The sequence below is a fragment of the Paenibacillus typhae genome, from assembly GCF_900099765.1.
GTDB lineage: Bacteria > Bacillota > Bacilli > Paenibacillales > Paenibacillaceae > Paenibacillus_AQ > Paenibacillus_AQ typhae.
On the sequence record NZ_FNDX01000001.1, the window covers coordinates 1 to 57,671 of the forward strand.

Here is a 57,671-nt window from a genome sequence, read left to right on the forward strand (position 1 = left end):
TAGACAATTTCATAATTCAAATATCACCATATTTACACGCACAATCTTATAGCGAAAATCATTTATTGTTCGGAAATAACTGTTGTTGTGACATTAATGCTCATCAAACACGAAAAAAGGTACGATTATTTCATGGTAAAAAATGTTTATGAAATTGTCTCCAGACTGCAGTTAAAATGAAAAATAGCCTCTTTTCGCGCTGAATAGTTGCAGAAAGTGCAGTTATAGCACCCCCTTGAAGCATATTTTACATAAGGATGAAAAAAACAGCCCCGCATCACCGCCTATTAGGCGGGACACGGGGCTCTTTGAGTGGAGACACTATTGTTTAGCTGCACTTTAGCTGCACTTTAGCTGCACCTTAGTTGCACCATAGTTGCACCATAGTTGCACCATAGCCGCACCATAGCTACATCAGAGCAAGGCTGCATCACTTCATACTAATCGCAATTTCCTCCTGTTGCGGCAGCCAGTTGACGGTGGCGCCGAGCTGCTCGCTGATAAAGCGCAGCGGGAGATAGATTGTACCGTTCACAATAAACGGCGGTCTGGCGAGGGTGACTGCAGTACCGTTGACTATTGTCTCCCCGCTTACGGTATTAATGGAGATAGAGAGAGACGGTTTACTCACGGCGGTTCGGGTGATGGTTACTATTTTCTCAACCTTGGAAGCTGTACCGCCGTTACTGTTGGGAGTGATCGTATGGTTCTCTTTATAGGCAACGATGGCTCCCAGTTTATCAAATAGCGACCGCAAGGGAACGAAGTTCTGGCCGCCGCGGGTAATCACACCATTCGTCAGATTGACCGGCTCTCCGTTCAGCGTAACGGCTATCGGCTTCTGCATAGGCACCGGCTGGTCAAAGTTGAAATCATAGTTAGCGTAGCCGAGCTGAGCGTTTTTGTTGACGCCCCAGCCCCAGAGGGTGCCGTCACTCTTTTGCATAATGATGTGGCGCCCGCCGCCCTTTATGGAAGTAATATTGGAGGCCAGCAAGGTGAACACTGCATCTGCAGTAATCGTTTCTTCTTCGATGGAGGTTGTGTATACCTTGCCGTCCGCTGTTAAAGCTACGATAGATCGTTCCATAATATAGGCGTTCGTTACATTTCTGATTCCGGTGAAGCGCAGCGGTACCGTCTGCTCATGGAAGGTTGTGCCGTCGGAGCTGCCGGTAATGGTCATTCCCCGGAACCAGAGGTTAGCGCTATTGTCGATGGCAAGTGTGCTGCGCCCGTTATCACGAAGGATACGGATATCCTTCAGTCCGGTTACAGGTACCGGATTCATTACATCGCTGCCGGCAACCGGATTATAAATCGACTCGACGGGCCAGGTCCAGACCGTGCCGTCTCCGGCAAGCGCGAAGTTATTCTCCAGCTGGATGATGCCGCTCAGCTTCCGGACAGGCTGGAAGGAGGTAAGCTGATCGGTTGAGGTCCAGACCGTCCCGTCCTGCTTCAGGAACAGGAATCTTTTCCAGGCGCCTTGCTCATTATCCTCAAAATAACCCCCCGCAGCAGTTACTCCATCTATTCCGTTAACAGGGGAGAAGGAGACCCGCGAGGTACCGTCGTCCGGTAACGCTGCCTGATAGACCGCACCGGCCCCGCTTACAGCCAGGTATGTACCCTGCACCATGGAAAGACCGGTCAGATTCGTCATTTCTGCTACCGGCAGTGTTTCAATAGCTAAGGTCTTGGTGTTGGTCTGCCATTGCCAGACGGAGTGATCCTGCTTAACGGCAAGCCCTCCGCCCCCGGCCAGACCGAAGGAAGCTTTAACCTCAGCAAGTCCCGGCACACGTGTAGGCACCGAGCGGCTGTCGCCCCAGACCCAGAGGCTGCCGTCCGTTTTGATCAGGTGATCCGGCCCGTAGTCGGCGATACTGGTAACAGCAGCGGTTGTGTCGGCCGCCGCAGCCGCTGCTCCGTTGCCGGAGGCTGGAAAGCCGGCTGCAGCAGCCAGGCTTAGCGCCAGGCCGAGCAATTTTGTCCATTTTTTCATAAGAGCTCTCCTTAGTATTCGAATTCCATTAACTTACATTTAGACGCGCTATCCCCATAAAAAGTTTCTGCAGAAAAATGTCGCTCATTGTCGGCTGACCTGTGATACAATATCCTAGTCTGTTTTTTTAGTTTTGTCCGTATCTGAGGAGGAAATCAGCGTTAATGAAACATGCACCTTTTATTGCAGTGGAAGGCCCGATCGGGGCCGGAAAAACCACCCTTGCTACCATGCTGGCAGCTGAGCTTGAGCTTCCGGTAATTAAAGAGATTGTTGAAGAGAATCCATTCCTGGACAAGTTCTATCAGAATATGGATGACTGGAGCTTCCAGCTCGAGATGTTCTTTCTCTGCAACCGTTACAAGCAGCTTGAAGATACCGTGACCGAGTACATAGTGAAAGGGAAACCGGTTATCTCGGATTATCATATTTATAAAAATCTGATTTTTAGCGAACGGACGCTGAAGGGTACGAAGCGGGACAAATACCGTGAAATTTACCATGTGCTCACCGATGATCTGCCGAAGCCGGACATCATTTTATATATCAGGGCAGATCTGGATACACTGCTGGCGAGAATCGCCAAGCGTGCCCGTCCGTTCGAGGAGGAAATTTCCAAGGCTTATCTGCAGCAGCTGATCGAGGATTACGACGATGCCATGGCCCAGCTGGCGGTCCGCGAGCCGTCGACAACGATCGTTACTATTGACGGGAATAAGGTTGATTTTGTGGAAAATCAGGAGGATTACCACACCATCGCCGCACAATTAAAGGAGCTTATGAAATGAACACATACAACATTCCGGAGAACGCGATTATTACCGTAGCCGGAACGGTGGGGGTCGGCAAATCGACGCTGACCGGAGCGCTGGCGGAGCGGCTGAACTTCCAGACCTCGCTGGAGCAGGTTGACCACAACCCTTACCTGGAGAAGTTCTATCATGATTTTGAGCGGTGGAGCTTCCATCTGCAGATTTACTTCCTGGCGGAGCGGTTCAAGGAGCAGAAAAAGATGTTCGAGCTGGGCGGCGGCTTTGTGCAGGACCGTTCGATTTATGAGGACACCGGCATTTTTGCCAAAATGCATGCCGATCAAGGCACTATGTCCAAGACCGACTATGACACATATACCAGCCTGTATGAGGCGATGGTGATGACGCCGTATTTCCCGCATCCAGACGTGCTGATCTATATCGAAGGCAGCCTGCCGTCGATCCTCACCCGGATCAATGAACGCGGCCGCGAGATGGAAATCCAGACGGATGTCTCCTATTGGGAGCATATGCACGGACGTTATTCCCAGTGGATCAACGAGTTCAGCGCCTGTCCGGTGCTGCGCCTGAATATCGACGACTATGATGTAAAAGACCCGGCTTCGATGTCCGCGATTCTGGAGCAGGTGGGCAAGGCGATTAACCGGGGTGCGGTGGCGAAGTAATATTTTATATAGAGGGTAGAGGGGAAGCCAATCGGGAGCGGTTGGCTTTTTTTTTGCGGGAGAAAAAAAATAAGGAGTTTCAGAGATTGTTCAGAGGCTTGTGGTAGATTATTTTGCATCATGATATTAGAACACTGGTAAAAAAACAGAAATTCGGATTTATTCATATTCCTTGGGGGCATATATGATAGTCTGGTTTAGAGTTATGTTAAGCGGATGGATTCTGTTCTGCGGGTTGGCGGTCAGCTGGTTTTTGTGTGGGGCAACAGGGCATTTTAGGCAGGGGCTCAATCTGATGGAAGCTTCTCTGTTGCTGGGTGGCCGTGTGGTAGGGATGAAGGGGGAGAAGGGTTTTGATACATTTAGATGAATTTATAAGTATAGTAAAAAATAATTGCATCCGAAATATTTACACTACAGGGGTGGTTTTACCGCCGGACAGCGAAAATGATGTCGCTGAGTTTGTACCAAATAGAAGCCTCCTGTTTTTTGAGCTTGGAAATCAGCTCCTGAAATTTGAAGCTATCGAGCAGTATTCAAAAATATTGATTACAACGGTTCCTGCTTTTAAAGTCAAGGTAGAGGTTGAAGATGCCATTCCAGTGAAATCAGTTGTTACTGATCTACTTTTAGATAACAGTTTGATTGATAACAACATTAGTCAAATTGAATTTTTTATTCTTATTGATAGCGATAGTGAAATGGTTTGTGATACCTTGAGGCTTTCATTAACAAGCAGTACAAATAAACAGGAGTTGTTCCTAGACCCGCAATTTTTCGGGATAAATATTGGAGGCAACGGAGTAGAGAGATTATGGAGGATTGCGCAGTTAGAGGGCTATCATGCTAATTCAACAGTTATTAATTTCACTGACTAATTTTCGTTTTATAATTTAAAGACCCCAAAAAAATCTAACGGATTCCCGGCTTGGACAATAATTACGTCCGGGCTTTTTTTTTGTTTTCTATAGTCGTATTCGATACTTTTCTAAGTGAAATAGTCGAAAAAAATAAAAAAGATTTAGTAAAAAAGAAAAAAATACGCACTTTCATGCATTTTACCCCCTTTTAACCCCGCTGAAACAGTATTTTGTCGAGATTTGTTAAGAGTTTGTTTAGAGCTCCCTGCTAGAATGAATTTTAGATATGAAAAAATAGGTATTAAGAAGCTAATCATTCTTGTCCGTCGTAAGGGAGCCGAAAGGAGAGAGCGTGCAGACACAAGGTAAAAGAGACTAAACACCAACTATTCTTGTAGGACGGCGGACTTAGAATGATGAAACAATAAGGGGGAGCATCGAATTGCTGATGAGCAGGAAAGCGAAGAAATACACCGCATTAAGTCTGACGATTATTATGCTGCTGTCTTTGATACCTGATATGTGGACAGGGCGAGTGCAGGCTGCGGCAAAAGACATTGAAGTGGTCTTTAAGAGCGGGGCGCGCATAGGAAATCTGTCCTACAGTGCGACCAACACATTTATTAACTTCTATAACAATCAGGTAGAAGGGTTCAGACAGACTGAGACGGATAAGGATGCCAGCTATGATTGGGCAAGTGGAGATATTTTTGCCGGAGATGGAAGTGATGAAGCAACGGTCCAATTTGAGATTCGAGTTGCAGATAACCCGATTCTACGTGAGATGGCAAAAAGCGGTCATGCAGAAGTACTCACAGGATTCAATATTTTAAGACGTCACTATAAATTTTTCAGTGGTTCACGTGAATCTGAGATAAGAATCAGTATCGATGGTAGAACGGTTATTCATGAAAATACTGATGACGGTAATGAACAAAAATACAATAAATCTGCAACAGCTATTATTAATCCTAATTCAGTAATTCACGTATGGCTTTATGGAGAGGGATCAATGGATGGAGAGGGTGTAGGTGTACGCGGGCTATATTTTAATTTCCAAGATTTGCAGCGCCCGGTGCTGAAAGACTACACCTTCACCGGTAACGGTGCGACCCGTGAGAATACAACGATTAACCAGACTGAGCTGTATGTGAAAAAGAACGAAAATGTTACGGTTGCTTACAATTTCACAGAGCCGGTTAAGCCGACCTCGCTGGTTGCCAGCAACTCTGAATTTTTCCTCCGGCATCCGTTGTTTATGAATCCGGCGGGAACAGGACTTCCCGGGGCGGGGCAGATGCAGTATCTGGAGAACATTACTTACTTCAACAGAGGAAACAACGATAACAATCTCGCTTCCTTGTATAACCAAATCGCCTTCTCCTACAGCCCGAACGAATACTCCCAGAGCGGAAACCTTCCGGTGGAGCCGAAGATTGCAGGGACAACCCCGAACAATCCTCCAATGGAACAGACCATGCAGGAGAAATTCACGGCAGCAGGACTTGCAGATGCGGCGGGTAATATGGCAACGATCAGCTTCCCGAATGCCGGCAGCTCAGCGAGCTTGCCGAATGTACAGGGCAAGACAGTCGATCCGTTCAACTATAAGAGCGGCGGCTACCGCGTCATTGTCGATGCGGTGCGGCCGAAGTATACCAAGGTCGGTAACGGCATCCAGCCGGAAATTCTGACCGGGGTGACGCTTAACGAAGGCGATGTTATTGATTTTACCGTGCAAATGACCGAAGAAGCCGTTGTTAAAAAAGGCTGGGTTACTGCACAAACCTTCCTGCGCTTTAACAACGGCATGAAGGCTTATTACACCGGCGGTTCCAATACAAAGAACTGGACGTTCCGGATGACCGTGCCTGGTGGTAAGGAGGTAGAGGCGCCGCTGCTTAAGGTAATCGCACTTTCGCATGATTCGAAGGGCGACAATACCGACATCAATGTTATTCAGGACTATGCAGGTAACCTGCTGTTCCAGCCGGCCAACTATGACGGCGAGCATGTGGACGGTGATACGTCGCTGGTGAACTCCAAGATCGACTGGGCTAACCTGTCCATCGACAACACGCTGCCTATTATCGGCTACCGTTATGAAACCGGCGGAGGCAGCAATACAACTTATCAGAAAAAAGGAAAAGTTACGATAGATGCTAACGATCCTGCGGTCAAAGTTCCAAGTCTGGATCCGATTGCTGCAGACCGCGGCCTTGACAGACCAAGCCGGGGGATTTACCGCCCGTCAAATATGACCGGCTCGGCATCACCGTCGGTCGGCCTGGTGTACTACCTGTGGAGCCAGAGTCCGGCAGATCCGTTCGCCACTGTAGCGGAAGATAACTATGCTGCGCTTAAACGCTATGCGTTGTCTGCGAAGCAGCCTTCTGAGGAACTGTATCCGAATGAGTTCCAGGATATCAAGCTCCAGGTTGCCAATAACAAAACCAACCTGCTGGCACCTCCGGCAGAAGCTTTTACCTCCGAGAACAGCGGAGAGTGGTATCTGCACACATGGACTGCAGACATGACCTGGGATTCAGCGCGTGAGCTGAAGCAGTACGAGCTGAAGCAGCAATATGTCAGAGAGCATGATGAGCAGTACAAGGCCTGGCTTGCAGAGGCTCCGGGCACTGAAGATGAAAAAATCCTGTACGCCGATAACAAGGCACTGGTTGCTGTAGGACAATACGGCGACACAAATGTATGGAAGCTGGACTACTTTAAGAAGGATGATTCCAACTGGACTCATAACGTAGGTATCCTGAAGCTGGATAATCAGGTTCCTTCCATTGCTAATGGTACTCCGAGTAACGACAACTCTAACAGTGTTGAGATTACAGCCCTTGTATCTGATCCGCACAGCGGAATCGATACCGTGAAGTACCAGTGGGTCAAAGACGGCAATCAGCCTGCGGATGTCGACTGGAAGCCAGCCAACTACAATGGCACAACAGTAACCCAGTCAACCTACGAGGATGTTTTTGAGGATGGCAGCTACTGGCTCTACCTTAAGGCGGCTGATAAAGCCGGCAATGAAATTACGGATGTGGCGTATAACAAGACGGTTACTGTGAATTCACAGGACAGCATGCCTGCCGAATTTACACCACCGTCCAACCCTAACTATGTGCAAAGTCATGATGTAATGTTCAGCATTGGAGGCATTACACCGGACTTTGTCGGATATGCCATTACCGGCAGCTCCAATCATCCGGCTGGCGACAGTGAATTTACAGCACTGGAGCCGGCAGAAATGACGGGGAAAAAATCGCTTCTGGAAGCATCGCCATCACCTTCACCGTCTTCATCAGCTGAAGCGGGCAGCGGCGGAGCAGAAGCAACGCCAACACCGACACCTGCTCCAGCTGAAGGCAGCGGAGGAAACGGACCGGAGATCACTCCGGCACCAACACCCGCAGCCGATCCGGCTGTAGAACCTGCAGTCGGCGCAGTGGCCGGTCCGGCGGCAATGATGAAGCTGCTGTCCGTTGGCCTGCTGAATACAGGCAGCTTTAAGCAAGTGGCTGTCAATACACTGGAGGCTACACCTACACCAGCTCCTGAAGCTTCGGCAACGCCGGCCCCAACTGCCGCACCGGAAGCATCGCCGTCTGCGGATGCTGAGCTGACAGAGGGAGCAGATCAGGCAGCCATGCTGCTGGCGGCAGAAGAAGAGGCTGAGAAGCTCACCTATCTGATTCCGGCCGATGCCACCAAGAATGGTGTGCAGTATGTGCATTTAATTGTGAAGCAGGGCGACAAGGCGTATTACTACTCCAAAGCCTATTATTTTGATAATGAGCCGTCATCAGTAACCTACAGCAAGAACGGCGTTAATTATCCGCTGCCTAAGCAGTCGCTGAGTGTTACTGTTTCCGAGCTGTACAGCAAGACAGGCGCGAAAACGAAATACCAATGGGTCAAAGCGGATGCTCCTGCACCGGATGCGGTTTCCCAGGGATGGACTGACCTTCCGCTTGGCGGAGCCGTTGAAATTACCGGCAAGGATCTGAAGCCGGGTGAAGTAGCCGATTACATCCTGTATGTTTGGTCCGTTGACGGAGCAGGCAACAGTGTCGTCTCTCACACGCCTGAAAGCTTCAAGGTTTCGGCGAGCGGAGATAAAGATGCACCTCCGGCAGCTGCCGAGTCTGCACTCCTGTACCTGTCCGGTGACGAGGAAGACGGTTATACCGCCATTGTGAAGCTGAGCCTCGACACAGAGGATAAAGCAGGCTATGAATATTCCATTTCGCCGGATAACGGAGCCAGCTGGGTGAACTGGAAGCCTTACACGAACTTTGTATCGGTTAAGGTGCCTACAGGTAATCCTGCATTCCTGGAAGTCATGGTGAAATACAGAACGCCGGGCGGCAAGATCAGCGACGCTGCCAAGCTGAAAATACCGGCCCAGATGCCGGAAGATGCTCCGGTATATGCACTCGCCAGCATGAATACTACCAGCCCGGTGAATGCCACTGTCGGTGCCAATATTGAAGTGGCGGTTCCTGCAGGTGTCAAGGTTATTGTCGGAAAGGTGAATCCAACCGTACCGGTACGCACAGGCAATACCTTTAATGTCAAAGAGAACGGCTTCTACAGCTTTGATCTGATCGATCTTAATGATGCCGAGCGTACAGACACCCTGTATGTTGTCGTTAAGAATGTGGATGGAACGGCGCCGATGGCAACCGTAGAATATCCGTTCACAGCACTGACGAACAGCAATGTTACGGCTCAGCTGGTCGATCCGTCAGAACCGATTATTATTACGAACAACAACGGCAAGAGCTCTTATACCTTTACGGAGAACGGCTCGTTTACCTTTGAATTCAAGGATGCCGCAGGCAACACCGGCACAGCGGTAGCCACAGTGAACAATATTGACAAAGAAGCACCTAAGGTAAAAATTGTCCGCTCGTACCAGTACGGGGCTGATGGCAGCCAGGCGTTCGGCACAATTAAGGACAGCAACGGCAATGTGGTGCTCTCCTCCGGAGTAACGCTGGAAGTGCAGAAGGCGGATAACTCTGCGAAGCAGATCTTCATCACCAGCCAGAACCAGACCGTATCAATGAAAGAGAATGGTGTAGCTTCCTTTACCGTAGCTGACCAGTTCGGTAATACGACTGTAATTAAAGAGACCGTAACCAATATCCTGAACACAGCGCCGGATGCGGATAAAATCACTTATACGTTCGTAGATGCTGCTGGTAAAGCAGTTCCAGACAGCAAGATCGTTACGATCGGGGGACAGGAGTACGCACAGGGCAAGGTGAAAGTGACGGTATCCGGCAAGACGACAGCACCGAATATGGTGTTTTCGGGACTCAAGCCGATTCAGTCGGGCGCAAGCTACACGAACAAAATCAGTGCGGCAGACGGTACATTCACTTACTCGAGAGAGTTTGAAAGTGCGGGTTCAACGGTAATGACGATCTCCGACCTGCTCGGCAATTCGAGCAAAATTCCGGTTACTGTAAAAGGTCTGGATAACACGGCACCTGAGCTCACCTTGAAAAAGAGTGCCGTCGGCATTGCCCAGAACAAGCAGAACTTTAACTTCGCCGTTGATCTCGGCGGCTACACCGTCTCCGATAACGTATCGGCGGCAGCGAATGTGAAGGTGGCGATCACCGGTCTTGATCTGACGAAGCTTGGCCGCCAGCAGGTTACTTACACTGCAACTGACCAGGTCGGCAACAAAACCGTGGCAACGCAGGATGTTATTGTCGTGAAGGACGGCGGACTGCTTATCTTCGGAGACGACACACTGATTTCAGCTTCCTCCGGAGAATCCGCATTGTTCAGCAGCAATACCATTACCTTCAAGATCAGCGGCTACAACACAATGAAGGTTTCAGGCGCTGACAAAGTGAATGAGTGGGGTACCTTCGATCTGATGTATCAGTCAGGACTTTACCGCGAAGGGCAAATGAAAACCATCGCTACCAAAATCACCTATGATCAGCTTGTGAGCGGACAGTACAAGGTTACTTTCCCGAAAGCCGGCTGGTACACAATTATCGTGAGAACGCAGGAGCGCGACCGTGAGTATGCGACCTTCTTCGTCAGCAGCACGAACTAGAAATGAACTATGAACAGGGGGATTATAGGTGAAGCTGCTTAAAAAAACGTGTGCGATGATGCTCTCCTTTGTGATGGTATTCCTGTCCACATCAGAGAGCCTGCATGCCCTGGCGGATGCGGCTAAAGCAACTAACACAACCACGATTCAGAATGATTTCATCAAGGTGACCGTGGATAATGCAACAGGCCGGTACGGCGTCCGTACCATTGAAGGCCAGCCAATACGCAAAAAAGACCAGAATACGAACCTGCTGTTCCAGGGAGATGATCCGGAAACGTCGTTTACGACGTTCCGGATTGACGGAACAGATTATATCTACGGCAACAAATACAAGTTCGACAGCAAGTTTTATTCCGAAACCACAGCACCAAAGATTGTAGAGAACTCAAACGGAACCAAGCAGCTCGAAATGCTGTGGAAAATCAAAGGCGTAGAGATCAAGCAGATCCTGATGCTCTACACCGACAGCAAGGATATGGTGAATTCCGGTAATATCAATATCCGCTATGAAGTCAATAACAAGAGCGGGGCTGTCGTTGAGGTCGGCAGCCGGATCCTGCTGGATACAATGGTCGGCGCCAATGACGGGCCGCTGTTCCAGATCGGCACTGCCTACCAGGCTCCGCTGATGGTAGAAAGAAAGCTGGTGCATGACCCGCGGGCAGCAGGTATTCCTGAAGAGGATGCCGCGCTCTACAAGCTTCCTTCCTACTGGGTTATGCGTGACAAGCTGGACCTGACCAATCCGCAGGCGACGAATGTTGTCGCCTACGGCTTCAACAATATTGCCGAGCAGAATATCAACATTGTTGATGAGATGATTGTCGGCCACTGGAACGGGCTGGCCAACACGAAATGGGATTACAAGGTGAATCCGAATCTGGATTTCACCCGCGACACCAATGATTACGGAAGTGCCGACTCTGCAGTCGCCTTCTACTGGAACCCGGACAAGATTGCCGCCGGCGGTTCCCAGAGCTTCGAGACCATTTACGGCCTCGGGGAAATCATTGCTCCGGATAAAGTATTATCGATCCGCTATGTAGATCAGATTCAGCAGCTGGCGACTCTTGAGGATGACAGTGCCTACAGGGATGAGGGTATTTTCGATATCACTGCAGAGGTAGAGAATCTGGCCGCTTTTAACATGGAGCATTCCAAGATCGAAGTGCAGCTTACGCTCGAAAGCGGGCTGAACTTCGTCAGACTTGACAGTAAAGGGAACGTCGTAAGAGATGCGAACGGCAATGCGGTGCTTGAGAATACGCGAAGCCGGACGCTGGAATTCAAGAAAACGGCTTCGCCCGAAGAAGCGGAGCAGGGTATCCAGCCGAAGTACAAGCCGGGTGATACGATTGCCGCATCGTTCAAGGTGCAGGCTAAAGGCAGACCGTGGCCTACTACCCGCGAATATATGATTACAGCACGCAGTCCGGAGACCCAAAGTGAGATTGAGGGTGTAGCGGATGAAAGCATCAAGGCGCAATATGAGTCGAACAAATCGAACTTCATCTTGCTGCCGCCTGTAGGTGAGGCAACACCGACCTATGTATATGGAATGTCTCCTGATGAGCTGTACAGCACAGACGTGAAGTATATGACCGTCAACCTGTCAAACATCGAAGCCTACAATACAGGTAACGAGACGACAGCGCCTAACTTTGATCTGTATCTGAAAGAGACAGTGACCGGTGAACGCTACAAGGTTAATGTACAGGATGCGGTTGTTATGCAGCCGACTGATGACGGAATGTCCGGTGATATGAGAATCACTTACCGCGGCGGAGATAAAGTGGATGAGGCCGGCAATGTAATCGAAGAAGGCCTCGGACCTGAGCTTCCGCTCGGTGAATACCAGGTGGAGATTGACTACAAGGGCGATGCCGGCGGTGACGAGGAAATTGCCTCCATGTATGACATCACCACCGAACAGACCATTATCGTATCCGACAATGACGAATCACGGATCCGTGAAGCCGGCATTATGGTCGTATATAAGCAGCTGGTGGATGTCAGCGGCATCGCAAACGGATCATCTGTAAGCGGAGATCTGCTGGATGATCTGAACAGTTTGTTCCCGGACGAGCCGTTTGAAGATGGGGCGTTCCTCTATAACGCAGTAACAGAGTACAAGAAGACCAAAGCCGTAATCGGCATGGCCAGCAAGGCTGTTGATCCGGAGTTCGAGCTGAGTGAATTCATGGATGATGAAGCGCTTGAAGAAACACCTCTCTACAACTACAGGCTGTTTGACTCCGAGGAAGAGCTGGAGGAATTCGAGGCAGAAGCAGAGGAAGAGGAAATTGACCGCGAAGTGGTTGTTGTCATCCGCGGGATGATCAAGCAGGTCGGCTCCAAGGCTGACGAGCAGGTTATTGTAGATACAAAGACTGAACCGGCCATTATTAATGATGCTGTAGCTTATACAGGTAAAGATCTGGCGTTTGTCCGCGGTAAGCTGGACATCTTCGGAACAACACAGTCAGATGACATGCCGTTCCTGGATACCCTGTTCATCAAAGGGGACGGAACACTGAGCGTGGCAAGCAGCGGTTTTATTTTCCATAAAGGGGAATGGACGCTGGATTTCTTCAACGGCTTCAACAAGTCGCTGGGTGATGAGAACTTTAACCTTCCATCGGCCGGCTCAGGTGATGATGAGGAAGAAGAAGAAGAGGAAGAAGAAAACACGAACCCCGAAGATGATACCCAGAACGGCAGCCTGAAATGGGCAGTCGGGGGCGTGGGCGACAGATTGAATCCGCTGCGTCAGGTAATGATCGAGGATGTATACTTCAACAGACAGTCGCTGTTCGCAGCGCCGAGCTTCTCGATTGACGGCTTCGGACTTTCTTTTAATGACTTTATGTTAAGAGAAGGCGGGATTTCCTTCGGCGGCTCCCTGTCGATGAAGATCATTAATGCAGAGATCAACAACGTGGTGTTCAATGATAAAGGTTTTGTCGGCATTGACGCGGCCCTCAAATTCGACTTGGGTGAGGAAGTTGGCTTATTCGGACCCAAGAAGGAAGGCGCCAAGAAAAAGGATGACGACGGTCCGGCAAGCCCAAGCGGTGAAATTACCGTCACCCACTTTGTCCAGGATATCGGCGGAGAGCCGGTAGAGAACCAGTACGGGCTGGCCTTTGATGCCCAGCTCAAGAACATGCTTGAAGTATCGGTTGAGCTGTCCCTTAAAAAGGTTAGAGACGGCCGGATTCTGCCGGATGTCATTGCCTTTGGAGCAGGACTTCCTTCTCCGGGTATTCTGATCACCGGTGCCACGTACCTGACAGGAATCCGCGGTGCGGTCCGCGAGCTTGCGGATACCATTGCCGGCGGAAGCAAGGATGATCCATTCCCGCTGACTGTGTCAGCCGGAGTAAGCTTACGCTTCGGTATGGCTCCGGCTTACTTCTTCGGAGATGTCGATCTTACAGTGAAACGGACCGGACTGAAAGTGGAAGGCAAGATGGATTTCTCCACGATGGCAGAGCCGGAAGATGATGACAAGCTGCCGATGCTGACCAAAGCGCTGCTCGAAGCCCAGTGGGTCACCCCTTGGTTCGTGCGTGTGCAGGCAGAGATGGATATCGGCGGCTGGGATATCATTATCGGTAAAGCGGGGATTTTTGTCGGGCAGAACCTCGAGAAGAACCGCACCGATTTTGAAGGCTATATCGGCTCCAAAATCCAGATTCCTAATGATGTGCCGATTGTCGGCGGTATGCCGCTTTCCAGCATGTTCCTCGGAGTCAACAATGATAAGGTATGGGGAAGCATCGGCATTCTGCTGATCTCGCTCGGAATCACTTATTACTGGGGCGGCGGGGTTGAATTCGGAACCTCGACAGACCAGCTTCCGGATGGCGTCATTCATCTGGTTGTAGATGACCCTGAGCTTGGACCTCGTCTGATGGTTATCGGACAGGGTGTTGAGACCGTAGCAACCTCCGAAGCGGCTGTTCCGGCAGCTGAGCAGGAGAATCAGGAAATTGTCTACCGCGAAGTTGCCGAAGGTGTGGAATACGTTGAAAATGGTTCACTGAACGTCAGCGTAGGCGGCATCACGGTTAAAAACAGCGGCAGAGTGCATGAAATTCCAATGGGTGGTGTAACCGGTAATGCGGTTATCGAAATGGAGTATGAATCCAAGGATCGTCCGGAATTCACGCTGAAGGATGCAAGCGGCAAGGTATTCCCGGTTAAATTCGACAACACGAATACAGACCCGACTGCCAATGCGTTCACCCAGTACATTCCGGCAGCCAATTCAAAAGACCAGGTCGATGTGCGTAAAGCATATATCATCGTACCTGCAGATAAGGTAAATGGCGGCACATGGACACTGACTGCGGTTTCCCCGGTCAAAACCAAGCTGCTGAACGTACCGACTGCACCGCAGCTGAACGATATCGTTCTGGCTAAGGACAGCTCGAATGCGAACAAGTTCAACGCTTCCTGGAAGGTAGCGAATGCGGCCGAAGGGGATACAATCAATCTGTATCTGGCCCAGGACGCCGTCTCCAAGAAAACAACAACGCTGGACAACGGAGAGCCCGTGCTTGAAGCAGGTGATCCGGGTCTGCTCATCGCCAAGGATATACCGGTTGGCCAAAATGGCGGCGTCAGCGGCGGAGTAACCAGCGGTAGTACAAGTATTGACGTAACCAATGTAACGCTGATGGGCAATCCGGAGGATATCCGCGGACTGCTGAGACAAGGAAATTATTATCTGCGTGCGGAGCTGAAATCCAGCGCTACCTTCGCTACGAAGACTTCGGTGCAGAAGTTTGAGATTGTTGATCCGTATGCACCGCAGAACGTCAGCGATCTGAAGGTTGAACCGGCAGGAAACGGACTGTTTGCCCTTTCCTTCAAACCGGGAGCAAAGAAAGCCGGACACAGCGGTTATGAGCACAGCTATATTATTGATGCGAAACGTCTTCAGGACGGCGAAATGAAGGATTATGACAACTTCGGCGAAATCCTGTTTACGGAAGCCGAGCTTGCCCCTTACTGGAATGCGGCAACAGGCAAGTATGAAGGCATTCTGATCGGCGGCTGGTCCGCAACCTCTACATCAGATGTTGTGGAGCTGGGCAGTCTGGAAGGCACCACGATGGACCTGAAGGATGTGAAGTATGTCGGTCTTGAAGTCGGCTATGAATACGAAATCGGCGTGTCGGCAGCGACTGTTCCGACCGAGGCTGATGACAAAAACCAGAATTACCATTACGCAGACCGGATTGCTGCTGCGAAGAAGCTGCTTCCTGTACCTGTTAAGCCTAAGCTGAATGTGACAGGCCAAGGTACCGTGGAGAATACCGGTGATTACATCAATCTGCTTACCAAGCAAACGGAACAGACACTGACGTTTACTTCGGATCAGAAGAATGTAACGGTAGAAGCGTTCTACGCTGAAGAGTCGATCGGTAAGGTAGCACTCAGCAATACCGCAAGCGGAAGCCAGGGTACGCTGAAGCTGTCCAAGTTCCAGACAGACGGACCGTTTGCTGTAGAACTGCGGGCAACGAATACAGTAACCAAGGACCTTTCCGTAACGATGCTTTATCTGACAGTTGATACCATTGCGCCTGTGCTCTACATTGACCAGCCGGCGACCGGGGCAAGAACGGTTAACGACGGTTCGGGCAACAAGATCACTGTTGCAGGTACTACTACAAAGGGAACTCTGCTGAAAGTAGGCAGCACGGTAGTACCGGTTGCTGAGGACGGCACCTTTAATGCACAAGTGCCTGTCTCATCGGCTGATCCGACTGTTGCACTTCAATTTACCGCTACAGACGGTGCCGGCAATGAAAATTCAGCAGTTGTGAACATCTCCAATGAAAGCTTTGATGTTCCTTCGGCACTGATTCTCGAGCAGGTTCCTGCTCTGCAGCCTGGCGAGAAGAGCGTCATTACCAAGGCTTATCTTAAAGTGGCCGACGGCAAGGACGAGAACGGAAAGACGAAGTATAAGCAAGTGGAAGTAAGCCAAAAGGACATGAGCAAAATCACCTACTCTGTAGCATCCGGAGATTCGGTTGATGTGGAGACCGTGGTTAATGAAGCAACACAGCAGCGCACCACTACCGTTACAGCCCTGGCAACCGGCTCTAGCCTGATTACAGGGGAGTACACAGTAGCGGATGGAGTAACAATTCAGGGCTACACGGTTGCTTCGGTTGAAGTACCTGAGCCTGTGAAGCTGGGCAGTCTGGTTATTTCTGCAGAGCCTGCAGGGACGAATACTACCCAGACGAGAATTGTGGTTTCCGACTCCGGTGATATGACCGGACAACAACTGGCGTACAAGGTTTATAGCGGAGGGAATGCAGTACTTCCTGAGTTTAGATCGGATCTGAGCGACTGGAAGATCCTGCCGGCAGATGGCGCAATATTCGTGAAGCCGGGTGATGAGATCGTCGTTGCGAAGCGGACATCTATGGACAAGCTGGCAATGGCAGCAGCTATTACGGATGCCAATATCTTCACCAACAAGCCTGGCGGAACAGGCGGCGGTGGAGGCGGCGGTGGCGGCGGTGGCGGGGCATTGCCAGTGACTCCGGCTCCGGAAGGCGCACCTAAGGTGACGCTGAACGGCCAGGATGCAGAAGCAGCCTGGAATGGAACAACAGCTGTCATTCACCTGACGGACAGCAGCAAAGCTGCAGAGGGCAGCGGTGATATTACAATCAGCAGTACAGACGCAGCTGCTGCAGGCTTCGATATTACTGTTGATCAGAGCGTTGTGCAGCAGGCTGTTACAGCCAAGAAGAAAGTGGTTATCCAAGTTCCGTTCGGATCACTTGTCCTGACACCAGAGCATCTGTCCCGACTGAATGGTCCGCTCCAGATCAGCATCGGAAGCAATACTGCTGCTGATAAGACAGCCATGTCCACAATCGCATCAGTCCAGAACTTCACTGTTCTGGGAGCGGGCGAAGGGGTGCATGTCGCCGTCAATCTGCCTTCCGGCAAATGGGCTCCTGCCCTCCAAGCCAATGTTGGCATTCCGTCTGGCATTACTGCCGGCGCGATTACCGCAGTGGTTCTGAAGGATGCCAGCGGATACTGGACAACAGTCCCTTGGAAGCTGAACAGCAACAGCACAGCTGTAGATGTACAGCTGACCGGCGAAGGAAGCCTGTTCTTCATCAGCAACAAGAAGGCATTCAAGGATGTGGCCGCAGGCTTCTGGGCTCAGCAGGATATCAATGCCGCTTCCGGTAAACTGTTTGTGTTGGGTAAATCGGCTGACAGCTTTGCTCCTCAGTCCAAGGTTACCCGCGCAGAGCTGCCTACGATTCTCCTGAGAGTGGCAGGCCTGATGAACAATCCGTTCAGTAAGCAGAATTTCTCGGATGTGGCGGCGAACAGCTGGTACAGCCGCAGCGTATCGATCGCTACTGAGCTGGGTATCGTAACCGGCCAGAACGGCGGTCAATATGCACCGCAGGCTACCCTGTCACGGATGGAAGCAATGACCATGGTCGGCAGACTCCTGAATGTTATCAGCGCCGGCGGCGAGACGCTAAGCGAAGCTGAGGTAACGCAAATTCTCGCAGCATATGCTGACAAGGATTCCATTCCGGCATGGGCTCAGCAGTCGATTGCACTCAGCATCAAATACGGCATCATCCGCGGTGTGGACGGTAAAATCAACCCGGCCGGCGTATTGACCCGTGCTGAAGCAGCTACGATTGCAATCAGACTGGACCAGTATATTACAGACAAACAATAGAGCAGCAGGGCCCGCATCAGCTGAGAAGCTGATGCGGGTATCCTACTGTACAGCATTTCAAACTATTTAAGGTGGTGTCATGATGGCAATAAAGCAAAAATCAATCCTTGGGTTGGCGGTTGCACTGATAGTTCTGACTATCGCAGCGGTTGCCGGTGGCCTTATGGTTAAAGCCGACGGGCAGACCTGGTCGGGTGCAGCGGATACGTCATGGTACAACCCGGTTTATACAACCTTCAAGATTGATACAGAAGCCAAGCTCGCCGGGGTGGCGAAGCTCGTCAATGAAGATATTGACGCAGACGGCGGCAAGGTAAACGGCTTTAGCGGTAAAATTCTTGAGATTGACCGCAACATGAATCTCGGTGCTTATCTTTGGGTGCCGATCGGTAACGGAGAGCATCCGTTCCGCGGAACACTGATTTCCAAAGAAGGCTCCATTCTCACCATTTCGGAAATGAAGGTGCCGTCCGGTTTGTCCTACCAGGGTCTGGTAGGCAATATGATTGACGGAACCGTTGGCGGTTTTGTGTTCTCGAACGACGGTTCAATCAGCGTAACCACCGTCACCTACGATGTGTATGCAGGGGCTGCAGTCGGTAAAATGGCCGGCACAAGCATTGTGTACGACATTACAAACAACCTTAAGATTGCAACGGACAGTGCGCCATACCACACTTACGCCGGCGGTATCGTCGGGATGGGTGAAGGATCGGTTGCCAACTCCTTTAATAATGCCTCTATCACAGTAAACGGCACATCTGCTGCCGGAGGGATTGTAGGCTACGGAGACGCCGGCGGTTTGAAGCTTAAAAAGGTATCAAACACCGGTGCGGTGCTTGCTAACGGCCAGGGCAGCGACTCCATCTATGCCGGAGGGATCGCAGGCCATACCATCGGCTCCGTAACTATGAATGATGAAGACACGGTTATCAGCAACAGTGCAGCCGTCACCGTAAATGGCGGTGCAACAGTATATGCAGGCGGTATTGTCGGAGGAATCGGCAACACAGCGGTATTCTCCGATTCGACGAACAACAGCGGCGCTGTCAGCATCAATGCTCCGTCAGCAACCGGCACGTATGCCGGCGGCCTTTTCGGTGCAGCGGGTGCTGTGACAAGCCCTGATTTCAGTATTGCTTTTGTCAATACGGCAACTGTAACCAATAACGGCGGAACGAATGTGCATACTGGCGGGATTGCCGGTTATGCGGCCAGTACGGTTACATGGACCAAAGAATATACCAATGCTACAAATGTAACAGCCACAGGCTCGCAGAATATCTACACCGGCGGATTTATCGGTTACGCTGCGGGCGGGATTGTTCTTAACAACCCTGCAGTGGATGCTTACCAGAACACTGCACATATTCAGGCAAGCGGCGGAACCTCTGTTTATACAGGCGGAATCGCCGGCTATGATGCGGGCGGAAGTATTTCCAATGCCTCCTTTACCGGTGCCATTGATGCCGTAGGCTCGGCAGATGTGTATACCGGCGGTATTGCCGGGTATGAAGCCGGCGGAAGCATCCTGTCTTCGCAGGCAGGCAATGCATCCGTTATTCCAACAATCACTTCTGACGGGACAATCGGCGGGATTGCCGGTTATCTGGACGGAACAATTAACAATGCAGTTGTAAAAAACATCCGCCTGAAAGCAACATTAGAAGGCGGTGTAATCGGCGGGATCGCCGGTAACGCTCAAGGAACAATCAACAGTGCTTATGCCGGGGATGCCGAAAGTGCAGATTATAACAGTCTTACCATCGAGACTGCGGTGAAGAACCCCGCTGCCGGTGCAGATAATGTTACTGCGGGCGGACTTGTCGGTATCAATGACAAGGCACTGACTCTGACTAACAGCCAGGCTGCCAGAGTGGGACTGATCACTGAAAGCGGAAAAAGCGGCTACACATTGGGTACAGTAGCCGGTAACCTGAACACGCTGGCGGTGATCGGTACATCGGAAGCACCGGTTGTAGCGAAGGATTTTGTCATTGAAATGAATGCGGACAACGGAATTGTCGGCGGTGCTGTCGGTGTCAACCGCACTTCCGCGCTTCATCTCCATGCCGAGCGTATTGAAATTAAGGCAAAGGGTGCCTCTACCCATGCCGGCGGTATTTTCGGGGAGAACCATGGTGCAGCGCCATATGTGCTTGCCGAGAACATCATCCTCAGCTCTGAAGGCGCAGATGCGCTGCTGGGCGGGGTTGCCGGTTTGAATACAGGCTCCCTTACGGATGCAACGGCACACGCCGTAAGCATCACGGCAGGCGGAATCCGTACAGAAGCCGGCGGTATTGCCGGACGTTCGGCAGGTGCGGATGCAGCAGCTAACCGCTCCAGCATCAACACTCCGGTATTCCATGCCGGCGAGCTGGCAGTAGTTACTGTTAACGGTGCAGATGTCAAAGCCGGCGGACTTGTCGGTTATGCCCAGGCTACGGATATTGTTAATCCAGTCGTTGCAGCAACAGCGCCGGATTATGTCAACATCTCCGTTAAGGGAACAGGGGCAAGAGTCGGAGGTCTGGCCGGTGCACTGGAGAACAGTACACTAAGCGGGGACACAACGACTGTCAACCTGGAGAATCTGCTTATTAATACTACTAAAGATGCAGCTAACGGCTATACCGGCGGACTTGTCGGATATAACGACAAATCCAGACTGGAGCGCCTGGTCGGAAAGACGCTTAACCTGACGATCAACGGTGCAAATGCCACAACAGCGGGTATTGCCGCTTACAACCTGGGTACCAATTCAGCAGTTATTACTAACAGCTATGTAACAGCACTCAGCTTGAAGGTAAATGCAACAGCAGTCAATTCTACCATCGGGGGAATTGTGGGGCTCAACGATGCCCGCACAGGTGATCCGGTGATGAATCCGGGAACTGCAGTGAGCACTCTTCAGAACACGCGTACACTGGGCAGCATTGCGGCAACGGCCCCATCCTCCGTCCTTGGGGGAATGGTCGGCGAGAACCGCAGCCTGATTGCCAATAACAGCATTACAGACAAAATCTCGGTATCCTCCAAGGGCAACAACGTAACCTTTGGCGGCTTAGCCGGCCTCAACACCGGAAAGGGTACGCTTTACTACACCTATTCGAATGCCAACCTGACCATTGAAGGCGCAGGCACTCTGGCCGGAGGTCTGGTAGGGGAGAATACCGGAGCAGTTAAAGGCTCTTATATCGACATTGATCTGACCGGAAAAGCGACCGGTACAGCGGGCCAATCTGTATTCCTGGGCGGTCTGATCGGCCGCAACAGCGCAGGTACTGTTGAGCAGTCCTACACCTCATCCAGAGTTGCCGCCAGCGGAGTGTATACGAACGTAGGCGGTCTGATCGGTGAGCTTACAGGCGGAACAGTCAAGAATTCTTATGTGGCTAAAAGTGTGGCTGCCACAGGTGATCATTCCTATGCCGGCGGCTTTATCGGCAGAATCCGGGACGGTAAAGTATCTAATGCCTATTCTGCGGCTGAGGTTTCGGCTGCTAACGGCGCCTATGCCGGCGGTTTTGCCGGACGTTATGACAATGCCAGCAAAGAGCTTTTATACAAAACCTACTATATTAAAGATGAATCACTGAACATCAACAAGGATCTGCCGGACTTTGCCGAAGGCAACCACCGGTGGCTGAATGTTCATGTACGGCTGACTACCATTCTTTCAGCAACCCTGAAAGACAGAACCGTGTTCCCTGACTTGTCCGGCTGGGATTTCACAGGCGCATGGAAATACGGCTCTCTGAATGCAGATTACAAATATCCTGAAGTGAACCGTGAAGCCAATACCGGCGGCGACCTCGGCAATGATGTCAACGCCAATATCAACTGGTATATGAAGGATAAGGACGCCATCGGCTTCCAGATTACTACTGAAGCTGAGCTTGCGGGTCTTGCGTCCATTGTCAACGGCACTATCGCCGGTGTGGACAAATTCAATTTCGCAGGCAGAACAATCACCATCATGAACCCGATTCATATTCAATCCAAGCAATGGGTTCCGATTGGTGATAAGGAAGAGAATGCCTTTGAAGGAACATTCATCGGCGGCAACCATCTGATTGACGGTCTGACACTGCAGCCTGTCTTCACTTACTCCGGGCTGTTCGGGGTTATAGGGGCAGATGCAGCAGTATCCGATATTAATCTTGAGCCTTTGACTGTATCAGGTAACCAGTTCACCGGCGCTCTGGCCGGCCTTAACCTGGGTAACGTATCGAACGTGGAGCTGAAGCTGCTGAACGGCATCAAGATCAGCGGCGGAACAGTCGGAGCTGTAATCGGCAAGAACACAGGTGAAGTTTCCGGACTTCATGTCACTTTTGACGGCGGAAGCCGGGTCGAGACTGTATACAGCGGCGGAATTGCCGGTGGTATCATCGGTGATAACACCTCTGATCTGACCGCGGGAACCTACTCCGTTACTGCTATCGACGGCAGCATCGGCAGCTCTGCGGATCAGGCTGTAATCGGCGGAGTTGTAGGTGTGCAGACCGGTGATGTAACCGGACTGAAGTCCGAGGTGAGCTCGAAACTGCAGGTTGCCTCCTCCGGAATGGAGAGCATTACCGGCGGACTATTCGGTTCTTATACTGCAGGAACAGCTAGCGGGCTGGAAGTGAACTTCACTGACGGAGCACTGCAGGCAAGCGGCCTCGACTCCATTCTGGGCGGTGTTATCGGACATGCCGAGGCAGGTACGGTGCTTAATAATATTACCGTTGCCGGAACAGGAGACGGAGTCCAGCTGACAGGCAATGGTATAGTGGGTGCAGCAGTAGGTGTTAAGGAAGGCACTCTCGGGGGCATGAAGCTTAAGGCTCTGGCTGCCAGCAGCAGTACTTTTGACCTTGACCATGTAACTGTAAATAAGATTACGCTGGCTACTGCTGCAGATTCTCTGAATGCAGTAATCGGCGGTATTGCCGGACAATTTATAAATGCAGCAATGAACGACAGCTCATTTGCAGGCACAATACAGGCTTCCGGTGAAACGGTCGCTGCCGGTGGTATTGCCGGTCAAGCTGACAATAGCATCCTTTACAATGTGGATGCAGCACCAGTAATTAACGCAGCTGCCAAGACAGGTGAGGCAGCAGGCGGTATTGCCGGACTCCTCTCCAGCAGTGATATTAATGAGGGCTTTGATTTCGGTAAGCCTTATCCGTTATACCGGGGCATCTACCTTGCCAATGTTCATAACGGAATTGTAACTGTTAGCGGTACAGGTCATGTAATGGATCTGTATGCGGGCGGTGTTGCCGGACGCAATAACGACGCTTCGGTTTACCGTTCCAGCTCGCAGGCAGAACTTAACGTCAGCGGCGGTAAAACAGTAAATCTCGGCGGTATCGCAGGCTACAGCAACGGTATTATTGTGGATGCCTACGCGGCCAACAGCCTGAAGGCTGATGACAGCAGTGTCTACAATGTCGGCGGTATTGTCGGTCTGGGAGCTGACGGCGAGATTCATTACAGTGAAGCAGCAGCGCCTGCCGGACAGGCAATTACAGTAGGGACTGCTTTGACACTGGAGAATTCCTTGCCGGCAACACGTACCGGCGGAGCTGTGGGTATGGGGGATCACATCAAGATCACTTACTCCCATGCGGACATTCCGGTCAATATTAATGATACCAATAAAGACAACACCATTTATGCAGGCGGCTTCGCCGGGCTGCTCGGTGATACCGATGTGCGCGAAGGACAGATTACGCACTCCTACGCCACAGGTGCACTGAATGTCAGCGGAAGACTGGGATCTTATGTCGGCGGCTTCGCCGGTTCAGTTGACCACTACAGCATTAGTAGTTCCTATGCATCAGGTGATGTGGCGAACACCGCACTTGATACACGTACAGGCGGTTTTGCGGCAGCTGTAGAAAGAAATGCCGGCATCAGCAGCTCCTATGCACTGCAGGCGACAATTACTACAACAGGAATTAAATCCGCAACCCGTTCCTTTACAGGCGGCTTTGCCGGATACAATGACGGTACCCTGAGCAATGTTTATGCTAATGTGCCGGCCATTACGGCGAGCGCACCGGGAGCTGATTTCCAGCAGGGCGCACTTGTCGGCTACAATTTCCGTGACGGTAAAATCAATAGTTCGAGTTATGTAGGCACATTGGCAGCGGTAGGCAAAAATGCCGGTGCTGCAGTTAGCGCTGTGAAACTGGCGCCAGAAGAGGCGCTGAACCCGCTGGCTTCAGGTGCCTGGAACATTGATTATGATACATCCTTCATGGATAACGCCGCAGAGGGTGTCATTACACTGAATTCTGCAGAGCAGTTAACCGGAGCAGTCCTGCTCTACAATGAGACTGGTTTGGACTATTACGTTCTTTACAACAGAACGGCTACTGAAAAGCCGGAATACACAACCATCAATCTTGCTGCCGATGTTGATCTGGAAGGCAAGCCATGGGTTCCTTTCAGCAGCCTGGCGGGAACATTTGACGGCCAGGGTCACACAGTGTCGGGCCTGGAAATAACCTCGGCAGATCAGACCTATCTTGGATTTGTGACCGAGAATTTCGGTACCATTACGAATGTGAACTTTGCCGGTGTTAAAGCTTCCGGTAAAAATGCCGGAGCTGCTGCCGGAATTAACCGCAGTACCGGGATCATCACCGGTGTTACCATTAGCGGTGCCCTTCAGGGTACTGAAGCTGCGGGCAGTGCGGCAGCGGTCAACGAAGGAACAATCAGCAAGGTTAATGCTGTTAACCTGACTGTATCAGGTCCGGGACGGATTGGCGGAATTACCGGCGTGAACGCAGGTACAATTACGGCTTCCAGCTCGGGCGGTGGCATCAGCGGGAACGGTCAGGCAGCAGGCGGAATCACCGGCCAGAATGCGCCTGCAGGTGTAATCTCTGACTCCGTTTCTTACGCAGATGTGAATACAGCAGCAGCAGAAGCGGTTTCCGGCGGTATCGCCGGAACCAACAGCGGCAGCATCAATAACAGTTATGCTGCAGGAAGAATCTCTGCAGAGGGTACACAGAAGGCATGGAGCGGCGGTATTGCCGGTTATGCGGCGGAAGGTACCATTGCATCTTCCCTGAGTACCGGTGAGGTTAGAGCTGCTGTCAATGGTGTGATTGCACCAGGACAAGCGTTCTTCGGCGGCATTGCCGGACAGAAGGCGAACGAAGCTTCTATCAGCAGTTCTGTATTCAATGCACAAATGCTCAAAGTGAATGTGGCTTACTTTGATGCTGAAGGCAAAGCTGTAACCGGCATTGTGGGCACCTCTAGTGTCACAGGACTTAAAGCGTCTGAACTGGTTAACGGAACGCTTCCTTCAGGTCTTACAGCAGCAGGACATTGGACAGTGCATAACGGCTACTACCCAGGACTCACTGCTTTTGAAGGGACGAGGGAAGGAATGCTCAGTACAGCTGCAGTTATCCTGAGCCCGCAGGACCTGATTAACCGGGTAGCCTCCGGCTTTGCACTGAAAGGTGCAGACGGGGTGAACTGGAGTGCAGATCCGGCAGCCGTTGTCCTGAACGGGACGACTGGCACACTTAGAGATGGGACCGCCACTAAACTGACGGTATCCGCTCAAGGACTAAGCAGAAGCATCATGATCAATGAGCCTGCAGTGAAATACCCGGCAACAGCTGCGGCACCGAAGCTGCTGTCTGATGCCAAGGACAAGATTATTACAGCCGAGACATCCGTCGTCCTGGGAACAGATGAGCCAGGCGGCAATATTTATTACACTTTGGATGGCAGCACGCCTAATGAAACATCCTTGCTGTACACTGCACCGATTGTCCTGAAGAACGCAACAACCGTTAAGGCTGTTACAATCGTTCAGGGCAAAGAATACAGCAATGTATGGACAGCCACATGGACGCTTCCTACCGGCGGTAATTACGGCGGCGGCGGATTCTTCCTTCCTCCTGTCAAGGAGCCTGCCATCACCGCAGTCACCAGCAACGCAAGCATTAACGGTGACAGCGAGGCTCCGGTGAAGGTTGCCAAGAACAGCAAGCTGAAGCTGAATGCGCCTGAAGGGCAAGTCATCTATTACACGCTTGACGGCAGCACACCGACGGTGAACAGCACGAAATATACCGGAGAGCTTCTCATTACTGGTAACATGACGATCAAAATGATCACCGATCAGGATGATACAGTTATCACTATCGAGTACGCGGTTGAAAATGCCAAGTACAGCCTGAAGGGCACAGCGGACGAGACCAAGTACATGACTGCCTATGCAGACGGTACGTTCAAACCAAGCACAGCGATTACCAGATATGAGCTGATCACTGCCCTGGCGCCGCTGCTTGATATGGAGAATGTTAATGTAGGGAATCTGTTCAACGATGTAACAGCTGAGCATGAAGCGCTGACGGCATTCTTTGCTTCGGCAGGCATCATTGAGGGATATCCTGACGGCGGATTTGGCGGTACAAAAGGCTTGACAAGAGCCGAGTTTGCGAAGATTATGACTACAGTGCTTAATCTGGATATCAAGACTGCCGGCATTACTAAACAGTCTGATCTGAAGGGCCACTGGTCCGAGCAGTATGTGAACGCCCTGTCCAGAGCAGGGTATGTGCAAGGCTTCCCTGACGGAACCTTCAAACCGAACGCGCCGATTACACGTGCGGAGGCAGTTGTAATGATCAACCGGATCGTCGGCACGAAGAAGCTGACTGTAACGGCTGTGAAGTACAAGGATCTTCCGGCCACCCACTGGGCGTTCAAGGATATCATGTCAGTAGTGCAATAAACGATAAAGGAATGATTAGCGGATGAAAAAACAGCTGGCGTATCTTTGCATTATAGTATCCCTGTTGACTGCAGCGTTCTTTTACAATGGTACTACCAGTGCCGATACGCCGGTTGTCAACAACGCTGAACAAACCTATCAGCTCGCAGAAAAAGCGATGTTCTATCTGCGGGTGCTGAAAAGCGACGGAACGGCAAGTGCTACGGGTACAGGAATTATCCTGTCCCCCGGCGGCACTGCGGTCACTGCGTACCATGTTGTAAAGGGTGCGGAGCGGATGGAAGGGGTAATGGCAGACGGGACTGTAATCAGTCCTGTCAAAGTTACCAAGTACGATGAGCTCAAGGATGTAGCGGTGCTGGAGCTGCCTTCGCCTGCGGCGATGAAGATAAAGGACAATGCCTATTCTTATCTTCAGGTGCGCAAGAATGTGGTTAAACACGGCGAGACAGTATTCGCACTGGGATATCCGCTAAAGAATACTAATATTATTACCGAGGGCATCGTCAACACGCCTGCAGCTGAGATTAACGGCCGCAGCAGAATTCTGACCTCGGCACAGATCGCAAGCGGAATGTCCGGGGGGCCTCTGATGGATGCGCACGGCCAGCTGGCCGGAGTGATTTCCGGTTCCCTCAGAACGATGAATAATATTCATCTGATCATTAACAATGATGATCTCCGCAGTCTGCTGCCGGCGGCGCTGAAATAAGGCGCATTGCGCCTGCAGCCCAGGTCATGCAGAAGTAGAGGCGGGTAAACTTCAATCACGGCTGTCCCGGGACGTCTGTTTGACAGGCGCCAAGGGCAGCTCTTTTTTTAAACCCAATTCCTGGTGAAAGGCGGGAGAGAAATGATTAGGGCGTTTTTGCTGGATGTGAATCAGGAGGATCTCTATAAGCTGGCTGCCATGCTGCACAGGTCAGGAAAAGTCGCTGTGATCGGGATGTCTTCTCATCCGCAGAGCGCTCTGGAACAGATTGCCGGGCTGCAGCCGGATGTTCTGTTTCTCGATCTTCAGCTCCATGGCCTGCAGGGGGTACTGGTGGCAGAGCAGATTAAGCAGCAGCTGCCGGCCATTCAGATCGTGGTTACGACGGGAAGTAAACAGCATGCGCTTTGGGCTTTTGACCAGGCTATTGTGGACTATCTATTAAAACCGTTTGAAGAGGAAAGGCTGTGCCAGTCCCTGGAACGGCTGCGTAAAGGCAGTGATGCGGTATAGGATGCCGGATTGCCCCCCCTGTGATACAATAATCTGAAAAGCCTAAAAGATAGGGGATTGAAGGAATGTATGACTTTGAACGCAAAATAGACCGCCGCAATACCCGATCCTATAAATGGGACCAGAGTGAAAAGCTGTTTGGCAACAGCAATATTCTGCCGCTATGGGTGGCGGATATGGATTTTGAGAGTCCGCCCGCGGTAAAGGAAGCGATATTGCGCAGGGTGGAGTCCGGCATTTACGGCTACAGTGTAACCGGCGAATCCTACAAGCAGGCCATTGTGAGCTGGTACAGCCGGCGTCATGACTGGAGGATTCAGCCGGAGTGGATTACCGATTCACCGGGGATTGTAACCTCGCTGAGCCTTTCGGTCGAGCTGCTTACCAAGCCCGGGGATGAAGTGATTCTGCAATCTCCTGTCTATTATCCTTTTTATGATGTCATTAATATGAACGACCGGACAGTAGCCAAGAATCCGCTGATTCTGAACAACGGGCGTTATGAAATGGATTATGCGCATCTCGAAGAGGTGATGAAGGGCGGGGCCAAGCTGCTGCTGCTCTGCAATCCGCACAATCCGGGCGGTAGGGTCTGGAAGCGTGAAGAGCTGCTGCGTCTGGGCGAGCTGTGCCTGCGTTACGGGGTAACGGTCATTTCCGATGAAATTCATTGCGATATGATCATGCCGGGACATAAGCATATTCCGTTTGCCTCCTTGTCTGAGGAGCTTGCTGACATTACGGTTACCACGCTGGCAGCAACCAAAACCTTCAACCTGCCGGGTCTGCAGACCTCTTATATTGTAGCTAAAAATCCGGAGCTGCGCCGTAAATACGAACGCAAGCTGAAGGCGCTCAGCCTGCATATGTCGCATTATTTTGCCCAGGAAGCGGTAGAGGCAGCCTACAATGAAGGAGAGGCCTGGCTGGACGAGCTGATCCTGCATATTGCCGGAAATGCGGAGTATGCAATCAGCTATCTGGCAGAGCATCTTCCTGCAGTCAAGGTTATGCGGCCTGAAGCCACCTATCTGCTCTGGCTGAACTGCCGGGCGCTCGGGCTGGATGCCGCCGGGCTCAAAAAGCTGATGTACACGGAGGCCGAAGTGGCCTTTAACGAGGGTTCCGTTTTCGGTCCTGAAGGCGAAGGGCATCTGCGCATCAATCTGGCTTGCCCGCGTGCAGTGCTGGCTGAAGCCCTGCAGCGGTTCAGCCGTGCGGCTGCACCTTACGTCCAGCAGCACAACTAAATAATATTACAGTAAGCTTGCCGCAGATCCTCTTGAACACTGGCTGTTCAGAGGTCCGCGGCAGGCTTTTTGCTTGACTTGCACCGGCTTAATACAGAGATGAATGGAGAGAACCTGCAAATGAGCCTGACCCGAATGATAATTGACTGTGACACTGGAATTGATGATGCACTGGCTATACTATACGCACTCCGTACACCGGGTGTAGTGATTGAGGGCATTACGATGGTCTTCGGCAATACGAGCGTCGAACAGGCTGCTGACAACACGCTCAGACTGCTGGATCTGGCCAAACCGGATTATGAAATTCCTGTTGCCATTGGCGCTTCCAAAGCGCTGGCCCGGGAGCTCGGCGGCTTCTCGCCCCATGTGCACGGGAAGAACGGCATTGGCGACGTACAGCTCCCTGCTTCTTCCCGGCGGCCGGTTAAAGAGAATGCTGCAGCGTTTATCGTAAGGCTGGCTAATGAGCATCCCGGCGAAATCGTGCTGGTGACGCTCGGCCGGCTGACCAATCTGGCGCAGGCGCTTGAACTGGACCCGGATTTGACAGCCAAGCTGAAAAAGGTAGTAGTGATGGGCGGCACGATTTTCAAGCCGGGGAATGTGACCCCGGTAGCCGAAGCCAATCTTTGGGGCGATCCGCTGGCGGCTGACCGGGTATTTACCTCAGGTCTGCCCGTGCTGATGGTGGGGCTGGATGTAACGCTGGAAACGCTGATAACCTCGGAGCATCTGGAACTGCTGAAGCGTCACGGCAAGGAAGAGAACCGGGCGGTTATCGAATTTATGGACCAGTCACTGCAGCATTATTTCCATTTTTACCGGGAGGCTAATTACATAATTAATGCCGCGCCGATGCACGATCCGCTGGCCTTGATGGCCGCGCTGCATCCGGACCTGCTGACCTGCCGGCAGATGAAGGTCCGTGTGGAGCATCAGGGGGAGCATACCAGCGGGATGGTCGTGGCCGATCTGCGGGCACAGCCCAAGACAGGGGAATTTATTGAGGTAGCTGTCGGAGTGGATGCCCGGCGTGCGCTCGGTGTCTTTTTAAGCGCGTTTATGTAGGCTCTCCCGGCTGCAGGATTCTGGAGAAATGTCAGTGGCGTCATTCAAAAGTGACAATCTATTAATTTGCTAAAATGTGCTAGTTTGGTAAAATGATAGGGTCGTGATTGTCTGTCATTCAGAAATCCTGCAGATTGGAGAATAGAAGATATGAAAAGACTGAGTAAGCTGATATTATGCGCTGCAATAACGATGAGCGGTTTTACTGCTCTTCCTGTACAGCCCGCACAGGCTGCAGCAGGCAGCGTAACGATTATGCTGGACGGTTATCCGCTGCCGTTTCCGGCTGCACCAACGGTCATGAATGGAACTACGATGGTACCGTTCCGGGCCATTTCCGAAGCGCTCGGCATTAAAGTGGAGTGGAACCAGACAGCCAAGAAAATTACAGCAACCAACACCGGAGCCTTAGGCTCCAAGGTGGTCACTCTTACATTAGGCAGTACAACGGCAACCGTCAACGGCGCAGCGGTCAAGCTGGCTGTAGCACCGCAGAATATACGCGGCACGACGATGATTCCGCTCAGCTTCTTCGGCCAGCAGTTCGGGGCAGGGGTAAGCTGGAATCAGGCGACGAAGACCGTATCCATCACCTCTCCCCAAAGAGACCTGTATACGCTCGGCTTCTACGCCCAGAAGTCTTATGGCGAAGTATCGCTGATTCCCAGCTTTGATGCGGTGCATTTCGGCTGGAGCCGGCTGGACCGCAGCGGCCAGTTTACAACAAGCAGTACGGATTTTTGGTGGCCGAAGGCTGACGGTGATGTAACACCGGAGTCCATTGTGCAGAACGCCGCAGCCGCAGGAACGGCCCCTTATCTGATGGTATATTCGGGTGATAAGGAGCTTGAGCTGACCAAGAACCTGGAAGACCCGGTGTTACAGCAGCAGACCATCTCAAGTATCGTTTCGCTGGCAACGGAGAAGGGCTTTCAGGGCATCGGACTTGATCTGGAAGGTCTGGGTCTGACCGGTGACAAGCAGCTGGTGCAGAGCCAGTTCAATACGTTCGTGAAGAACCTGGCGGCCGTGGCCCGTCCGGCAGGACTCAAGCTGACGGTCATTCTTCCGCCGCTTAACGGCTCCTTCAAAGGTTATGATTATAAGACGCTGGCATCGCTGGCTGATGATCTGGTCATTATGGCTTACGCCTATGAAGACGAATCCAGACCGGAGCCGCTGGCGATGGTCGATCAGGGAATCCGCCTGGCGCTGGAGCAGGTCAGCAAGGACAAGCTGATCCTCGGCATCTCGGTATTCAGTGAGGATGAGACCTCTGTCAATGCGAAGATCGGCCTGGCGAAGCGCTACGGGCTGAAAGGCATCGCCATCTGGCGTCTGGGCCTAATCGGGCAGCCGGTATGGAACGAGATGAGTAAATCCGTGGAATTATAAATTTATTTTTGAGGAAGGGACTGCCGTATGCAGTCTCTTTTTTTGGCTATCCGCTTTATGCCGGACAAACCCGCCACAACAAATGTCACATTAACCTGGGCCCGAAACCTTTATAATTTTTAAGGTTGACCCTTGGGCTGACTATTTTTATTTACAGGAGGACATTTAAGCATGAGCATAAAATATAAAGCACTGGAGCTTGATAAGCCGCTGACGTATGAGCTGGAGGGGCTTGAAGTGGGCGTCACCTCGAACTGCAATTTCCGCTGCGATTACTGCTGCGCCTATAATAGAAATGACGGGGAGGCCATCAACGGCAAGGAGGTTATCCGTATACTGGAGGAGCTTCCGGGGCTGAAGCGGGTCCGTCTCTCCGGCGGTGAGGTTACGTTGAAATTCCAGGATTGTGTGGAGATTGTGTCCTATTGCTCTTCCCGCGGTATCCAGACCCAGCTGAACTCCAACGGAAGTCTGCTTAATGCAGAGCGGATCGAACAGCTGGTGAAGGCTGGCCTGACCACGATACATATTTCATTTAATTTTACGACGGCTGAGGGCTTCTCGAAATATTACAACATTCACCCGACAGTCTACGAAAAAATCAGAGAGAACATCACCATGTTTGCCAAAACAGATGTAAACGTTGTGCTGGAAACGCTTCTGTTCGACCAGACACAGGATAACATGCAGGAGATCAGCGACCATGTCTATTCCATGGGAGTGCGGACCCACGAAATTCAGAACAGCATTATTATGGGCCACACCGGATGGAAGGCGATCGCTGCGCAGGAGAACCTGAAGAATGCCGTAAATCAGCTGATTGCGAACCGGAAGGAAGATACTACCCTTTACTTCACCTGCATGGACCGCTTCATGGACAGACTGGGCTTTGAGGAGCAGCCGGGCGTCTATTTCCCGCACTGCATCGAAGGCAAGAAGCAGCTGCATCTGCACGGCAACGGTGATATTCTGATCTCTGAGCTGTGTCACCCAGTCATTATCGGTAACATCTACAAGGGTACCTCGCTGAACGAGCTATACACGAATATGCCTAAACCGCTGGAGCAGTTCCTGGAGAAGCAGCCTTGTCCGGCGCTGGACGCTCTTTTTCCGGCAGAGGTATAGATGACCAAAGATGATAAAGCCTTTTTTCTCTGTTTGGAGAAAAGGGCTTTATTTTTAGTCTCATTATTCGACAAAGTGTGATAAAATTCGCTAAAATTCTTCATGTCATCTATAATAATCTCCGATATAATCCGATATAGATTGTAATAATTGTTACAAAAATAAGGATTTATAAAAGATGGATAAGATGAAGGTGGAAGGGTGCTTACAAAATGAAAATTCGGATGAAGCTATCGGTTATGATGATCGCCGTTACACTGATTTCTACGGCAATGATGGGAATTTTCACGTATTACAAATCTACAGGCACTATTATGAATCTCACCGAATCTGCCATGGCACAAGTCAACACGAACAAAGCACAGACTATTGAAGCTATGATAGACAAAGAGAAACGGAGCATGCAGCTGGTAGCCGGAGAATCGGAAATTGCTGAGCTGCTGCTGAAGGATGCTGCCGGTGAGCTAGCCGCCGGGGATGAGCTGGTGACTGAAGTGAATACCAGACTGCAGGCACAGGTTAAGGATGCAGGGAATCTTGAGCATATGTTTGTAGTTAACATGCAAGGGATCGGGATTGCCGACAGTGATACTAAGCTGGTAGGAACAGATTTCAGCGAACGCAATTATACGATTAATGTAATCAAGACCCGGGCGGCAGTGATCAGTGAAACGCTGAAATCCAAGTCCACTGGCGCTTACGTGCTTGCTTTTGCCCATCCGGTAATGAATAACGGGGAAATGATCGGGTTCGTGGCTTCGGCCGTCAATGCGAACAGCATTATCAAATACCTGGCGGATGCCAAGGTTGCCAACGCCCCTTCTTCCTACGCCTATCTGGTAGATGAGACCGGCAATATCCTCTATCATCCGGATGAAGCCAAGATCGGCTCCCCTGTGGAGAATGAGCAGATCAAGGGTGTGGTTGAACGGGTAAAGTCCGGTGAGACCGTTGCGGATGACAATGTGCAGTATATGTATAAGGGAGCCGAGAAAAAAGCGGCCTATAGCGTACTCCCGTTGACCAAATGGACGCTGGTGCTGACTGGTGACCTGGGGGAAATAATGCAGCCGATTGATAGTATGACAAACTACATTATTCTGCTTGGACTGGGCAGCCTGCTGCTGACCCTGCTGATCGGAATCATTGTGGCCACCCGGATCTCCTCACCGATTATCAAGCTGACAGAGCTGATTAACCGGACGGCAGAGCTGGATCTGAAATACGACAAGCAGTACGAGCATCTGGTCCGGAACAAGGACGAAACCGGTATAATTGCCAATGCGATGTTCCATACTCGTGCGGTTCTGCGCGAAATGGCCGGCAGTCTGGTCGGAATTTCGGGCAAGGTTCTGGACAATGCGGTGCTACTGGAAAAGCTCTCGGTTGACGTCCGCGAGAATGCGCACGACAACTCGGCAACAACTGAGCAGCTGTCCGCCGGTATGGAGGAGACGGCAGCCTCCAGCCAAGAGATGACGGCGGCGATCCATGAAGTTCAGACTAACGTGCAGCTAATTTCCGGGCGGGTCAGGGAAGGTGTGGATGTATCCGGCCATATTACAGAGCGTGCGCTTGCCCTGCAGCATGATGCCATAGAATCGACAGACCGAGCCAAGGAGATTTATGAAGCGGTAAGAACCGAAATGGAAAAAGCGATCGAGCAGTCCGGCGCAATCCATGAGATTAACGTGCTTGCTGATACCATCCTGTCGATTACGAGCCAGACCAATCTGCTTGCCCTCAACGCGGCGATTGAGGCTGCGCGGGCAGGTGAAGCGGGACGCGGCTTTGCGGTAGTGGCGGGCGAAATCCGCAAGCTGGCGGAGAAATCCTCGGAGACGGCATCCGGTATTCAGGGGGTTGTCAAAAATGTGTATTCATCAGTCGAGCTGATGAAAGAGCATTCCGAGGCTGTGCTGGCCTTCATCGACCAGAACGTGCTCGCAGACTATGAGCGCCTTACCGAGGTCAGCCAGCAGTACAATGAGGATGCTTCCACGATCAATGAGCTGATGGGCCAGTTTGCCGAAGCCGCCGATCATCTGAACGAAACCGTAGGCAGTATCGCCATTGCTGTGAATGAGGTTGCTGCAACCGTTAATGAAGGAGCGATCGGCGTACAGGACATTGCCGTAAAAACCGCCGATATTGTCGAGAAGACCTTCCATGAGGCTGCTATGGCAGATGAGAATACCCAGAGTGCCAAAGAGCTGCAAGTACTGGTAGACAGGTTCAAAATCTGATTTCATTTCACTCCTCAGCGGTTCTTCCAGGTATTTCAGTCCATAATAATAGTAAGAATATTATTGTGGATGTTAAGTGTACTGCTTAATGCTGAAATAAGGGGACACGGGATGTTAAAAATCTCGCGGGAAGAGGAGCTGCACACGGGAAGCGGACATGTGCGACAGCTGCAGGAGAGCTTTCTCCTGCAGCTGATACAGGAGGACTGGCCGGGCACGGAACCGGTCAGGACAAGGTTGCGCCAGCTTAAGCTGGCACCCCTTGCAGCTGAAGGCCTCAGGCTGCGGTTTGCCGCTGCCGAGCTCAAGCTGCCGCCTGAGGAAATATCACCTGCGTTCAGGCGCCGGCAGCTTGCCGCAGGTGCCGGATTCCAGCTTGTGTGCCGGGAAGCGGCAGCCGGATGGAAGCATATTTATCCGTTTGTTAATGAGGCTAATCCGCTGCAGGTCTATTTCCTGATTCCTTCCAGGGAAGGAGCTGAGCATGCGGGCCGGGCAAGCCGGTTTCTGGCGGGGCTGGGACAGAGGCTGGAGGCTGCTTTGGAACATGAGTGTATCTCAGCGACCGGTCTTGAGGTTAAGGGGCTGAAGCGGCTGAGAAATGCCTTTGCTTCCTGTCTATGCACCCTGGATATGACCGTCCGGCCCGGTATAGGGTCAGGAGCAGCAGACGCCGTAATGCCTGTCATGTCCTGGTTATCCCCGGAGGAAGAACGAAGGCTGCTGCAAATGATTGAGACTGCGGATACCTTTGCTTTTGAGCGGGAGCTGGTAGCCCTGTTTGGAACGGACGATGCTGCAGGGAAGCCGTTAGCCAACCATTTGTATCAGGGGTTGCGGCTCCTGCTCCTGCTGAACGTTGCCGCCGGAAAATTTGCCTTCAGAGGCACTGCCCTTTGTAAATATCTGTGGAACAGTCACGCTGCGCTTGCTGCCTGTACCTCTCCGGCACAGCTGGCAGAGCAGCTGTCTGCACTGGGGCTGCTGGTAATGGAAGAAGTGAAGCTGGCCCGCCAGTTCCCGGAAAGAGCGCTTGCGGAAGCCGTCAGAAAATATGTGGAGCGCAATTACGGCTGGGAGCTGCCGCCTTCTGCTGCAGCGCAGCTCTTCGGGGTGGAGGAGAGCAGCCTGAATAGGCAGTTCAAGCAGCACGTAGGCATTCCGCTCGCTGATTATACCGTAAAGATCAGAATGGGCAGAGCCGAGCAGCTGCTGCCGGATGATAGGCTGAAGCTCACAGACCTAGCACCGCTCGTCGGCTATGACAGCTCCAGCCATTTCGTCAGCGCCTTCAAGAAATACAGCGGCAAAAGTCCAAAGGAATACCGGGAGCGGCTGCAGCGGAGCCGCTAACCTCAAATAAAGAGGCCGCTCTTGCTTAACAGGAGCGGCCTCTTTATTTGAGTTAATCTGCAGAAATGCCCGGCAGAGCATCCTCCGGTCTTGCAGCGCTCTTGATCCATTTTAAAGCCTCTTCCACAGTCACCATCTGTTCTGTCTCCAGCATCATATCCCTCAGCCGGAGCTTCCCCAGCGCCGCTTCATCTTCGCCGGCCAGCAGGCAGTACCGGATGCCCTTGGCGGAGGCGGCTGCCAGTATCTTTTTGAGCTTGCGTGTGCCGGTGTCCACATTAACCCGGATGCCTGCGTTCCGCAGCACGGCAGCAGCTGTAAGTGCCCGCGGCATAGTCTCACCGATCGGAATCAGCAGCACGCCGGAATCGGCCTCCTGCACCGGACGTTCTCCCAGCAGGGCCATAATCGACTCCATGCCGAAGGAGATGCCGACCGTCGGCACACTAATATCGTCCCGGCCGACGAGCTTGCCGATGATGTTATCATACCGTCCGCCCCCGCCAAGACTTGAGGTATAGCTGCCGGTAGCATCAAAAATCTCATACACCGTTCCGGTATAAAAGGACAGGCCGCGTGAGAGGAACGGATCGAAGCTGCAGACCCGGGAGAGTCCGGTAGCATCAATCAGCTGCTGGAGCGCCTGAACCTCAAGTGCTCCAGGCTGGCCGCCCAGATCATAGCGCTCTGCCAGGGTGCTGTAATCCGCATTTTCCGTCTCCAGAAGCCTGCTTATGGCAAGCACAGCCTGTTCTGTGAGCCCTTTATCGCGGAGCTCGGCCAGCACACCCGGCAAGCCGATTTTGGCCAGTTTGTCGAGGGTCAGCATCACGGACAGGCTGTCCTCTGCAGGGACGCCGGCCGCTGCCAGGATTTCGCCCAGAAACCGGCGGTTGTTCCATCTCAGGACGATAGGGATATCAAGTCTGCGGAAGACCTCCGCAGCCAGCTGCATCAGCTCGGCCTCAGCCTGCGGGCCGGCAATGCCGGCCACATCGGCGTCGCATTGCAGGAACTCGCGCAGCCGGCCTTTTTTGACTGGACCGTCACGGAATACCTTGCCAATCTCATACCGTTTAAACGGAAAGCTGATACCGGGATTCAGCGCAACCACTTTGGCGAACGGTATGGTCAGATCATACCGCAGACCCAGCGTCCGTCCGCCCTGGTCGGTCAGCTGGTACATTTCCCGTAGAATTTCGTCGCCCCCGGCATATTTGGAGGTCAGCAGCTCCAGTTCATTCAGCAGCGTGGTTTCCATCGGTTCAAAAGCATACAGCTCAAACAGCCCGCGCAGCACGGTCTGGACCTTTTGTCTTACCGCCTGCTCGCGTCCGAAGTAATCATAGGTTCCTTTGATATTTTGCATAATAAGCAGCTCCCTTTAGTGTGGTCCGGAATGTCCGGCCAAATAAAAAACGCGCCGGACCTCGTGGTCCTGCGCGTTTCCATATTACGCAGGGAGGTCAAACGCGAATAGCGTTAGCCCTCCCTGAATGCCTTCAGGTGTGCTAACGCTGCTTGTGATGATGAAGCTGATTCTGTATGATGGAAATGCTGTTTATAAGGTTCACAAGAATCAGCTCCCTTCGAATTTGGATTAATGCACATTATAGCGGATGAATTGGGGCGAATGCAAGCGGCAAAACCGGCAATGTGCCGGATGATGTGATAACTAAAGTGAAAAGAGGCATTGTTAATGGACCATGAACAATTAATAGCGGCAGCCGAAGGCTTTGCCAAGGAACAGCTTGGCCGGGATACTACCGGGCACGACTGGTTTCACACGGACCGGGTACGGAATACAGCCGCGCTGATTGCCGGAATGGAAGGGGCGGATGTCCTCGTCTGCACGATTGCGGCTCTGCTGCATGACGTGGCTGATGAGAAGCTGAACGACTCTAAGGAAGCGGGGCTGCAAAAAGTTGCAGGCTGGCTGGAGGAGCATCTGGAGGATGCCGGGCAGACCGGACATATCATGCAGATTATCGGGACGATGTCCTTCAGCGGCGGCGGCGGAGCTCCCATGTCTACACTGGAGGGCCAATGCGTGCAGGATGCGGACCGGCTGGATGCGCTGGGGGCGATCGGCATTGCCCGGACGATGGTTTTTTCGGGGGCCAAAGGCCGTCCGGTGTACGATCCACAGGAGGCTCCGCGTGATGAATCGCTGCGGAAGGAATACCGCGACTACTCCAAGGGGACGGCGGTTAATCATTTTTATGAAAAGCTGCTGAAGCTGAAGGATCTGATGAATACTTCCTATGGACGCAAGCTGGCTGAGGAGCGGCATGATTTCATGCTGCTGTATCTGGAGCAATTTTATAAGGAATGGAATCAGGGCAGCCGGAAGCCGTTGTAATGCGAACAGGTGAAAAAGTGAATAGGTACATCAAGGAAGGAACAATGACATGAGCGAGCTGCAATTCAGAGATTACGAATTAAATGAAGAGATTATCAAGGCCCTTGACCTGCTGGGCTATTCAGCTCCTACCGAAGTACAGAGCAAAGTGATTCCGGTTGCCCTGAAGGGGCGGGATCTGATCGTCAGATCACAGACCGGCAGCGGCAAAACCGCCTCCTTCGGCATCCCCGTCTGCGAGCTGGTGGACTGGGCGGAGAATAAGCCGCAGGTTCTGGTGCTTACCCCGACCCGGGAGCTGGCTGCACAGGTCAAAGAGGACATTACCAATATCGGGCGCTTCAAGCGGATCAAGGCTGTAGCTGTGTTCGGCAAGCAGCCGTTTGCCCCGCAAAAAATCGAGCTGGCGCAGAAAACGCATGTTGTCGTCGGAACGCCGGGAAGAGTGTTCGACCACATCGAACGGGGCACCCTGCCTCTGAACCGGATTCGCTATCTGGTCATTGATGAGGCGGATGAGATGCTGAGCATGGGCTTTATCGAGCAGATTGAGCAGATCATCCGGTGCCTGCCTGAAGACCGTGTAACGATGCTATTTTCGGCGACATTACCCGAAGCCGTAAAAAGCTTGTGCCGCAAATATATGACTGACCCGGTTGATATTGAGATTGCAGCCAGCGGAATTACAACGGCGACCATTGAGCATACGCTGATAGAGGTCAGACCTGCGGCCAAGTTCGGCCTGCTGCTGGATCTGCTGACGGTGGAGAACCCGGACAGCTGTATTATTTTTTGCCGGACACAGGAGCAGGTCAATGAATTGTTCCGGGGACTGGCCGACCAGGAGCTGCCGGCGGACAAGCTGCACGGCGGGATGCTGCAGGACGAGCGGTTTGAGGTCATCAATGCGTTCAGGAGAGGACAGTTCCGCTATCTGATTGCTACGGATGTGGCTGCCCGCGGGATCGACGTGGAGAACATAACCCATGTATTCAATTACGACATCCCGATGGAAAAAGAAAGCTACGTGCACCGCACCGGACGTACCGCACGCGCAGGCAGCAGCGGCAAGGCCATTACATTTGTTACGCCTAATGAGCATAAATGGGTCGCTGACATTGAAGCCTATATCGGCTTCAGCATCCCGGCTCTGCAGGCTCCTGCGGAGCAGGCTGTGGAAGAGGCAAGGGAAGCTTTTGAGCAAAAGCTCGGCAAAAAGCAGGTCCGCAAGGCAGGAAAATCCGAAGTGATGAACCGCGACATCATGAAGCTGTATTTTAACGGCGGCAAGAAAAAGAAGCTGCGCGCGGTTGATTTCGTCGGTACGCTTGCCAAGCTTGAGGGAATGACTGCCGATGATATCGGTATCATCACGATTCAGGATAACGTAACCTATGTGGATATTCTCAATGGCAAGGGCCCGATGGTGCTCCAGGCAATGAAGAATACAACCATCAAAGGCAAGCAGCTAAAAGTGCATATTGCGAAAAAATAACAGGGATCATATGCAGCGGCAGGTGTCCGGAGCGTGACATTTTAGGCTGCAAACCCCGGCGGAATAGCGTACATTTCAACATAATTATTTGAATTTACGCTGCTGAAGGGGATGTGGAAGATGATTGACGTGAGAAGCCGGGAAGTTGCCGTTCCCTTTTTGCAGAGCCTGATTCAGGTGGATACCTGTAACCCGCCGGGCAATGAGCACCGTTTAGCCCTGCTGCTGCAGGCGTATTTGCGCGGGGAGGGCCTGGAAAGCCGTGTCATCACAGTTGAGCAGGGGCGCAGCAATCTTGAAGCGGTAGTTGCCGGCGGCGGGGGGCGGAAGCTGATGTTCTGCGGACATCTGGATACCGTCAGCCCCTGGACTGCGGAAGCCGGGAAATACCCGCCGCATGGCGCAGTGATCGAGGGCGGCCGGATGTACGGCCGGGGCACCTCTGATATGAAAGGCGGACTGGCCGCCATGCTGCTCGCCGCCGTATCGCTGAAGCAGGAGGGCATCCGGCTGGGCGGCGACCTGATCTTTCTGGCTACAGCCGGGGAGGAGGTCGACAGCTGCGGGGCCCGGCACTATGTGGAGCAGCACAGCCTCGGGGAGCTGGGCGGCCTGGTAATTGCCGAGCCGACAGGCAGCCGTGTTGCCGTCGGCCACAAAGGAGCACTATGGCTGCGGATTACGCTGCATGGACGCAGCGCCCACGGCTCCATGCCGCACCTTGGCCTGAATGCGGTGGAAGGGATGATGGAATTCATCGCGTTGATTAAGCGGCATGCGCTGGAGTGGCAGGCCCATGATCCCGTTCTGGGATCAAGCAGCCTGTCGGTTAACTCCATCACCGGGGGTGTGCAGACCAATGTGATCGCCGACCGCTGCAGCATTGATGTGGATATCCGGACGGTCCCGCCGCTGCTGCATGCAGAGCTGCTGGCCGAGATTACGGCCAAGCTTGACGGCATGCAGCAGCTGAATGCCGGCTTCCGCTATGAGGTGGAGGAGCTGCTGGACCGGAGTGTGGTCTACACCGATCCCGGCGAGGAGCTGATCCGCACTGCGCTTGTGCTTGCCGGCAGTGAAGACAAGGCGGCAGTGCAGGGAGTCTCCTATTACACGGATGCCTCCGTGCTCCATAATCACGGGAAGCTGCCCGTGCTGATCTATGGTCCCGGTGATCCCAAGCTTGCCCATCAGCCGGACGAATGGATTGATATTGAAGCGTATCTTGATTCGATCAGCTTTTACCGGGAGCTGGCGGTCCGCTTTCTAGGGGTAGCCGTAGACTAGAAGGGTTGTTGTGTAAGTCCGCTATGCCGGCATATGCTGCCGGGAGGAATGAATACTGCTGAATCTGATTGATTGCACCACAACAAAACAACCTTCCGCCGTGCGGCCGACAGGCCGGGGAGCGGAAGGTTGTTTATGTTTGAGTCGACGTGGCTTACGCGTTATACTGCGCCTGATACAGACGGCTGTAGGTGCCGCCGGCGTTCAGCAGGTCTTCGTGGCGGCCTTCCTCGGAGATGCCGTCCTCATTCACGACGATGATCCGGTCGGCATTTTTGATCGTGGTCAGCCGGTGGGCAATGACCAGAGTGGTGCGGCCGACAGACAGCTCGGCAAGAGACTGCTGGATAGCGGCCTCGGTCTCGGTGTCGAGTGCGGAGGTGGCCTCGTCCAGAATCAGAATCGGCGGGTTCTTCAGGAACATCCGGGCAATGGCCAGACGCTGCTTTTGACCGCCCGACAGCTTCACGCCGCGTTCGCCGATGATGGTGTCCATGCCGTCCGGCAGGCTGTTGATCAGGTCCTCCAGATGGGCGCGTCTGGCGGCTGTCCAGATTTCGTCCAGCGGCGCATCAAGCTTGCCGTAGGCGATATTCTCGCGGATGGTACCGGAGAACAGGAACACATCCTGCTGCACGATCCCGATCTGCTTGCGCAGGGAATGCAGCTTCAGGTCGCGGATATCGGTCCCGTCCACGGAGATGGCACCGCCGGTGACATCATAGAAGCGGGGGAGGAGGCTGCAGATGGTTGTTTTCCCGGCACCGGATGGTCCGACAAAAGCAATGGTCTCCCCGGCATTAACCTTCAGGCTGATCCGGTTCAGCACAGGCCGGTCTGCCTCATAACCGAAGCTCACGTTATTAAAGACGATGTCGCCGCGCAGGGAACCTGCATGGGTGGCGTCCGGCTTATCGGCAATGTCCGGCTCGGTGTCAATAATTTCAAGATAGCGCTTGAAGCCGGCGATGCCCTTCGGGTAACTCTCGATTACGGCATTGATTTTTTCAATCGGCCGGAAGAAGATATTGGACAACAAGATGAAAGCGACGAATTCCCCGATCGCAAGCTCACCCTGGATAAAGAACCAGGCGCCGCAGATCATCACTACGATCGTAATCAGCCGGGTCATCATGTAGCTGACCGAAGAGCTTTTGGCCATCAGCTTGTATGCCATCAGCTTGGTCTGGCGGAACCTCTGGTTGTCTTCAGCGAACAGCACCTTCTCATGCTCTTCATTGGCAAAGGACTGCACCACGCGGATGCCCCCGACATTATCCTCAATCCGGGCGTTGAAATTCCCCACATTGCCAAAAAGATTATGGTACGTAGAGGTCATATTGCGTCCGAAGTAAATGATCACCCAGGCCATAATCGGCACAATAATGAAGGTAATCACAGCCAGCTGCAGATTAAGATCTGCCATAAGGATAAACGCACCGACCAGTGTCATTACGGCAATGAACACATCTTCCGGACCATGGTGGGCTACCTCGCCAATATCGTTAAGGTCATTGGTGATCCGCCCGATCAGATGACCGGTTTTATTGTTGTCGAAGAATCGGAAGGAGAGCTTCTGAATATGGTCGAACATTTTTTTACGCATATTGGTTTCGATGTTGATTCCCAGCATATGCCCCCAGTAAGTGACCACGTAGTTCATTACAGTTGTCAGGGCATAAATCGCGAGCAGGGCGATACAAGCCAGCAGAATCAGCGGCCAGTCCTTGCCGGGCAGCAGCTCATCGATAAAGGTATTCACAGCTACCGGAAAAGCGAGCTCCAGCAGCCCCGCCCCCACCGCACAGGAGAAGTCGAGAATAAACAGCCCTTTGTACGGCCGGTAATAGGAGAAAAAACGACGCAGCATCTCTTGCTCACTCATTTCTGTATGTATTGTTAGTTGAGATTCATTCTCAACTGTCTTATTCTTAGGATACTAAAGAGGGTTACCGGATTTGTCAACCTTTGTCATGCGCCAAGGGGCAGGAATTCGTGCCGCTTCACCCAGTCCAAGCCGGATACTAAGACATATGTTATGGATATTCCAGAAAAAAGGAGGAGTTAAGCATGAGCGAAAATGTCGGCGGATACAGCCCATTCACTTCAACTGGCGCCATTCTGGTTTTGTTCATCCTGCTCGTAATCATTACTAAATCCCTCTGGGTATAATGGAGCGGATCCATCCGGCTGAACCTGCCAGTCTCAGGACTGGCAGGAGCGGTGTACATATCGGGCGCAGAACGTTAAAAACTTATGCAATTGAAGTCAGGCGGGGTTATAATATAACAATCTGTGTGAGAAAATTGGTCTGTAGCAGCTGACAATCACCGGTTGTCAGCCGTTTGTACTGCAATCAGGAGGATCATCATGACTGTAAAATCTCAAGCCCGGACATCCGCAAAGCCAGGTATGCCCGGAAACCGAACCGCCTCCAGCCGGCTCCTGCTGGTGCTTGGAATCTTGTTTGTTGCAGCTGCCCTGCGGGCGCCGTTCACCTCTGTAGGACCGTTGCTGGGCCTGATCCGTGACGATCTGGGGCTGTCCAATACGCTGGCCGGGTTTATTACAACCCTGCCGCTGCTTGCATTTGCCCTGCTGTCGCCGTTTGCGCCGCAGCTGGCCCGCCGCTTTGGCCTGGCCAACGTGCTGCTGCTGGCCATGCTGACCTTGGCTGCCGGTATCCTGCTCCGTTCAGCTGCGGGCTCCGTTGCCTTTTTCACAGGCACCGCACTGATCGGACTGGCTATTGCGGTCTGTAACGTCCTGCTTCCCGGACTGATCAAGGGAAGATTTCCCGCACGGATCGGCCTGATGACCGGAATGTATACCGTGTCAATGAACCTGTGTGCGGCGGCAGCTTCGGGCTTCAGCGTTCCGCTTGCGGGACAAGCAGGGTTAGGGTGGCGGGGTACATTGTCGCTCTGGTTTGTTATCGCTTTGCTGGCGATACTATTCTGGCTTCCGCAAATGAAAGGCTTTGTCCAGGGCAGCGGGTCACACGCCGCCAAATCCTCGTTAAACGTCTGGAAATCACCGCTGGCCTGGCAGGTTACCTTGTTTATGGGGCTGCAATCCCTGCTCTATTATGTGCTGATTTCCTGGTTCTCGGTAATTCTGGGTGAACGCGGCATGTCGGCCGGCCACGCCGGCTGGATTCTGTCGCTGATGCAGCTGGCCCAGCTGCCGTTTACCTTTTTTGTGCCGCTGCTGGCCGGACGGATGAAGAACCAGCGCAGTCTGGTCCTAATCACTTCTATATTGTTCTTAATTGGAATCCTTGGCATCTGGCTGGGCAGCACGGCCTGGATGGCGCTGTGGGCGGTCTGCATCGGCATCGCCGGCGGCTTCGCCTTCGGGCTGGCCATGATGTTCTTCAGCCTGCGGACCCGCACAGTCCAGGAGGCCAGCGAGCTGTCCGGGATGGCCCAGTCTGTCGGCTATCTGCTCGCAGCCATGGGGCCTGCGCTGTTCGGACTGCTGCATGATGCCACGGACAGCTGGAATCTTCCGCTCGGCCTGCTGGCCGCCGCAGCTGTGCTTCTGTGTGCTGCCGGGCTGGGAGCAGGGAGAGACAGACAGGTTGGCGGCCTGTCCCAGTAACAGATGAAACAGGCTATTACATTGAAAGAGCGCACCGGTATGATGCTTCCGGTGCGCTCTTTTTTTTAGCTCTTTACAGCAACCAGCCGGATTCGCCGGTAATCCATTACCCAGACGCCGTCACGGAACAGCTGCGGTCTCAGCTCCTGCTCCATGAAGGCCAGCACTTCTTCACGCTGGACCGGGGTAAGCACACTCAGAATCCCGTCCGCGAATGTATTCAGCCAGCTCCTGAAGCCCTGCTCACCGCCGGCCAGCGGAGTCGGACGGTCATAGCAGAGTGCAAGGCTGGCAATCAGCCCGTTCTGCTCCAGCAGGGTAGTGTACTCTGCGATTCCGGGAAAATACCAGGGCAGCGCAAGCTTATCCGGGCATCCGGCCGCTGCGAAGGCGCGCGGCAGCCCCCGGGTGACCGAGGCAATATTGCCCTGGCCGCCGAACTCGGCAATAAAGCGGCCGCCGGAACGCAGGCTTGCGGCAATGCTTGCCGCAGCTCCATTGGCATCGGTCAGCCAGTGCAGGGCCGCGTTGCTGAACACGGCATCGGCAGATGGCTGAGCTATATAGCGCTGTCCGTCTGCCAGGATGAACTCAAGCTCCGGATGCTTGCTGCGGGCTGCAGCGATCATTTCAGGCGAGGCATCGATGCCGGTAACTGCAGCGCCGTAGCCGGCAATGACAGCCGCGAGGTCCCCGGTGCCGCAGCCCCAGTCCAGGATGCGCTCACCGGCTGCCGGCTTCAGCAGTTCAACCAGGGATTGGCCGTATTGTGAGACGAAGGCCATATCTGCATCATAGGTTCCGGTATTCCATTTCTGATTCATATCGGTAAAACTCCTCTCCGGTTACAGTGGGATAAGTATGTTGTAACACGGCCGGGACTTATAAGTGAAATATATAAAGATTATAAACTTAATTGTTTATACCTATTGAAGCGCGTTGAATATGCCATAGATGCTGAACAGGATAAGTACGGCAGCGGAGATTCGGCTTAGAATACGGGTGAAAGAATCAGGAAGCCTCCGGCTGATCCCTTTTATGATTAGAGCCAGGAGCAGCCACCAGCAGAAGGAGCCAAGGGCTATGCCGGCAGGCAAAAACAGGGAGCTTCCGGTTCTGCTGCCCAGGGAAGCAGACAGCGCCATGAAGCTCAGGACCGTAGCGGGATTAGCCAGCGTAAGCAGAAACGAGGTAAGCAGACTGAACAGCATTCCGCTGCGCGCAGTCTCCGGCATAGCAGCGGCTCCCGCTGTCCGCCAGGCCTTTAATCCGAGATAAGCGATGAACAGGGAGCCGAGCAGCTTCAGCGGCAAGGCATATGCAGCGGTAAAGTCGCCCACCGCCTTGAAGCCGGCCACCGTTACCAGCGCATAAAAGGCATCAGCCAGCGCAATGCCTGCCCCTGTGGCCAAACCGGCGGACAATCCCTGCCGCAGTGTCCGGTTCATGCAGAGCAGCGACATCGGACCGACCGGTGCAGCGACAATAAAGCCGAAGCCCACGCCGCCCAGCAATGCGGGCCAGAGGGTCATGATATGCTGTCTCCATACGGAAGGTGAACATTCGGTGTCTCCTTGACGGTCCCAAGGATAATGGTCGTCCTCGTCCGCACAATACCCGGCAGACCCTTCAGTTCTTCACTGATAATCCGGTCGAGGTCCCTTGTTCCCCTGCAGCGGATTTTCAGGATGTAGTCATCATCACCTGCCGTATGATGGCATTCCTGAATTTCCGGCAGCCCGTGTACGAGCGTAAGAAAAGCCTGGCGGTGTGACGGGCGTTCAAGGGAGACGGCAACGAGTGCAGCGAGGCTGTAGCCCGTTGATTCAGAATCGATCAGAGCCGTATAGCCCTTGATGACCCCTTGCTCCTCCAGCCGTCTTACACGGTCAGCGGCAGCAGGAGAGGAGAGTCCGAGTATTCCGGCCAGCTCAGACCAGGTGATCCTTCCGTTAGCCATGAGGATATTGACGATCTTTTTATCTAAAGAATCCATGTCGATAATCCTTTCATTATTAAGTTTATTTGAATTATAACTTAATAAAAATAACTTGACTATGACTTTTTTCTTATGGATTGCAGGATGATTATTGAATCAGGAGAAGATTAATAAATAATTCTTGCAATTCATCTGGAAAGAGTGTATATTCTTAATTACGGTGATTGAATCACTATGATACATAATATGCGGTCGTGGCGGAATTGGCAGACGCGCACGGTTCAGGTCCGTGTGGTAGCAATACCGTGGAGGTTCGAGTCCTCTCGACCGCATCAGCTTTATCACGAAACCCTTCAGCAGAAGGGTTTTTCGTTTTTTTAACGATCATTAATCCCTCAGTCACGCTTGTGATTGGGGGATTTTGTGCAAGCGGTGATCCGGCTCCAAACAGGACTTCAGTTCGGCAGCGGATCGGCCGAAAAAAAGGTATACTAGGAATGAGCCAACACCCCCGAATGTACAGAGGAGGCAATATCTTTGTCTGATATCCTTTATAAAACCTTATATATGCGGTCTTCTACCGGATTTGCGGTCGTTTCGCTTACGAACGGAATGATCGAGCTGGCGAATCCCGCTTTATGCAGTATGTTCGGATACAGTGAAGAGGAGTTTCTCAGCCTACGGTATCTTGATATTACCTGTATGGAGAAGAAAGACCAGGCTGACCAGGAACGGGTGATGAGGCTTCTTCTGCAGAGTCCCGGTGCGACTGTGGACAGTGAAGAACGGTTTATCCGCAAAAACGGCGAAATCTTCTGGGTCTCGCTGCACTTGTTTCTGACTTTTGATGAGGCTGCAGGCACTCCCGTCTATATGATTGCGGAATTGCAGGATATTACGGAGCGTAAAAAGGCGGAGCAAAGGGTGAGGGAAGAGTATAACCTGTATAACCTGATCACCCGGAACACTCCGGATATGATCTCCCTGGCTGATCCGGAAGGGACGATAATATATGTCTCTCCTTCCGTAGAGAAGATGCTTGGGTATCCCGCGCATGAAATGATCGGCAAAAAAAGACTTGAATATTACCACAATAAAGATGCCGCTGAGATGATGGAGCCCGGCAAGCTTTATTCAGATAAAGATGTATTTACCAGAAGGGTCCGCCATAAAAACGGCGATTATTTATGGATTGAAAGCTCCTTTCAGGTTATGCGCGATGACCGGGGGGAAGTGGAGCAGGTGCTGACTGTTGCCAGAGATATTACGGAGCGCAAGAAATATGAAGACATGCTGGCGAGTGCCCAGTTTCTGGCCAAAATGGGCTCCTGGGAGTGGAATCACGCCCGTAAGCAGATGACGGTATCCAAGGAGCTGCGTCATATTTTCGGGCATAAGGGGGACTGCAGCAATCATTCCCTGTACGATCCCAAGCTGATGCAGGACTCGATTCATCCTGAGGATTTACCTGAAGTCATGCGAGCGATACACAAATGCCTGAAATCCGGGGGGAGTGACAGCATGACCTTCCGGATCACAGCAGCAGACGGAACGGATAAATATATAAGCGCCCACTGGGAAGCGGTTCCGGATGATAACGGTAAAACAAGGCAGATCAGCGGCGTCGTCCAGGATGTGACTGCACACCGGATTATGGAGGAGCAGCTGCGCGAGAGCGAGCAGAATTACCGGCTGATATCAGAAAACTCCCAGGATTTTATCACACGGAATGCGACCGATGAGGATGCCACCTATCTGTATGCCTCCGCCGTGTGCCAGCAGATGTTCGGCTATACGCCTGAGGAGATGGTCGGCACGAAAGGGATGGGATATATTCATCCTGAGGATGAAGCCAGAGTCCGGCAGTATATAAACGACGGGATGAAAGGATTGAAGCTTGAGCCGATCGTATTCCGTTTTTTGTGCAAGGACGGGTCTTATCTGTGGGTGGAAACGACTGTGCGCCATATCCGGTACGGCCCCGGAGAAACCGCCGAAATTATCGGTGTAACCCGGGATGTCTCGGAGCGCAAGCAGTATGAGCTGAAAATGATGGAAAGCGAGAACCGCTACAAGTCATTGTTTGAATATAACCCTTCTGCCATCATAGCGATGAATCTGGAAGGCTGCATCCAGTCACTTAACGCCAGTCTGCTGCATCTGACCGGTTATTCCCGGAGCAGCCTGCTGCACTCCTTCTACAGCGAGCTTATTGATCCGGAGGAGCTGGATTTTGTTACAGAGAGATTTACACGCGCTGCCGGCGGGGAAGCACAGACCTTTGAGAGCAGGCTGATCCACAAGAATGGGCACCAGGTCGAGGTGAGTATGATTTATGTGCCGATTATGCTGGATTCCCGCGTAGTTGGTGTGTTTGCCATTACGAGCGATATCACAGAACGCAAACGGCATCTGGAACAGATTGAGAAGCTGAGCTATGAGCATGCACTGATCCTTAACTCTGTTACCGAGGGTATTTTCGGCATAAGCCTGGAAGGGGAGACGGTCTTTATTAATCCTGCTGCCTCCGCGATGCTGGGTTATGACTCCGTTCAGGCCGGAGGAAGCAGTGAGCTGCATGCGATACAGCAGACCTGGCTGGACGGAGAGCCTTACCCGGGAGGCGGCAAGACACTGCCTGAATGGTTCTCTGAGCATCTGTCCTATGAAGAGAAAGAAGGGGTATTCTGGCGTCTGGACGGCTCCAGCTTCCTCGTCAGATACCGGATGACCCCGCTATTCGACAACGGGGAGCGGAAAGGCGTTGTTGTCGTATTCCGCGATATTACCGAAGAAAAAGCTATTGTACGGGCCAAGGAGTCAGCCGAACAGGCGGACCGTGCCAAATCGGAGTTTCTGGCGATTATGAGCCATGAGCTGCGCACGCCGATGAACGGCATCATCGGGATGACGGATCTGCTGACGGGCACGGAGCTTAGTGAAGAGCAGGAATACTATACGCAAATTATCAACAAGAGCAGTGCGTCCCTGCTGCATATCCTGAACGAGGTGCTTGATTTCAGCAAAATAGAGGCTGGCATGATGACTGTCGAGCTGCAGGCCGTTGATCTCCGGCAGGTGATGTCTAACGTAACGGAAATCTTTTATCCGCGGGTAAAGGAAAAAGGGCTTGTGCTCCAGACGGAGATTGACTCTGAGCTTCCGCCGCTCCTGGTAACCGATGAGGGGAGACTGCGTCAGATTCTTATCAATCTGGTCGGCAATGCCGTTAAATTCACGGATGAAGGAACGGTCAGCATGACTGCGCGGCTGGAAGCGGTCCGGGAGAACGGTACGGTTATCCTCAAATTTATTGTAAAAGATACCGGGATCGGCATTGCCCCGGCCAGCCAGGGTCTGCTGTTCCAGTCCTTTTCCCAGCTCCATCCCTCCATTAACCGCAAGTATGGCGGTACCGGACTGGGACTTGCGATCAGCAAAAAGCTGGTCGAGCTGCTGGGCGGAGCCATCGGAGTGGACAGCCGGGAAGGGGAGGGGGCAGCGTTCTATTTTACCATTGAGGCACTGATTCCGCGGGAGGATTCTGCCAGGGAGCTCATAACGGCAGGTGAAGGGGACAAGCAGGTAACGGTGCAGAACAGGCGCAGCGAGTACTCGTTCGGTGAATTTGGGCCCCTGTCGATCCTGATTGCTGAAGATCATCCGGTCAATCTGCAGATTATGCAGGCTTTTCTCAAGAAGCGGGGTTATCATGCAGATACAGCCCTCAACGGCGAGCAGGCGGTGGAAGCGGTGCGTTTGCGCCGCTACGATCTAGTCTTTATGGACATCCAGATGCCGCTGATGGACGGTATGGAGGCAACCATGCGGATCAGGGAAGAGCACGGCCTGTATCCGGTAATTGTGGCTGCTACCGCTTTTGCCCAGAAGGAAGATAAGGAGATGTGCCTGAGAGCGGGAATGCAGGATTTCATCTCCAAGCCGATTCGTTCAGAAGAGCTGGACAGGGTGCTGCGGGAATGGTCGGCCCAGCTCCGTAAACAGGAATGACCGCGTGCGAAGGGGGACAAATAAATGAAAGGGCTCGTGTATACAGGGTTTGCGGTTATGTACGCACTGGTTGCATTTTTTGGGATAGGCCCGGTGCTGTTTGCGGACGGGACGTTAACTGAACGGATTGTGACACTTGTTGTGGTACTGCTGATCTTTGTCCTGCTTACGCTGGGCCTGCTGCTTGTGAGGAGACGTCTATCATAAACATTGACAATCTTTTCTTGGCTGGCTATATTTATATTATCCGTAATTGTTACGTATAAATATAGTCAGCGAGAGGATCTTTGCACCGGTTATGATGAAACGCGGCGATTTTATATTGATTGTTCTGGTTCTGCTGCTTGCAGGCGGAATCTATGGAGTCAAATGGCTGGACGTACGGGGGGAGCACTACGAGCAGGGGGACCTGCAGGCCGTGATTACTATCAACGGCAAAGCCTACCAGACCGTTACGCTGACCAAGGAAGAACAGACCATTGATATTCAGACCAAATTCGGCCATAACATTCTCAAGGTATACGACTATGGTATTCAGATGACCTATTCGGATGCCCCGCTGCCGATTGCGCTGGACATGGGGTTCATCTCCAGGCCGAAACAGCAGATTATCTGTATTCCGGCCAGACTGATGGTTGAGGTTGTCAATCCGGATGCCTCGATCGATAATGACGAGGAGCTGGACGCCGTTATTTAGCCTCGGTTACTCCCGGGCTGCTGCTGATCTGCTCCCAGGCGGCGACAGAATCGGCATTGGAGTAAACATAAGGCGTCGAAGGCTGAGGAATCGGAGTTACGGTCTCGGGAATAATCTGAACAACAGTTTTACCTTGATATTCAGCGGTATGAAGCTTGCCCCGCACCTCAATCCAGGTGTCTGCGGGCAGGCTTATTTGCGTCTGCGGATCAAGCAGAATGCCAAACGGCGTCGCGTCTGCCGTGCAGCACTGCACCAGAAAACGGCTTACCGCAAAAGAATCACCGCCTGCCCCCTGTTCACGGTACAGGAAGCCTGAGACTGCGACTTCCTTGCCTTCAAACTGCTCCTTATACAGGTCGATGGCCCCGAAGGTTTCGGAGAAAATCTCGGGATGCACCTGGATTACAGGCTGTTTGTACAGCTTTCCTGCAAGCTCGGCGAATTCCTCCTGGTACGGGTTTGCGGCGGCGAACCGTTCCTCCCTTCCTTCCTCAGGTGAAACGTAGGTCAGGGAAACCCCTTTTCTCGCTGCTGCAGCCGTCCCCAGCGCCCGGTCCGGCAGCACAAAGCCGAGCAGCAGCGGCAGCAGGAACAGGCCGTATAGAGCAGTACTCTTGAACATGGACCGGGGCAGCTGGTGCTCACAGTCGCAAAGTGCACTGCTTTTTCCGAAAAGGGCCTGTATTCCAAGACTTACGGCCATCAGCGACAAGGGCACCGGACAGAGCCGGATCCAGCGGGCCAGCTTGGGGGCGACATAATAGTGCAGTGCATCCTGCTGGCTTAAATGTGCAATATACAGTGCAAAACCGAGCAGAAGGACCGCCCTGAGCAGATAATGCACACGGATGCTGCGCGGGTCGTTCATAGGGACCTCCTGAAAGTGGACTAAAGCCAGAATGATGCCAGCACCGAGCCGATAAAAACGGCCGAGAAAATAAGAAAGAACAGATAAAAGGCAAATCTGGTTTTGAACAGCGAGAGCATCATCAGCGAATTTTTGAAATCAAGCATCGGCCCGAGCACCATGAAGGCCAGAAGGGAGCCGGACGGGAAGGTATGCAGGAACGTGGCCGCGACAAAAGCGTCCGAGGTCGAGCAAAGGGACAGTACAAAGGCAAGGCCCATCATGAACAGATACGAGCCCAGCGGCATGCCGCCGATGGCTTCGAGGCTGCCGTGATCCATAAAGGTCTGGATACCAGCGGTCAGCACGCAGCCGATGATTAAATATTTGCCCATCTCAAAAAATTCATCCGAAGTATGGACAAGCACGGATACGAGTCTGCCCCCGCGGGCGGAGAGTTGGTGTGCCTCGCCGCTTTCCCGCCGGATGGACAGCCGCAGCGGCGACTTGGTTACGGTAGCGTATATGATGAGCCCAACGGCTGCTGCTACGGCAAAAGCCAGTCCCATCCGTGCATATGCTAGCCAGGGGTGAGTGCGGAACGCGGTCAGTGTAGCCCCGTATACGACAGGGTTCAGGATCGGGCCTGACAGAATGAATACAATGGCGACATACAGCGGCATCCCCTTCTGCATCAGCCGGCGGACAAGCGGGATCATTCCGCATTCACAGACGGGAAACAGGATGCCGAGCAGGCAGCCGAACAGGATTGCCGGGACCGGCCGCCGCGGAATCCAGCGCGAGATCCATTCGTCCGGAACGAACACGCGCAGCAGCGAGGACAGCAGGGCTCCCAGCAGCACGAACGGCATGGCCTCCAGCAGAATGCCGATGAAGGCGGTTTTGAAGCTGTGGATATATGCGTTCTCCAGCAGCTCCGGATGCTCCGGCAGCCAGACTATGCCAAGGACGATCAGGAAGACGGCGGGAACAAGCAGCGGCAGTATTTTTAGCGGAAAAAAGGATGTCAATGCATGTTAGCTCCTTCCCGTTGCATCGCTTCAGCCAAACAGACTGGACCATTGCGCTGTCAGCTGCTGCTCATCGAGGTCCAGTCCGATGAATACAATATAAGGCTGGCCGGGGTAGCGTGATGCCTCCCACGTGATGCGGTTTCCGGCGAACTGAACCAGCTGGACAGGCTGCAGCCCGTGCTCCTGGCCGGTCAAGCGGACATGCCCCTTGGCTCTGAGCAGGCTGCTTCCCCATTGCCGGAGAAAGGCTTCAAGCTGTTCGCCGGAAATGCCCTGCTCCGCCGATTGCGGAAAGGTAAGGGTGACGGCCGATACCTGGGAATAGGAACCGCCGGTATCGGCTTCCCGCTCCTGTACGGCGGTAGCTCCCGGAGTCTGTCCGCTGTGCATTCGTTTCAGCGGAACGCCGCTGATCTGAAGCGGACTGCGCAAGGCAGCGGCATTGCGGGGCTCCTGCGGGTATATGCCGGCCAGCAGCGGAGCCAGATTGATTTCGCTGTAATGGGTGAACACAATCTCCGAGTCCGTGTTGTATTTGCGGACGGTTTTTTCAATACGCCACAGCCGCTCCGGCTCAACAAGATCGGATTTGTTGACAATCAGCAGATCGGCGCCGGCAAGCTGCTTGCGGAGCGTCCGGACCAGCTGTTTGTCAGACGAGAAACGGCTGTTGTATTCCAGTACGTTCTCCGCATCCAGTACGGTAACTGTATAATGCAAATTTACTCTCTCGCTAAGCGGCTGCTCCTGTAGCGTCAGGGCGATTTCTTCAGGATCGGCCACTCCGGTAAGCTCGATATAGATGATGTCGGGCCGCCGGGCGAGGACGGCATTTAGACTTTTCGGCAGATCCTCTTTGCGGCTGCAGCAGACACAGCCGTCCAGCAGCTTCTCCACATTGGCCCCGGTCTGCTCCTGCAAAATATATCCGTCCACGTCACGTTTGCCCAACTCATTCATCACAACACCCGCATTCAGCCCCCGTGCTTTGCTCTCCTGCAGCAGGGTGAGCAGGAGGGTTGTCTTCCCGCTCCCCAGAAAGCCGCTCAATATCATCACCGGTATCTTCATGGTCCACACTCCCGCCTTTATTTGTTATGAATCAATGCAAGAATCATAGTTTCATAATTCCATCTATACGTGCCGCCAATGGCAGAAAGACCATCTTTTTTTGAGAGATTGAGTCCGGCGCTGCTAGGAATTTTTTTGGCTGCAGACAGTTGACATTTGGGCGGAGGAGACGTTATGATGTGTAAATCGTAATATTTACGATTAAATAAAAGGAGATGAATATTGTGAGAGTAACCGTAACTTTGGCCTGCACGGAAACAGGCGACCGCAACTATACCACTGTCAAGAATAAGAAAAATAATCCCGAGCGTCTGGAAATGAAAAAGTACTCGCCTCGTCTAAAGCGCGTTACACTGCACCGGGAGACCCGCTGATTCGTCTATGGCAGATCTAAATAAAACTAATACAGTAAGGGGCATGACCATGAAAAAAATACCTGTAACCGTACTGAGCGGCTATCTCGGCTCCGGCAAAACGACACTGCTAAACCATATCCTGCAGAACAGGGAAGGCCTGAAGGTGGCCGTAATCGTCAATGATATGAGTGAAGTGAATGTGGATGCCAATCTGGTAAAGTCCGGTAACACCCTGTCACGGACAGAAGAGACACTGGTGGAGATGTCTAACGGCTGCATCTGCTGCACCCTGCGCGACGATCTGCTGCGTGAAGTAAGCAGGCTGGCTGCCGAAGGCCGGTTCGATTATATCCTGATTGAATCCTCAGGGATCAGTGAGCCAGTACCGGTGGCCCAGACCTTCACTTACGCCAATCCGGATCTGGATATCGACCTGACGGAGCTGGCCAGGCTCGATACGATGGTCACGGTGGTTGATGCGAACCGGTTCTGGCACGATTTTTCATCCGGAGACAGTCTGATTGACCGCAGTATGACCGCCGGGGACAATGATTTCCGCGATATTGTTGACCTGCTGATCGATCAGATCGAGACCTGCGATGTGCTGCTGCTGAACAAATGCGATCTGGTGGAGGAGCAGGAGCTGAACAAGCTGGAAGCCGTACTGCGCAGGCTGCAGCCTTCCGCCAAAATAATCCGCACCGTTAAGGGTGTGGTTGATCCTAAAGAAATTCTGAATACCGGCCGGTTCGATTTCGAAAAAACAAACATGTCCTCCGGCTGGATTGCGGAGCTGAACAAGGACGAGCATACGCCGGAGACGGAGGAATACGGCATCGCCTCGTTCGTCTACCGGCGCAGAGCGCCGTTTCATCCGCAGCGGCTCAGCTTCTTTTTCAGCAACTGGCCGGAAGAGGTGGTGCGGGCCAAAGGTTTGGTCTGGATTGCCGCTAAGGGCGATCTGGCGGCAACCCTGAGCCAGGCCGGTCCGTCGATCCAGTTCGGCCCGGCCGGTTACTGGCTGGCGACACTGCCCGAAGCGCAGCAGGCGGAGGTGCTGGAGACTGAGCCGGATGTGAAGGCCCGGTGGGATGAGCAGTGGGGCGACCGGATGAACGAGATCGTGTTCATCGGCATCGGGATGGACCGGGCCGCGCTGGAAACGCGGCTCGACAGATGTCTCCTGACCGCTGAGGAGATGAGTCAGGACTGGAAGCAGTTCAACAATCCGCTGCCCTGGCCGACTGAGGAGCTGCTGGCTGCGGGGCAGGAGTAGCGGCTGTTGTTTGGGGAACGGATTAGCAGCAGGATCAGGATCGGATTAATTCAGAATCGGTAAAGATCAAAGGTACGCAAAGCTGGTGATAGCTCCGCAATCGGGGAAGCCGTGTATGACAAGGTGTTTAAGCTGCCGATTCAGAGCCGCTGTAGTTTGAAAGCTATAGATGATGGCTAATTGCAACAATTATGAATTTTTTTTGCGGGTTTACAAATCGTAATAATTACGATAAACTCATTGGAGTTAAGCGTAATTATTACTAATAAAGATTTGCTGAGTCCCTTTTGAAGGTCTGTACGTTGAACGCCCGTCGCATGAACGCCTGTTGGTTGAACACCCGTCGGATGAACGTCAGTCGGATGAACGCCCGTAATGTCTCTAACGGACCCCAGCGCCGTTAATTGCCTGATAATTCACAGGAATCAACAGTTTGGAGCAGAATAAGGTCTGCTGAGTCCGTTAGAAATGGAAAGAGGCTCAGCAGGCGCAAATAACAGCATTGGAGTCCGTTAGAAGCGGTGAAGCTCGGCGAGATTTGGCGCGCTTGGCAGAGAGCCGATGAGAGCGAATGGGAGTCGATAAAACCTGATGAAAGACGACGAAATCTGATGAAAGCCTGCAAAAGCTGTAAATCAAAGTGCGACGGAGAACCGGACACCAGAAAGCGGGGCAGCAATAGCTGGCCAACAAAGTGGTGTCATAGGTGAAGAAGGGAGGCGGTTCCATGATATTGTCATCCATGCGGAATGTAGTGTTCGGCTATGATGAAGAGCCGGTCATCGACCGTCTCTCGCTGGATATTGAAGCCGGGCAGTTCATCGGTATTACCGGACCGAACGGGGCGGCGAAGACGACTCTGTTGAAGCTGATGCTGGGCCTGCTGCGCCCGTGGGACGGGACGGTTGAACTGAACGGGGAGCTGGCTGCGGACGGTAAGCTGAATATCGGCTATGTTCCGCAGCAGATTGCTTCGTTTAACACTGGATTTCCCAGCTCTGTTATTGAATTGGTCCGGTCCGGCTGCTACGGGCGGCTCGGATTGTTCCGGCGTTTCACCAGGGAACAGGATGAGCTGGTGGAGCGCTGTCTGCGC

Annotated in this window: 34 protein-coding genes and 1 tRNA gene (1 of these 35 running past the window's edge); 26 read left to right on the forward strand and 9 right to left on the reverse strand. The window is 52.7% G+C overall.

What is annotated here, in order from left to right:
* Positions 1 to 430: 430 nt before the first annotated feature.
* Complete coding sequence (locus BLR64_RS00005) at positions 431 to 2,008, reverse strand: stalk domain-containing protein (RefSeq protein WP_090710988.1); 1,578 nt, start codon at positions 2,006 to 2,008, stop codon at positions 431 to 433.
* 164 nt (positions 2,009 to 2,172) lie between these two features.
* Here BLR64_RS00005 and BLR64_RS00010 point away from each other — a divergent pair, with 164 nt between their 5' ends.
* From BLR64_RS00010 to BLR64_RS00080, 14 genes are all read left to right on the forward strand, one after another.
* Entirely contained in the window at positions 2,173 to 2,796 is a 624-nt protein-coding gene (locus BLR64_RS00010; protein WP_068725385.1) for a deoxynucleoside kinase, read from the forward strand.
* Positions 2,793 to 3,446 carry a deoxynucleoside kinase gene (locus tag BLR64_RS00015; RefSeq protein ID WP_090710991.1) on the forward strand — a complete coding sequence of 218 codons (654 nt, stop codon included), beginning with the start codon at positions 2,793 to 2,795 and terminating at the stop codon, positions 3,444 to 3,446. The genes BLR64_RS00010 and BLR64_RS00015 overlap by 4 nt, the downstream gene beginning before the upstream one ends.
* A gap of 353 nt (positions 3,447 to 3,799) precedes the next feature.
* Entirely contained in the window at positions 3,800 to 4,324 is a 525-nt protein-coding gene (locus tag BLR64_RS00025; protein ID WP_090710996.1) for a hypothetical protein, read from the forward strand.
* A 424-nt stretch (positions 4,325 to 4,748) separates the two neighbouring features.
* Positions 4,749 to 10,403 (forward strand): hypothetical protein, encoded by a 5,655-nt coding sequence (locus BLR64_RS00030; protein WP_090710998.1) that lies wholly within the window; start codon positions 4,749 to 4,751, stop codon positions 10,401 to 10,403.
* Positions 10,404 to 10,431: 28 nt separating this feature from the next.
* Positions 10,432 to 18,156, forward strand: a complete 7,725-nt coding sequence (locus BLR64_RS00035) for an S-layer homology domain-containing protein (RefSeq protein ID WP_090711000.1) — start codon at positions 10,432 to 10,434, stop codon at positions 18,154 to 18,156.
* 79 nt (positions 18,157 to 18,235) lie between these two features.
* On the forward strand, positions 18,236 to 26,929 hold the full coding sequence (locus BLR64_RS00040) for an FN3 associated domain-containing protein (protein WP_139171892.1): 8,694 nt from the start codon (positions 18,236 to 18,238) through the stop codon (positions 26,927 to 26,929).
* Between the two features lie 22 nt (positions 26,930 to 26,951).
* Complete coding sequence (locus BLR64_RS00045) at positions 26,952 to 27,641, forward strand: S1 family peptidase (RefSeq protein ID WP_090711003.1); 690 nt, start codon at positions 26,952 to 26,954, stop codon at positions 27,639 to 27,641.
* 141 nt (positions 27,642 to 27,782) lie between these two features.
* Positions 27,783 to 28,154 (forward strand): LytR/AlgR family response regulator transcription factor, encoded by a 372-nt coding sequence (locus tag BLR64_RS00050; protein WP_090711005.1) that lies wholly within the window; start codon positions 27,783 to 27,785, stop codon positions 28,152 to 28,154.
* A 65-nt stretch (positions 28,155 to 28,219) separates the two neighbouring features.
* Entirely contained in the window at positions 28,220 to 29,404 is a 1,185-nt protein-coding gene (locus tag BLR64_RS00055) for a MalY/PatB family protein (protein ID WP_090711007.1), read from the forward strand.
* 120 nt (positions 29,405 to 29,524) lie between these two features.
* A complete protein-coding gene (locus tag BLR64_RS00060; protein ID WP_090711009.1) occupies positions 29,525 to 30,475 on the forward strand; it encodes a nucleoside hydrolase in 951 nt (316 codons plus the stop codon).
* A gap of 150 nt (positions 30,476 to 30,625) precedes the next feature.
* A complete protein-coding gene (locus tag BLR64_RS00065; protein WP_090711012.1) occupies positions 30,626 to 31,870 on the forward strand; it encodes a stalk domain-containing protein in 1,245 nt (414 codons plus the stop codon).
* Between the two features lie 171 nt (positions 31,871 to 32,041).
* Entirely contained in the window at positions 32,042 to 32,995 is a 954-nt protein-coding gene (locus tag BLR64_RS00070; protein WP_090711014.1) for a radical SAM protein, read from the forward strand.
* Between the two features lie 212 nt (positions 32,996 to 33,207).
* Positions 33,208 to 35,241, forward strand: coding sequence for a methyl-accepting chemotaxis protein (locus BLR64_RS00075; RefSeq protein WP_090711016.1), 2,034 nt, complete (start codon positions 33,208 to 33,210; stop codon positions 35,239 to 35,241).
* Positions 35,242 to 35,352: 111 nt separating this feature from the next.
* A complete protein-coding gene (locus BLR64_RS00080) occupies positions 35,353 to 36,594 on the forward strand; it encodes a helix-turn-helix transcriptional regulator (protein ID WP_167360555.1) in 1,242 nt (413 codons plus the stop codon).
* A gap of 52 nt (positions 36,595 to 36,646) precedes the next feature.
* Here the strand turns inward: BLR64_RS00080 and BLR64_RS00085 are convergent, their stop codons facing one another.
* Positions 36,647 to 37,963, reverse strand: a complete 1,317-nt coding sequence (locus BLR64_RS00085; RefSeq protein ID WP_090711019.1) for a histidine--tRNA ligase — start codon at positions 37,961 to 37,963, stop codon at positions 36,647 to 36,649.
* Positions 37,964 to 38,293: 330 nt separating this feature from the next.
* On the opposite strand from BLR64_RS00085, the gene BLR64_RS00090 reads away from it, so the two are divergent.
* The 3 genes from BLR64_RS00090 (at position 38,294) to BLR64_RS00100 (ending at position 41,738) form a co-directional block, all read left to right on the forward strand.
* Positions 38,294 to 38,956, forward strand: coding sequence for an HD domain-containing protein (locus BLR64_RS00090; protein WP_090711021.1), 663 nt, complete (start codon positions 38,294 to 38,296; stop codon positions 38,954 to 38,956).
* A 49-nt stretch (positions 38,957 to 39,005) separates the two neighbouring features.
* On the forward strand, positions 39,006 to 40,451 hold the full coding sequence (locus BLR64_RS00095) for a DEAD/DEAH box helicase (protein WP_090711023.1): 1,446 nt from the start codon (positions 39,006 to 39,008) through the stop codon (positions 40,449 to 40,451).
* A gap of 120 nt (positions 40,452 to 40,571) precedes the next feature.
* Positions 40,572 to 41,738, forward strand: a complete 1,167-nt coding sequence (locus BLR64_RS00100) for a M20 family metallopeptidase (RefSeq protein WP_090711025.1) — start codon at positions 40,572 to 40,574, stop codon at positions 41,736 to 41,738.
* A 154-nt stretch (positions 41,739 to 41,892) separates the two neighbouring features.
* On the opposite strand, the gene BLR64_RS00105 is transcribed toward BLR64_RS00100, so the two are convergent.
* The gene (locus BLR64_RS00105; RefSeq protein WP_090711027.1) at positions 41,893 to 43,608 is read right to left on the reverse strand and encodes an ABC transporter ATP-binding protein; all 1,716 of its coding nucleotides are present in this window, start codon (positions 43,606 to 43,608) and stop codon (positions 41,893 to 41,895) included.
* Positions 43,609 to 43,808: 200 nt separating this feature from the next.
* Between BLR64_RS00105 and BLR64_RS30500 the strand changes: the two genes are divergently transcribed.
* Positions 43,809 to 43,910, forward strand: a complete 102-nt coding sequence (locus BLR64_RS30500) for a sporulation protein YjcZ (RefSeq protein ID WP_197071419.1) — start codon at positions 43,809 to 43,811, stop codon at positions 43,908 to 43,910.
* A 198-nt stretch (positions 43,911 to 44,108) separates the two neighbouring features.
* On the forward strand, positions 44,109 to 45,341 hold the full coding sequence (locus tag BLR64_RS00110; protein WP_090711029.1) for a CynX/NimT family MFS transporter: 1,233 nt from the start codon (positions 44,109 to 44,111) through the stop codon (positions 45,339 to 45,341).
* Positions 45,342 to 45,406: 65 nt separating this feature from the next.
* Here BLR64_RS00110 and BLR64_RS00115 read toward each other — a convergent pair whose 3' ends face one another.
* The 3 genes from BLR64_RS00115 to BLR64_RS00125 form a co-directional block, all read right to left on the reverse strand.
* Positions 45,407 to 46,165 carry a class I SAM-dependent methyltransferase gene (locus tag BLR64_RS00115; RefSeq protein ID WP_090711031.1) on the reverse strand — a complete coding sequence of 253 codons (759 nt, stop codon included), beginning with the start codon at positions 46,163 to 46,165 and terminating at the stop codon, positions 45,407 to 45,409.
* A 102-nt stretch (positions 46,166 to 46,267) separates the two neighbouring features.
* Positions 46,268 to 46,873 (reverse strand): LysE family translocator, encoded by a 606-nt coding sequence (locus BLR64_RS00120; protein WP_090711033.1) that lies wholly within the window; start codon positions 46,871 to 46,873, stop codon positions 46,268 to 46,270.
* Positions 46,870 to 47,337 (reverse strand): Lrp/AsnC family transcriptional regulator, encoded by a 468-nt coding sequence (locus tag BLR64_RS00125; protein ID WP_090711035.1) that lies wholly within the window; start codon positions 47,335 to 47,337, stop codon positions 46,870 to 46,872. Before BLR64_RS00125 ends, BLR64_RS00120 begins: the two co-directional genes overlap by 4 nt.
* Before the next feature lie 191 nt (positions 47,338 to 47,528).
* On the opposite strand from BLR64_RS00125, the gene BLR64_RS00130 reads away from it, so the two are divergent.
* From BLR64_RS00130 to BLR64_RS00145, 4 genes are all read left to right on the forward strand, one after another.
* Positions 47,529 to 47,612: transfer RNA gene (locus BLR64_RS00130), tRNA-Leu, on the forward strand.
* A 205-nt stretch (positions 47,613 to 47,817) separates the two neighbouring features.
* A complete protein-coding gene (locus tag BLR64_RS00135) occupies positions 47,818 to 51,291 on the forward strand; it encodes a PAS domain-containing hybrid sensor histidine kinase/response regulator (RefSeq protein ID WP_090711037.1) in 3,474 nt (1,157 codons plus the stop codon).
* Between the two features lie 24 nt (positions 51,292 to 51,315).
* Entirely contained in the window at positions 51,316 to 51,498 is a 183-nt protein-coding gene (locus BLR64_RS00140) for a DUF6954 family protein (RefSeq protein ID WP_090711039.1), read from the forward strand.
* Positions 51,499 to 51,589: 91 nt separating this feature from the next.
* Entirely contained in the window at positions 51,590 to 51,988 is a 399-nt protein-coding gene (locus BLR64_RS00145) for a NusG domain II-containing protein (protein ID WP_090711041.1), read from the forward strand.
* On the opposite strand, the gene BLR64_RS00150 is transcribed toward BLR64_RS00145, so the two are convergent.
* Genes BLR64_RS00150 through BLR64_RS00160 form a run of 3 tightly spaced genes read right to left on the reverse strand, consistent with a single transcriptional unit; the run spans position 51,981 to position 54,943 of the window.
* Positions 51,981 to 52,859 (reverse strand): TIGR03943 family putative permease subunit, encoded by an 879-nt coding sequence (locus BLR64_RS00150; RefSeq protein WP_090711043.1) that lies wholly within the window; start codon positions 52,857 to 52,859, stop codon positions 51,981 to 51,983. The two genes, BLR64_RS00145 and BLR64_RS00150, sit on opposite strands and share 8 nt — an antisense overlap.
* 20 nt (positions 52,860 to 52,879) lie before the next feature.
* Positions 52,880 to 53,869 (reverse strand): permease, encoded by a 990-nt coding sequence (locus tag BLR64_RS00155; protein ID WP_090711044.1) that lies wholly within the window; start codon positions 53,867 to 53,869, stop codon positions 52,880 to 52,882.
* Between the two features lie 30 nt (positions 53,870 to 53,899).
* Positions 53,900 to 54,943 carry a CobW family GTP-binding protein gene (locus tag BLR64_RS00160; protein WP_090711046.1) on the reverse strand — a complete coding sequence of 348 codons (1,044 nt, stop codon included), beginning with the start codon at positions 54,941 to 54,943 and terminating at the stop codon, positions 53,900 to 53,902.
* A gap of 224 nt (positions 54,944 to 55,167) precedes the next feature.
* Between BLR64_RS00160 and rpmG the strand changes: the two genes are divergently transcribed.
* From rpmG to BLR64_RS00175, 3 genes are all read left to right on the forward strand, one after another.
* Positions 55,168 to 55,317: a 50S ribosomal protein L33 gene (rpmG, locus tag BLR64_RS00165; protein ID WP_039871924.1), complete on the forward strand. Its 150-nt coding sequence runs from the start codon at positions 55,168 to 55,170 to the stop codon at positions 55,315 to 55,317.
* A 43-nt stretch (positions 55,318 to 55,360) separates the two neighbouring features.
* On the forward strand, positions 55,361 to 56,575 hold the full coding sequence (locus BLR64_RS00170) for a GTP-binding protein (RefSeq protein ID WP_090711526.1): 1,215 nt from the start codon (positions 55,361 to 55,363) through the stop codon (positions 56,573 to 56,575).
* Positions 56,576 to 57,302: 727 nt separating this feature from the next.
* Positions 57,303 to 57,671: the 5' portion of a metal ABC transporter ATP-binding protein gene (locus tag BLR64_RS00175; RefSeq protein ID WP_090711048.1), read on the forward strand. The gene runs 339 nt beyond the window's last position; only the first 369 of its 708 coding nucleotides appear in the window; its start codon is at positions 57,303 to 57,305; the stop codon falls past the right edge of the window.

Excerpts from the sequence above, each read along its gene's own strand:
- BLR64_RS00005 (WP_090710988.1), bottom strand. The coding sequence starts at position 2,008 with ATGAAAAAATGGACAAAATTGCTCGGCCTGGCGCTAAGCCTGGCTGCT.
- BLR64_RS00070 (WP_090711014.1), top strand. The coding sequence starts at position 32,042 with ATGAGCATAAAATATAAAGCACTGGAGCTTGATAAGCCGCTGACGTAT.
- BLR64_RS00060 (WP_090711009.1), top strand. The coding sequence starts at position 29,525 with ATGAGCCTGACCCGAATGATAATTGACTGTGACACTGGAATTGATGAT.
- BLR64_RS00010 (WP_068725385.1), top strand. The coding sequence starts at position 2,173 with ATGAAACATGCACCTTTTATTGCAGTGGAAGGCCCGATCGGGGCCGGA.
- BLR64_RS00115 (WP_090711031.1), bottom strand. The coding sequence starts at position 46,165 with ATGAATCAGAAATGGAATACCGGAACCTATGATGCAGATATGGCCTTC.
- BLR64_RS30500 (WP_197071419.1), top strand. The coding sequence starts at position 43,809 with ATGAGCGAAAATGTCGGCGGATACAGCCCATTCACTTCAACTGGCGCC.
- BLR64_RS00065 (WP_090711012.1), top strand. The coding sequence starts at position 30,626 with ATGAAAAGACTGAGTAAGCTGATATTATGCGCTGCAATAACGATGAGC.
- BLR64_RS00125 (WP_090711035.1), bottom strand. The coding sequence starts at position 47,337 with ATGGATTCTTTAGATAAAAAGATCGTCAATATCCTCATGGCTAACGGA.
- BLR64_RS00090 (WP_090711021.1), top strand. The coding sequence starts at position 38,294 with ATGGACCATGAACAATTAATAGCGGCAGCCGAAGGCTTTGCCAAGGAA.
- BLR64_RS00075 (WP_090711016.1), top strand. The coding sequence starts at position 33,208 with ATGAAAATTCGGATGAAGCTATCGGTTATGATGATCGCCGTTACACTG.
- BLR64_RS00145 (WP_090711041.1), top strand. The coding sequence starts at position 51,590 with ATGATGAAACGCGGCGATTTTATATTGATTGTTCTGGTTCTGCTGCTT.
- BLR64_RS00080 (WP_167360555.1), top strand. The coding sequence starts at position 35,353 with ATGTTAAAAATCTCGCGGGAAGAGGAGCTGCACACGGGAAGCGGACAT.
- BLR64_RS00150 (WP_090711043.1), bottom strand. The coding sequence starts at position 52,859 with ATGAACGACCCGCGCAGCATCCGTGTGCATTATCTGCTCAGGGCGGTC.
- BLR64_RS00120 (WP_090711033.1), bottom strand. The coding sequence starts at position 46,873 with ATGACCCTCTGGCCCGCATTGCTGGGCGGCGTGGGCTTCGGCTTTATT.
- BLR64_RS00095 (WP_090711023.1), top strand. The coding sequence starts at position 39,006 with ATGAGCGAGCTGCAATTCAGAGATTACGAATTAAATGAAGAGATTATC.
- BLR64_RS00085 (WP_090711019.1), bottom strand. The coding sequence starts at position 37,963 with ATGCAAAATATCAAAGGAACCTATGATTACTTCGGACGCGAGCAGGCG.
- BLR64_RS00040 (WP_139171892.1), top strand. The coding sequence starts at position 18,236 with ATGATGGCAATAAAGCAAAAATCAATCCTTGGGTTGGCGGTTGCACTG.
- BLR64_RS00110 (WP_090711029.1), top strand. The coding sequence starts at position 44,109 with ATGACTGTAAAATCTCAAGCCCGGACATCCGCAAAGCCAGGTATGCCC.
- BLR64_RS00140 (WP_090711039.1), top strand. The coding sequence starts at position 51,316 with ATGAAAGGGCTCGTGTATACAGGGTTTGCGGTTATGTACGCACTGGTT.
- BLR64_RS00055 (WP_090711007.1), top strand. The coding sequence starts at position 28,220 with ATGTATGACTTTGAACGCAAAATAGACCGCCGCAATACCCGATCCTAT.
- BLR64_RS00050 (WP_090711005.1), top strand. The coding sequence starts at position 27,783 with ATGATTAGGGCGTTTTTGCTGGATGTGAATCAGGAGGATCTCTATAAG.
- BLR64_RS00045 (WP_090711003.1), top strand. The coding sequence starts at position 26,952 with ATGAAAAAACAGCTGGCGTATCTTTGCATTATAGTATCCCTGTTGACT.
- BLR64_RS00105 (WP_090711027.1), bottom strand. The coding sequence starts at position 43,608 with ATGCTGCGTCGTTTTTTCTCCTATTACCGGCCGTACAAAGGGCTGTTT.
- BLR64_RS00015 (WP_090710991.1), top strand. The coding sequence starts at position 2,793 with ATGAACACATACAACATTCCGGAGAACGCGATTATTACCGTAGCCGGA.
- BLR64_RS00170 (WP_090711526.1), top strand. The coding sequence starts at position 55,361 with ATGACCATGAAAAAAATACCTGTAACCGTACTGAGCGGCTATCTCGGC.
- BLR64_RS00160 (WP_090711046.1), bottom strand. The coding sequence starts at position 54,943 with ATGAAGATACCGGTGATGATATTGAGCGGCTTTCTGGGGAGCGGGAAG.
- BLR64_RS00100 (WP_090711025.1), top strand. The coding sequence starts at position 40,572 with ATGATTGACGTGAGAAGCCGGGAAGTTGCCGTTCCCTTTTTGCAGAGC.